46 protein-coding genes (1 of these 46 running past the window's edge) are annotated in these 57,671 nt (G+C 41.7%); 32 read left to right on the plus strand and 14 right to left on the minus strand.

Features of this window, described 5'->3' with window-relative positions:
* The 4 genes from P162_RS00005 to P162_RS00020 all read left to right on the plus strand — a co-directional run.
* A partial coding sequence (locus P162_RS00005) for an HD domain-containing protein (protein WP_031425012.1) occupies positions 1 to 829 on the plus strand: 829 nt, incomplete at its 5' end.
* A 234-nt stretch (positions 830 to 1,063) separates the two neighbouring features.
* Positions 1,064 to 2,098 carry a COX15/CtaA family protein gene (locus tag P162_RS00010; RefSeq protein ID WP_031425013.1) on the plus strand — a complete coding sequence of 345 codons (1,035 nt, stop codon included), beginning with the start codon at positions 1,064 to 1,066 and terminating at the stop codon, positions 2,096 to 2,098.
* Between the two features lie 33 nt (positions 2,099 to 2,131).
* Positions 2,132 to 2,653 carry an IS1096 element passenger TnpR family protein gene (locus tag P162_RS00015; RefSeq protein ID WP_031425014.1) on the plus strand — a complete coding sequence of 174 codons (522 nt, stop codon included), beginning with the start codon at positions 2,132 to 2,134 and terminating at the stop codon, positions 2,651 to 2,653.
* Positions 2,654 to 2,786: 133 nt separating this feature from the next.
* Complete coding sequence (locus P162_RS00020; RefSeq protein WP_031425015.1) at positions 2,787 to 3,851, plus strand: nucleoid-associated protein; 1,065 nt, start codon at positions 2,787 to 2,789, stop codon at positions 3,849 to 3,851.
* 75 nt (positions 3,852 to 3,926) lie between these two features.
* Here the strand turns inward: P162_RS00020 and P162_RS00025 are convergent, their stop codons facing one another.
* On the minus strand, positions 3,927 to 5,000 hold the full coding sequence (locus P162_RS00025) for a hypothetical protein (protein ID WP_031425017.1): 1,074 nt from the start codon (positions 4,998 to 5,000) through the stop codon (positions 3,927 to 3,929).
* Between the two features lie 112 nt (positions 5,001 to 5,112).
* Between P162_RS00025 and P162_RS00030 the strand changes: the two genes are divergently transcribed.
* The 4 genes from P162_RS00030 (at position 5,113) to uvrB (ending at position 11,725) form a co-directional block, all read left to right on the plus strand.
* Entirely contained in the window at positions 5,113 to 6,012 is a 900-nt protein-coding gene (locus tag P162_RS00030; RefSeq protein ID WP_031425019.1) for an ABC transporter ATP-binding protein, read from the plus strand.
* 8 nt (positions 6,013 to 6,020) lie between these two features.
* Entirely contained in the window at positions 6,021 to 6,851 is an 831-nt protein-coding gene (locus P162_RS00035; RefSeq protein WP_031425021.1) for an ABC transporter permease, read from the plus strand.
* A gap of 17 nt (positions 6,852 to 6,868) precedes the next feature.
* Positions 6,869 to 9,616 carry a T9SS type B sorting domain-containing protein gene (locus P162_RS00040; protein WP_051907695.1) on the plus strand — a complete coding sequence of 916 codons (2,748 nt, stop codon included), beginning with the start codon at positions 6,869 to 6,871 and terminating at the stop codon, positions 9,614 to 9,616.
* 108 nt (positions 9,617 to 9,724) lie between these two features.
* Positions 9,725 to 11,725, plus strand: coding sequence for an excinuclease ABC subunit UvrB (gene uvrB, locus P162_RS00045; RefSeq protein WP_031425025.1), 2,001 nt, complete (start codon positions 9,725 to 9,727; stop codon positions 11,723 to 11,725).
* Positions 11,726 to 11,812: 87 nt separating this feature from the next.
* Here the strand turns inward: uvrB and P162_RS00050 are convergent, their stop codons facing one another.
* From P162_RS00050 to P162_RS00065, 4 genes are all read right to left on the minus strand, one after another.
* Positions 11,813 to 11,998: a hypothetical protein gene (locus P162_RS00050; protein WP_031425027.1), complete on the minus strand. Its 186-nt coding sequence runs from the start codon at positions 11,996 to 11,998 to the stop codon at positions 11,813 to 11,815.
* Positions 11,999 to 12,255: 257 nt separating this feature from the next.
* Complete coding sequence (locus P162_RS00055) at positions 12,256 to 12,588, minus strand: hypothetical protein (protein WP_164076149.1); 333 nt, start codon at positions 12,586 to 12,588, stop codon at positions 12,256 to 12,258.
* A 169-nt stretch (positions 12,589 to 12,757) separates the two neighbouring features.
* Complete coding sequence (gene sucC, locus P162_RS00060) at positions 12,758 to 13,948, minus strand: ADP-forming succinate--CoA ligase subunit beta (protein ID WP_031425031.1); 1,191 nt, start codon at positions 13,946 to 13,948, stop codon at positions 12,758 to 12,760.
* Positions 13,949 to 14,055: 107 nt separating this feature from the next.
* Positions 14,056 to 14,709 carry an LON peptidase substrate-binding domain-containing protein gene (locus P162_RS00065; RefSeq protein ID WP_031425033.1) on the minus strand — a complete coding sequence of 218 codons (654 nt, stop codon included), beginning with the start codon at positions 14,707 to 14,709 and terminating at the stop codon, positions 14,056 to 14,058.
* Between the two features lie 147 nt (positions 14,710 to 14,856).
* Here P162_RS00065 and lysA point away from each other — a divergent pair, with 147 nt between their 5' ends.
* Positions 14,857 to 16,101 (plus strand): diaminopimelate decarboxylase, encoded by a 1,245-nt coding sequence (gene lysA, locus P162_RS00070; protein WP_031425035.1) that lies wholly within the window; start codon positions 14,857 to 14,859, stop codon positions 16,099 to 16,101.
* A gap of 84 nt (positions 16,102 to 16,185) precedes the next feature.
* Here lysA and P162_RS00075 read toward each other — a convergent pair whose 3' ends face one another.
* On the minus strand, positions 16,186 to 18,933 hold the full coding sequence (locus P162_RS00075) for a choice-of-anchor Q domain-containing protein (RefSeq protein ID WP_031425036.1): 2,748 nt from the start codon (positions 18,931 to 18,933) through the stop codon (positions 16,186 to 16,188).
* A 301-nt stretch (positions 18,934 to 19,234) separates the two neighbouring features.
* Between P162_RS00075 and P162_RS00080 the strand changes: the two genes are divergently transcribed.
* The 4 genes from P162_RS00080 (at position 19,235) to P162_RS00095 (ending at position 24,467) form a co-directional block, all read left to right on the plus strand.
* The gene (locus P162_RS00080; RefSeq protein ID WP_031425038.1) at positions 19,235 to 20,638 is read left to right on the plus strand and encodes an amidohydrolase family protein; all 1,404 of its coding nucleotides are present in this window, start codon (positions 19,235 to 19,237) and stop codon (positions 20,636 to 20,638) included.
* Positions 20,639 to 20,761: 123 nt separating this feature from the next.
* The gene (locus P162_RS00085) at positions 20,762 to 22,264 is read left to right on the plus strand and encodes a S10 family peptidase (protein WP_031425040.1); all 1,503 of its coding nucleotides are present in this window, start codon (positions 20,762 to 20,764) and stop codon (positions 22,262 to 22,264) included.
* 364 nt (positions 22,265 to 22,628) lie between these two features.
* A complete protein-coding gene (locus P162_RS00090; protein ID WP_031425042.1) occupies positions 22,629 to 22,901 on the plus strand; it encodes a hypothetical protein in 273 nt (90 codons plus the stop codon).
* A gap of 12 nt (positions 22,902 to 22,913) precedes the next feature.
* On the plus strand, positions 22,914 to 24,467 hold the full coding sequence (locus P162_RS00095) for a M20/M25/M40 family metallo-hydrolase (protein WP_031425044.1): 1,554 nt from the start codon (positions 22,914 to 22,916) through the stop codon (positions 24,465 to 24,467).
* Between the two features lie 167 nt (positions 24,468 to 24,634).
* Here P162_RS00095 and P162_RS00100 read toward each other — a convergent pair whose 3' ends face one another.
* Entirely contained in the window at positions 24,635 to 25,132 is a 498-nt protein-coding gene (locus P162_RS00100) for a YkgJ family cysteine cluster protein (RefSeq protein WP_031425046.1), read from the minus strand.
* Between the two features lie 31 nt (positions 25,133 to 25,163).
* Here P162_RS00100 and P162_RS00105 point away from each other — a divergent pair, with 31 nt between their 5' ends.
* Both P162_RS00105 and P162_RS00110 read left to right on the plus strand, forming a co-directional pair.
* Positions 25,164 to 25,889 carry a class I SAM-dependent methyltransferase gene (locus P162_RS00105; RefSeq protein ID WP_031425048.1) on the plus strand — a complete coding sequence of 242 codons (726 nt, stop codon included), beginning with the start codon at positions 25,164 to 25,166 and terminating at the stop codon, positions 25,887 to 25,889.
* A 144-nt stretch (positions 25,890 to 26,033) separates the two neighbouring features.
* Positions 26,034 to 26,834 (plus strand): hypothetical protein, encoded by an 801-nt coding sequence (locus P162_RS00110; RefSeq protein WP_031425050.1) that lies wholly within the window; start codon positions 26,034 to 26,036, stop codon positions 26,832 to 26,834.
* Positions 26,835 to 26,957: 123 nt separating this feature from the next.
* On the opposite strand, the gene P162_RS00115 is transcribed toward P162_RS00110, so the two are convergent.
* Positions 26,958 to 27,842 (minus strand): hypothetical protein, encoded by an 885-nt coding sequence (locus tag P162_RS00115; protein WP_031425051.1) that lies wholly within the window; start codon positions 27,840 to 27,842, stop codon positions 26,958 to 26,960.
* A gap of 380 nt (positions 27,843 to 28,222) precedes the next feature.
* Between P162_RS00115 and P162_RS17615 the strand changes: the two genes are divergently transcribed.
* The 4 genes from P162_RS17615 to P162_RS00130 all read left to right on the plus strand — a co-directional run bounded on the left by P162_RS17615 (position 28,223) and on the right by P162_RS00130 (position 34,791).
* Positions 28,223 to 28,387, plus strand: coding sequence for a hypothetical protein (locus P162_RS17615; RefSeq protein ID WP_164076151.1), 165 nt, complete (start codon positions 28,223 to 28,225; stop codon positions 28,385 to 28,387).
* A 309-nt stretch (positions 28,388 to 28,696) separates the two neighbouring features.
* Positions 28,697 to 29,845, plus strand: a complete 1,149-nt coding sequence (locus P162_RS00120; protein WP_035916649.1) for an efflux RND transporter periplasmic adaptor subunit — start codon at positions 28,697 to 28,699, stop codon at positions 29,843 to 29,845.
* Between the two features lie 174 nt (positions 29,846 to 30,019).
* Positions 30,020 to 33,187 carry an efflux RND transporter permease subunit gene (locus P162_RS00125; RefSeq protein WP_031425054.1) on the plus strand — a complete coding sequence of 1,056 codons (3,168 nt, stop codon included), beginning with the start codon at positions 30,020 to 30,022 and terminating at the stop codon, positions 33,185 to 33,187.
* Between the two features lie 86 nt (positions 33,188 to 33,273).
* Positions 33,274 to 34,791: a TolC family protein gene (locus P162_RS00130; protein WP_051907696.1), complete on the plus strand. Its 1,518-nt coding sequence runs from the start codon at positions 33,274 to 33,276 to the stop codon at positions 34,789 to 34,791.
* Positions 34,792 to 34,886: 95 nt separating this feature from the next.
* On the opposite strand, the gene ettA is transcribed toward P162_RS00130, so the two are convergent.
* The 3 genes from ettA to P162_RS17620 form a co-directional block, all read right to left on the minus strand.
* Entirely contained in the window at positions 34,887 to 36,578 is a 1,692-nt protein-coding gene (ettA, locus tag P162_RS00135; protein WP_031425058.1) for an energy-dependent translational throttle protein EttA, read from the minus strand.
* Positions 36,579 to 36,667: 89 nt separating this feature from the next.
* Complete coding sequence (locus tag P162_RS00140; RefSeq protein ID WP_031425060.1) at positions 36,668 to 37,141, minus strand: DinB family protein; 474 nt, start codon at positions 37,139 to 37,141, stop codon at positions 36,668 to 36,670.
* Positions 37,142 to 37,236: 95 nt separating this feature from the next.
* Positions 37,237 to 37,413, minus strand: a complete 177-nt coding sequence (locus P162_RS17620) for a CAL67264 family membrane protein (protein ID WP_241077709.1) — start codon at positions 37,411 to 37,413, stop codon at positions 37,237 to 37,239.
* A 227-nt stretch (positions 37,414 to 37,640) separates the two neighbouring features.
* Here P162_RS17620 and P162_RS00145 point away from each other — a divergent pair, with 227 nt between their 5' ends.
* From P162_RS00145 to P162_RS00160, 4 genes are all read left to right on the plus strand, one after another.
* Positions 37,641 to 39,269, plus strand: a complete 1,629-nt coding sequence (locus P162_RS00145; RefSeq protein WP_031425061.1) for an acyl-CoA carboxylase subunit beta — start codon at positions 37,641 to 37,643, stop codon at positions 39,267 to 39,269.
* A gap of 149 nt (positions 39,270 to 39,418) precedes the next feature.
* Positions 39,419 to 39,988 carry a class IV adenylate cyclase gene (gene cyaB / locus P162_RS00150; RefSeq protein ID WP_031425063.1) on the plus strand — a complete coding sequence of 190 codons (570 nt, stop codon included), beginning with the start codon at positions 39,419 to 39,421 and terminating at the stop codon, positions 39,986 to 39,988.
* 186 nt (positions 39,989 to 40,174) lie between these two features.
* Positions 40,175 to 41,521 carry an MFS transporter gene (locus P162_RS00155; protein WP_031425064.1) on the plus strand — a complete coding sequence of 449 codons (1,347 nt, stop codon included), beginning with the start codon at positions 40,175 to 40,177 and terminating at the stop codon, positions 41,519 to 41,521.
* A gap of 278 nt (positions 41,522 to 41,799) precedes the next feature.
* Positions 41,800 to 44,280, plus strand: a complete 2,481-nt coding sequence (locus P162_RS00160; RefSeq protein WP_051907697.1) for a glycoside hydrolase family 9 protein — start codon at positions 41,800 to 41,802, stop codon at positions 44,278 to 44,280.
* A gap of 19 nt (positions 44,281 to 44,299) precedes the next feature.
* On the opposite strand, the gene hisS is transcribed toward P162_RS00160, so the two are convergent.
* Positions 44,300 to 45,673 carry a histidine--tRNA ligase gene (gene hisS, locus P162_RS00165; RefSeq protein WP_031425067.1) on the minus strand — a complete coding sequence of 458 codons (1,374 nt, stop codon included), beginning with the start codon at positions 45,671 to 45,673 and terminating at the stop codon, positions 44,300 to 44,302.
* A gap of 114 nt (positions 45,674 to 45,787) precedes the next feature.
* Here hisS and P162_RS00170 point away from each other — a divergent pair, with 114 nt between their 5' ends.
* Positions 45,788 to 47,029 (plus strand): ABC transporter permease, encoded by a 1,242-nt coding sequence (locus tag P162_RS00170; RefSeq protein WP_031425068.1) that lies wholly within the window; start codon positions 45,788 to 45,790, stop codon positions 47,027 to 47,029.
* Positions 47,030 to 47,192: 163 nt separating this feature from the next.
* On the opposite strand, the gene P162_RS00175 is transcribed toward P162_RS00170, so the two are convergent.
* Together P162_RS00175 and P162_RS00180 are read right to left on the minus strand one after the other, a co-directional pair.
* A complete protein-coding gene (locus P162_RS00175) occupies positions 47,193 to 47,486 on the minus strand; it encodes a GIY-YIG nuclease family protein (RefSeq protein WP_031425069.1) in 294 nt (97 codons plus the stop codon).
* Between the two features lie 883 nt (positions 47,487 to 48,369).
* Positions 48,370 to 49,305, minus strand: coding sequence for a UDP-glucuronic acid decarboxylase family protein (locus P162_RS00180; RefSeq protein ID WP_031425070.1), 936 nt, complete (start codon positions 49,303 to 49,305; stop codon positions 48,370 to 48,372).
* A gap of 477 nt (positions 49,306 to 49,782) precedes the next feature.
* Between P162_RS00180 and P162_RS00185 the strand changes: the two genes are divergently transcribed.
* From P162_RS00185 to rfbA, 8 genes are all read left to right on the plus strand, one after another.
* Positions 49,783 to 50,970: a UDP-N-acetylglucosamine 4,6-dehydratase gene (locus tag P162_RS00185; RefSeq protein WP_031425072.1), complete on the plus strand. Its 1,188-nt coding sequence runs from the start codon at positions 49,783 to 49,785 to the stop codon at positions 50,968 to 50,970.
* Entirely contained in the window at positions 50,970 to 52,112 is a 1,143-nt protein-coding gene (locus tag P162_RS00190; RefSeq protein ID WP_031425073.1) for a LegC family aminotransferase, read from the plus strand. The genes P162_RS00185 and P162_RS00190 overlap by 1 nt, the downstream gene beginning before the upstream one ends.
* Complete coding sequence (locus P162_RS00195) at positions 52,102 to 52,725, plus strand: acetyltransferase (RefSeq protein WP_031425074.1); 624 nt, start codon at positions 52,102 to 52,104, stop codon at positions 52,723 to 52,725. The genes P162_RS00190 and P162_RS00195 overlap by 11 nt, the downstream gene beginning before the upstream one ends.
* Positions 52,722 to 53,735, plus strand: coding sequence for an N-acetylneuraminate synthase (neuB, locus tag P162_RS00200; RefSeq protein WP_031425075.1), 1,014 nt, complete (start codon positions 52,722 to 52,724; stop codon positions 53,733 to 53,735). The genes P162_RS00195 and neuB overlap by 4 nt, the downstream gene beginning before the upstream one ends.
* 1 nt (position 53,736) lies before the next feature.
* Positions 53,737 to 54,894 carry a UDP-N-acetylglucosamine 2-epimerase gene (gene neuC, locus P162_RS00205; protein ID WP_031425076.1) on the plus strand — a complete coding sequence of 386 codons (1,158 nt, stop codon included), beginning with the start codon at positions 53,737 to 53,739 and terminating at the stop codon, positions 54,892 to 54,894.
* 2 nt (positions 54,895 to 54,896) lie between these two features.
* On the plus strand, positions 54,897 to 55,949 hold the full coding sequence (locus tag P162_RS00210; protein WP_031425077.1) for a nucleotidyltransferase family protein: 1,053 nt from the start codon (positions 54,897 to 54,899) through the stop codon (positions 55,947 to 55,949).
* A complete protein-coding gene (locus P162_RS00215; RefSeq protein WP_031425078.1) occupies positions 55,949 to 56,623 on the plus strand; it encodes a cytidylyltransferase domain-containing protein in 675 nt (224 codons plus the stop codon). The genes P162_RS00210 and P162_RS00215 overlap by 1 nt, the downstream gene beginning before the upstream one ends.
* A gap of 497 nt (positions 56,624 to 57,120) precedes the next feature.
* On the plus strand, positions 57,121 to 57,671 hold the 5' portion of the coding sequence (gene rfbA, locus P162_RS00225; RefSeq protein WP_031425080.1) for a glucose-1-phosphate thymidylyltransferase RfbA. It continues 328 nt past the right edge of the window; 551 of the gene's 879 nt are visible here — the first part of the coding sequence; the start codon lies at positions 57,121 to 57,123; its stop codon lies beyond the right edge, outside the window.

Consider the following 57,671-nt stretch of genomic DNA (forward strand, 5'->3'; position numbering starts at 1 on the left):
GGAGCGTATAAAAATCATCACCCGCGAACGTATCGTTGAGGAACTCAACAAAATAATGTGCTGCGCAAAACCTTCTAAAGGCTTTCTTTTATTAGAAAAGACCGGCCTGCTAGCTATCATATTGCCAGAACTTACCGCACTAAAAGGGATTGAGGAAAAGGAAGGTCAAACCCATAAGGACAACTTCTACCACACGCTGGAAGTTGTTGATAATATTGCCGAACACACGGAAGATCTCTGGTTGCGCTGGGCGGCCATGTTGCACGATATAGGCAAGGCTCCCACAAAACGTTTTGACAAAAAAATAGGTTGGACCTTTCATGGTCATGAATTTGTAGGTTCAAAAATGGTCTACAAACTGTTCAAACGCCTCAAAATGCCACTGAACGAAAAAATGAAATTCACGCAAAAACTGGTGCTTATGAGTTCCAGGCCCATTGTGATTGCTGAAGATTTTGTGACAGACAGCGCGGTGCGCAGGCTCATTTTTGATGCGGGCGATGATCTGGAAAGCCTCATGACGCTCTGCGAAGCAGATATTACAACAAAAAACCCCAAACGTTATAAGCGCTACCACAACAATTTCAAGTTGGTGCGCGATAAAATACAGGAAGTCGAAGAACGGGACCATGTACGCAATTTTCAGCCGCCGGTAAGTGGAGAGGAAATCATGACCACCTTTGGACTAAAACCTTCCCGGGAAATAGGTGTCATAAAGGATGCGATTAAAGAAGCGATTCTGGAAGGGGAAATACCGAATGATTATGAAAAAGCGTACGAATTCATGCTTAAAAAAGGCAAAGAAATAGGACTGGAAGTCCGGCTTTAGAATTGGTAAATTTGTTGAAAACCAAGCACTTTTTAGCCTTTTTCGGCAGATTTTGGTGATATATTGAATGTTTGGAATAAAAAAAATTATGTTTTTTTTCCGAAGGAATTTATCGCTATTTAGTTCCTATTTGAAATGCGAATAAAAACGCCAAAAATGACCTATAAATCCGAGGTTTTTGCTTCAAATTTGGCCAATAATTGAATAAATCTTCGGAAAATAGATTCAGGATCCATGTATAAAAAATTTGTGATTATTTCTTTAGTACTGGTTTACCTGGTTATCGTTGCCGGAGCGGTAGTACGTATGACCGGAAGCGGCATGGGCTGCCCGGACTGGCCAAAATGCTTTGGTTATCTAATTCCGCCAACGGAAGAGAGCGAACTTCTCTTTAAACCAGAACATGATTATTTTGAAGGTCAGGTCATCATACATGAGACTTCCCTTCAGGTTTCAAAAGCAGACTTTACTTCAGCAGATACGTTCAACGCAGCAAATTGGGAGCCTTACACCAAACACGATTATGCGACTTTCAATCCCTGGCACACCTGGATTGAATACATTAACCGCCTAGCTGGCGCATTGGCCGGTATTGCAGTACTTATCATGGCTGTCTTAAGCCTGCGATACTGGAAAAAGTCCAAACGTATCGTTTTACTATCATTTCTGGCCGTTTTTATGATGGGTTTTCAGGGTTGGCTAGGGGCTACGGTTGTATATTCGGTTCTGGCACCGGTACGTATCACGCTGCATATGATCGTGGCGCTGCTAATCGTATTGCTATTGATTTACCTGCGCTACCTGGTGCGTGAAAGGAAAACGGATTTTAAATTTGACGCGAACTTTAAATGGGGCATGATCACGGCACTGGTGCTAAGCCTCATCCAGATCGTTTTAGGAACACAGGTGCGCCAGCATGTAGATGAACAAATCGATATTGTGGGCTATTCCGCAAGATCCATCTGGTTGCAACATCCCGAACTTACTTTTTATATTCACCGGTCGTTTTCTGTTCTGGTCTTTGTACTGAACCTCTATTTATTTTACACTAATAGGAACAAAAAACTAGGTCATGGCCTTATGAATTGGATCGTTGCCCTCATTGGACTTGAAATTATTACCGGTATTTTAATGTACTATTTTGAATTCCCCATACTCTCCCAGCCGGCACACCTGGTAATTGCTTCGGTTATGTTTGGTTTACAGAGTTATGTCCTGCTTACATCCTTCAAAGAAAAGCCTACGGTACGATTGGCAGATAATGCTTAAATCGTATCTTTGCCTTTCCAAAAAAATTAAGGTATGATCTATCGTTTTCGGGTAATTTTAGACGCAAAAGAAGACATTTTCAGGGATATAGAAATCAAGCAGGAAGCAACGCTTGAGGATTTTCACAATTGCATCACACAATCTTTCGGTTTTGACGGGATGGAAGTCGCTTCCTTCTTTACGAGCGACGATGAGTGGCGCCAGCAGGAGGAAATCCCGCTATTTGATATGGAAGAAACCAAGGATCCCCTGCGCACCATGCAGGCCACGCTCATTGAAGATGTGGTAAGCAGGGATGAAACGCGTCTTATCTATGTTTACGACTTTCTCAGCCTCTGGACATTTTTTGTGGAACTTGCGGAAATTGTGGAACTCGAAGATGGTGAGCGCTATCCCAATCTTTTATTCGCTCACGGCCAGGTTCCCGCGGAAGCGCCGCCAGCAGATTTTTCTGGTGACGAGGATGACGACGACGATATGGATGCCATGGATTTTGAAGATGATTATGATATGGATGATCTTGAAAATCTAGGTTTTGACGAAAACTGGAATTAAATCCACCCGGCTCCCGAAGGGGGAGTTGGCAGTTCTTAGTTTCAATCGGCAGTTTCATCCTACATTTTACAACTTACTTTATACAGGCATTTTCGCCCCTTATACTTTTTAACCGAACCATACACCCAAGCCTATGATCAATTTATATTCCGCACACATTGACAATCTTTCCATACACCGTGTGGGCAATAAAAGCAGGGCTGAGGGTGCTTTTATTTCAAATGAGCCCTATGAGCTCAACGATGAGATCACACCGCTTATCAAAGAGTTTTTCTTTAAGCCCTTTCGGGAAAAAGAAGAAAACTATTACCAATTCGTACATGAAGCTGATCTGGAATTTCACCCGCTGCATACTTTGGTTAAAAACGTTTTTACAGACCCAAGGACCGCGCATGAGAATTCTATTGAGATCGCAAAACTGCTTTATGAGCAGAGCAGCCACCCGCATATCAAACCGGGTGAGGTTTATGTTGCCTATCTGAGCAATGTAATGTCAGATAATGAAAAAATTGATGCCATAGGTATCTTTAAATCAGAATTAAAGCAGGAGTTTTTACAGTTCAATGAGGCGGATAAAAATCTGCAAATGATGCTTGAGCAAGGGGTAAACCTTAATAAATTAGACAAAGGCTGCCTGATCCTGAATAAAAACACAGAAGACGGTTATAAAATCCTTTCCAGCGATTCTAACCGGTACGATACGAAGTACTGGCTGGAGAATTTTCTGGGTGTTGACCAGTTGGCCGACGAAAATTTTTACACCAAAAAGTACCTCAAATTCTGTCAGGATTTCGCCAAGGATGTCGTGCTTCCCGCCGAAGACAAAAAAGAAGAAGTGATGTTCATGAACCGGGCGGTCAACCATTTCGCAAAAAACGACAATTTTGAAGAAAGCGCATTTATGAACGAGGTCATGGAAAATCCCGCATTAGTTCCAGAATTCAACAACTACAAGCTGGAACGCGCACCAAAATACAAAATAGAAGACCTTACCACCTTCCCTATCGCAAACACGGCCGTTTCTGCTGCCCGAAAAAAAATACGGAACGTTATTGACCTGGATACCAACATCCAGATCAAAATGGATTTTATCAATACAGAAAGCGCAGAAAAATTTATGGAAAAAGGCTGGGATGAAGAGCGGCAGATGTATTATTATCTCGTGTACTTCAACAAAGAAGAGAAAAGCAAAGGCTAAGATTTTATCTTTTTAAAACCATCCAAACCTTCTGAAAATCGCATATTAAAAGCAACTTTCAGAAGGTTTGGTTTTTTAATAAGCGGCGTCCATAAGGCGTTTCATACTTATATCTTCATAATTACGCATCACAAACTCCAGTGCGGTGGTTACGATCTGTCCCATAGAGCGGGCCCTCTTAAATTTTGGGTCTGTGGTGTAATCATACAACTGGCCACGCAACTCCTGCAAGTTCTCTTTACTTGATATTTGATCCATGCGCATACATTTAAGTAATTTGCGTAGGCGTGTCTTGGAAGTTTTGATCCGTTTGGCCAGTACAGCGCGTTCCTCTTCTCTATACTGCTCTATGGAATTGTTTCCCAAACGATTTGAAACAAGATTTACCATCTTAAAGTTTTCCTTGAAGATATGAGGTCTATATACCTTAAAGTTACCTTCATAGCACTGCTGATCAAAATCTATAGCCCGAATTTTATATTTGATATGGTCAAAGTCATGTGTGGGAATTACCACATAGTTATAAGAACGCATATCTCCCAGAAGCAGGATCATGCAGCGCTCGTTAAATTTTACAAATTCTTTTGCAATCTGTGATTTACCCACATCATCGCAGGTCTCCAGATATTCATCTATAAAAACATCACCAGCAATCCCGGCAATGTGCTCTTCGATCAAAGTGTCTTTGTAAACCAAAAAATTGATTCGGTTAGGGGATAAAATATGTTCCAGTTCCAGACCATAAACCCGACTGGCATCTGCTTTTTTTACATAAAAATAAGTATAGTTGTCGTTAAAAATATTCTTTATCTTTATACGGAAGGGTTTTGAGTTCCCAAACGTGCAATAGTCAATCGCCGCTACTTTTAAGAAAGGGAGTATATTTTTATTACCATCAGAATGCAAAATGGTATAAACCTGTTTGAGACTTGACTCTAATTCTTCCCGCTCGTGATCTGGATAATAAACACTTATCCAGAGGGTGTCGTTATCGTTCTTGTCATAAACGCTCACCCCTCCCGAAAAGCGCAGAAGATCATCGTAAAACACCGGTATCTTGGTATCACGGTTGTATCTTATGAGATATTCCTGAAGCTTATCGCTTACGGGATACGTGGGTTTCTTCTTTGACATCAATCTGTCCTTCATTTTATTTGCATTTTTGTAAAGATAAGAAAGCGGTGTAACAAATGCACTTGATGCTCGTCTTGTAGTAACAACATGAATTTCATGTGCTGAGTTCAATTTAAACCATTCTGTTTTGAAAAAAATCCTAACGCTTAATAACCTCTCTAAACGCTATGGCAACGTGAAAGCGGTAAACGACCTTTCTTTTACTATAGAGCAGGGCAACGTTTATGGTATTCTGGGACCTAACGGAAGCGGGAAATCCACTACCCTGGGCATGGTACTTAACGTCGTGAATCCCACTAGTGGGACTTTTAAATGGTTTGATGGCGGCACTTCCACGCACGAGGCGCTTAAGCATGTAGGTGCTATTATTGAACATCCCAACTTTTACCCGTATATGACCGCGGCGCAAAACTTAGAGCTTGTGTGCAGCATCAAGAACGTAAAGCCTGAGAAAATTGATGAAAAGCTTCAAATTGTAGGTCTTTTAGACCGGAAGAAGAGCAAATTCAGTAGTTTTTCGCTGGGTATGAAACAGCGGCTTGCGATTGCTTCTGCCCTGCTCAATGATCCTGAAATTCTCATTCTGGACGAACCCACAAATGGTCTCGACCCTCAGGGAATTCACCAAATACGGGAGATCATCAGAAAAATTGCGGCTACTGGCACCACAATCCTTCTCGCCTCCCACTTACTTGACGAGGTTGAAAAAGTCTGTAGCCATGTCGTTATCATTCGCAATGGAGTTAAACTGTATGCCGGTCCCGTAGATGAGCTCAATGTAAACAATGGCTTTTTTGAACTTAAAGCCGAAAATATGGTGGAATTGACCAATTTGATCCAAAACCATCCTGATTTTGGCCAAATAAAGGAAGAAAATGGTTTAATAACGGCAGTACTAAAAAATCCACTGGCGGCTCAGGATCTCAACAGGCAGTTTTTTGACAACGGCATAGCGCTCACCCATCTTGTGAAGAGAAAAGAGAGTCTTGAAGAGCAATTTTTGCAGCTTACAAACAACCTAAACTAGAATTGACCATGCTTCGATTATTACAAATAGAATTCTACAAACTTAAACACAGCCGTTCTTCAAAAATTCTGGCACTTGCTTATTTTATATTGCTTTCTCTCATTGCACTTGTAACATCTATTAAATTCAGTCTGGGCGGCAGGGAGATAAGCGTTGCAGATATGGGAATATTCAATTTCCCTATCATTTGGCATTTTACGACCTACATCGCTTCAATGCTCAAATTTTTTCTGGCGATCGTCATTGTTTCCATGATGTCCAATGAATATAGCAACCGTACGCTCAAGCAAAATTTAATAGATGGTTTGAGCAAAAAAGAGTTTGTGCTCTCTAAATTTTATACGGTTATTGCGTTCTCATTGCTTTCCGCAATTTTCGTATTTATTCTGACACTCATTCTGGGTTACTCGTTTTCAGATTATACTGAATTCAGTATCGTGACCCGCGAGGTAAGTTTTGTTTTCGCCTACTTTTTAAAGTTGGTCGCCTTCTTTTCCTTTTGCTTGTTTCTGGGTGTACTGGTCAAACGTTCTGCATTTGCACTGGGCTTTCTTTTTGTTTGGTGGATCATAGAGAACATTTTCTATGGGATCTTCCGCTATCAGCTGGGCGCTGATATTTCAAAGGCAATACTTCAGTTTTTTCCGCTGGAAGCGATGTCTAATTTGATAGACCGTCCCGTAGAACGGTTGGATTTTGTACAGGCTGCTGCTAACCAGTTACAGGCAAATATAGGTGTTGATTATGCGCTGCACTGGTACGAGGTGCTGATCGCCAGTTTATGGATATTCCTTTTTATATATGGTACCCTTTCCCTTCTGAAAAAGCGTGATTTATAGTATTTTAGTGTTTCATTATGAAACCAACTTTACTTTTCGTTCTATTATTTTCGGGATTGCGTCTGTGCCTTGGTCAGGGTGCGGCCAACAATTGGTATTTTGGAAGCGGGGCGGGAATTTCTTTTGAAACTTCCCCGCCCAGGGTTTTGACCAATGGCGCGCTGAATACCTTAGAAGGCTGTTCCAGCATTTCCAATGATAACGGCCAACTCCTGTTCTATACTGACGGTAGTGTGATCTACCAGGCAGATGGGACTATAATGAGCAATGGCACGGGACTGACTGGAAGTAGTTCCAGTACACAATCTGCCATCATCATCCCTAAACCTCTAAATAACGATATTTATTACGTGTTTACGGTAGACGAGGTGGGACAAGAGGTTATGAATGGCCCACTGGTCACTGATGGCGTTAATTACTCCATAGTCGACTTTAGTAACAACCCGAATGGAGAGGTTACTGAAAAAAATATACACCTAATTGATTTTTCTGCGGAAAAGCTTAGCGCAGTGGTGATGGGTTGCGACAGTAATACGGTATGGATGGTTACGCTCTCCACAAGCCTTGCCAAAGTGCCAAATATCGATTCCTATTACAATTTTAATACGTTCTACGCCTATGCCATTACCGAAGATGGCGTTAGCACCACACCCGTAAAATCAACCACGGGAATGCAGGTAGGCGATCCCCGCGGAAATTTAAAGTTCTCGCCAAACGGTAAAAAACTTGCGTGTGCCAATGGAGTGTCCGGTCTCTATCTACTGGACTTCAATTCGCTTACCGGGAAGGTGAGTAACGAAGAGAGCATAGGTTTTTACGAGGCCGTACGCGATTCGTATGGTGTTGAATTTTCGCCTAACAACCGTTTTCTCTATACGACCAGTTATAATGACCTTCCTACAAATGCCCTCGCCAGCGAATTTATTTCGGTTATAAGGCAATACGACCTTGAAAGTAACAGTATAAATGGAAGCACTTACGTTGTTGACAATCAAACACTTTATAGAAGCAGTTTACAACTGGGCCCTGACGGAAAAATTTACCGGAGTATGAGCAGCACCTATTTTGAAGGTCTACCTTATCTTTCTGTAATTGAAAACCCAAATGAAAAAGGTGCCGCCTGTAATTACATGGACAAAGCCATCAATCTGGGAACTGGAAAAAGCAATCAGGGCCTACCCCCTTTTAACCAGTCATTGTTCAACCGTGTTGATATTATACAAAATAATATCAGCACTTCGGTTTTGAACCTTTGCGAGGACGAGACCTATACCTTGAAGTACAATGAAATCTCCGGTGCGGACTATCAATGGTCAAGAAATGGAGTAGATCTTATAGGTGCGACCAGCAATGAACTTATTATAGCGTTGGGATCTAACGAACCCTTGCCCCATACAGATGAATATCAATTGAGCATCGACTTGAGGGACGGTACGTGTCCACGGGTAGGTCTTGCCAGTGTAAACTTTTACCGCACTCCTGTTTTGCCAGAGGAGCCCCTCATCCTTTCCCAATGTGAAGATGCGGCCACCGCTGATGGATTGAGTATATTCAACCTGACCCAGATAGAAAAACAAGTTATAGGCACTGACCCTTCCTTTACTGTTCACTATTATGACGATATTGCCGCAGCTCAAATCAATGATACCGTACAGGCCATTGATCCCATAGGATATGCAAATGCCAGACCCCGGCAAACACTTTATGCCTATTTTGACAATTTTGCATCGTGCTCCCTTGTGGCGCCCTTCCAACTTAATGTCAGCAGTACCCAGGCGAATACTGCGCTGCTCACAACTTGCGATAGCGACGATACCGGCTTTGCCGCATTTGATCTAACCGATGCGAATGATCAACTACTGGCGGGACAGTCACCTGATATCAACATCACATATTACGCGAGTAGCACGGGCGCCCTGCTTGAAGATGCGACGGAAGAACTTCTTTTAGAATATAAAAACTCAACACCCTTTACGGACACTATTTTTGCCCGTCTGGAAAGCAATGAGCAATGCTTCGCAATAAGTACCGTGATTTTAAAAGTTTTCCCGCTCCCAGCCGTTTCTCCCCTTACCGATGAAGTTATTTGTGCAAATCTCTCTGAATTGGTGACCATAAGTCCGGAGTATGATCTTGATCCTGGTCAAACCTACTCCTATTTATGGATGCCCACCGGCCAGAACACACCAGAGCTGGTGACTAACCTACAAGGCGAACATACCCTAACGGTAACCAATACGACGACCGGTTGCTCTCGTTCAAGGAGCGTTCGTATAGAACCGCGCACGGTTGCCACAATCGAAAATATAGCAGTCACAGACGCTACAGATAACAATGAAGCGATCATTACCATAAGTGGAACGGGCGATTTTGAATTTGCCCTCAACGAGAATGGACCGTATCAAGCTAGTAATGTATTTACAAATCTGTTGCCCGGTTTTTATACGGTATTTGTTAGGGCCACACAGGGCTGCGGAACGGCGCAACAGGAATTTAATGTCATCGGTTTTGATAAATTTTTTACCCCCAATGGTGACGGATATAACGATCGCTGGCAAGTCAAAGGGATTAATGAAAGTGTTCAGCCGGGAACCAGTATTCGAATTTTTGATCGTTATGGTAAATTATTAAAAGAACTCAATCCGCTTTCTGAAGGTTGGGACGGTACTTTTAATGGTTACAGTCTGCCCAGTGATGATTATTGGTTTTATGTAAAACTTGAGGATGGACGGGAGTTTAAGTCGCATTTTACCTTGAAGAGATAATATTGATTTTGGATAGATTTTAGCCATTTTAAAGATCAAATAGGGTCCTTTTTATCGGTTTTTAAATGCTGGGTAAAAGCCGTAAATTCGTAAGAAAATTGTACTCCCTTGAAATTTACCTTACACTCTGAATTTAAACCTGCCGGCGATCAGCCTTCTGCCATAAAACAACTGGTTAATGGCCTGGACGCTAAAGAACGCTACCAGACCTTACTTGGTGTTACCGGTAGCGGTAAGACCTTTACCGTGGCAAATGTTATCGAAGAAACCCAAAAGCCCACGCTGGTCCTGGCACATAATAAAACCCTTGCTGCCCAACTTTATAGCGAGTTCAAAGCCTTTTTTCCCGAGAATGCGGTAGAATATTTTGTTTCCTACTATGATTATTATCAACCGGAAGCCTTTATTCCCAGTTCTGGCACCTATATAGAAAAGGATCTTTCAATCAATGAAGAAATTGAAAAGCTGCGCCTGAGCACAACGTCTTCCCTACTCTCTGGTAGGCGGGATGTGATCGTGGTTGCTTCGGTTTCCTGTCTTTATGGTATCGGGAATCCGGTGGAATTCAAGAAGAATGTGGTTTCCATCGCAAAAGATCAGGATATTTCCAGGACGCAATTGCTTAAACGGCTTGTACAAAGCCTTTATAGCCGTACGGAAGGTGATTTTAACCGTGGTAATTTCCGTATAAAAGGGGATACGGTTGATGTTTTTCCGGGATACGCAGATCATGCATTCCGAATTCATTTCTTTGGTGATGAGATTGAAGATATTGAAGCTTTTGACGTAAATACGAATGAAATACTGGAAAAATATGAACGCCTGAATATTTATCCGGCAAATATGTTTGTGACCAGTCCGGCGCGATTGCAGGGGGCGATTGATCAGATAGGTTTCGATCTTAAAAAGCAAACCGATTATTTTCAGGAAATAGGAAAACCGCTGGAAGCAAAACGACTGGAGGAGCGCACCAACTTTGACCTTGAAATGATTCGCGAACTCGGGTACTGTTCGGGTATAGAAAACTATTCGCGTTATCTGGACGGTCGCGAGCCGGGTACGCGCCCGTTCTGTCTTCTGGATTATTTCCCAGAGGATTACCTTATGGTCGTTGATGAAAGCCACGTTACCGTTTCACAGGTGAGCGCCATGTACGGTGGTGACCGTAGTAGGAAGGAAAACCTGGTCGAATACGGCTTCAGGCTGCCCGCCGCGATGGACAACCGCCCGCTGAAATTTGAGGAATTTGAGGCGATGCAAAACCAGGTAATTTATGTGAGCGCCACCCCGGCAGATTACGAACTTCAAAAGTCTGAAGGTACCTATGTGGAACAGATCATTCGCCCTACCGGCCTACTCGATCCCCCGGTGGAAGTGCGCCCCAGCCTCAACCAAATTGATGATCTTATTGAAGAAATCCACAAGCGGAACGAAAAAGACGAGCGTACGCTGGTTACTACGCTGACGAAACGTATGGCCGAAGAATTGACAAAATACATGACAAGGATAGATATAAGGACGCGTTATATACACTCGGATATTGACACGTTGGAACGTGTTGAAATCATGTCTGATCTACGGAAGGGAATCTTTGATGTGCTCGTGGGCGTAAACTTATTGCGGGAAGGTCTGGATCTACCGGAAGTCTCCCTTGTCGCAATCCTGGATGCGGATAAAGAAGGTTTTTTGCGCAGCAACAGGTCGCTTACCCAAACCATAGGCCGGGCGGCAAGAAATATAAACGGACTCGCAATCATGTATGCGGATAAGATTACCAATAGTATGCAGGAAACTATTGATGATTCTAATTACCGAAGGACAAAACAGATTAATTACAATACGGAACACAACTTAAAACCGGTCGCTATCAAGAAATCGCTGCAAAGCGCGTTAGCGAAAAAGGAGAAATTCAAATTTGAAGCGGAAGAATTGACAAACCTGGCGGCAGAACCAGAAACGGACTACCTCAGCAAACCAAAACTGGAGAAACTCATCCGCGATACGCGTAAACAAATGGAAACCGCAGCTAAAGAACTCGACTTTATGGAAGCGGCCAAGTTGCGCGATCGCATTAAGAGAATGCAGGAGCAGGTGAAAGAAATGGCTTAAATAGGCTATAAAAGACCAATTTCCATCTAAATTTCGCATAAAATGCAAGAAATAGGATGGAAATTGGATTCGCTTTTAATCCAGTATTTAGTTGCCCAACCAGACTCCGGAGAAGACAACCCCCAATACTAAAATTATCAGGAATATTACTATAATCACTAAACCTGCCTTGGTTATCTTAGTATTTTGAAAGATAAAATTACCCGTTTTATCGTTTTTGTCTTTGACAATCTTGGTATCTTCAGGTTTCTGTTCGTTTATTTTATCTGGCATAATTGATTTTTTAAGTATACCAAATTACCCCTTTCCCAGTGAGTAAAAGAATTTTTAATACTTTATTAAGTAATCGTTGCGCTTAAATAAAACGACGAACTCCTACCGGAAAAGCTGCTTAAAAGTATCATTGGGAAAGTGAATATGAATATCAAATTGTGACCATAACGAAACAAATTTAAAAAGCCTTTTCCATCAAAAAAATGACGAAAAAAGCTTAAAAATTGATGTTTTCAGGTAAAAAATCGAGTGATTAACTAGATTTTAAAGGTTACCTGTAAAAAGTAGCGCTGTCCCTTTTTAGCTTTGGCTTTCAGTTTTTTGTAGTTTAAACTGCTTTTGATGAACTGCTCCACTTCCGGATTGTCTGTGTCTACGTCAGTAATAACCATTTCGTAATCTGAGTTGACCACAAAAGTTACCTGAATCGTACTTACTTCTTTTACCGCAATTGCATTTTTGCCCAGGAGTTCTGATATTTCAGCCGAAATGCTCAGCGGTTTTACACCGCTGGGTGGATTACCATTTGCAAATGAAAAACTGCTTACTGCGAGCGCTGCGGTGAGCCCTAATTTGGTGATTGTGTTCATAGTGTTTGATTTTTGATTGATGTACTTAATAGACGAACCAACCGGAAGAACTGTTACAGTATTTTTCCAAATTAACAAAAACACAACATTTGGCACCATAAAAAAAGCCTTCGGCATATATACCGAAGGCTTTTTTTGTTTATTCCGCAATGCGGAAATTCTTTATTGCTTAAGCAAGGACTGCATGTACTTTATCTGCAGCTTCCTGAAACTCTATCGCGCTCTGGACGTCAAGACCACTGGTGTCTATCAATTCTTTTGCGATGTCTGCATTTGTTCCCTGAAGGCGTACGATAATAGGCACTTCAATATTGCCCATATTTTTATAAGCATCAACAATACCCTGAGCTACGCGGTCGCAACGCACGATACCACCAAAGATATTTACAAGGATCGCCTTAACGCTGGGATCTTTTAAAATCAATTTAAAAGCGGTTTCCACACGTTCAGCATCTGCGGTACCACCCACATCTAGAAAGTTGGCAGGTTCTCCACCAGCTTGTTTGATAAGGTCCATAGTGGCCATCGCTAGTCCGGCGCCATTTACCATACAACCTACATTTCCATCAAGGTCTACATAATTGAGTCCGGCAGCTTTAGCTTCTACCTCTACTGGGTTTTCCTCACGCTTATCGCGCATCGCCTCGTAATCTTTGTGACGGAAAAGCGCATTATCATCTATGGAAACCTTTGCATCTACTGCAAGTATTTTATCATCACTTGTTTTAAGGACCGGGTTGATCTCAAAAAGGGAAGAATCAGAATTTTCATAAGCTTTGTACAAAGCCGTTACGAATTTTGTCATTTCCTTGAAAGCAGTACCGCTCAAACCAAGGTTAAATGCAACGCGGCGCGCCTGAAAAGGCATAAGGCCTACGGCAGGATCAACTTCTTCGTGATATATAAGGTCAGGTGTTTCTTCAGCAACCTTTTCAATCTCCACACCACCTTCAGTGGAATACATGATCATGTTTTTCCCGGTCGCACGGTTGAGCAAAACAGACATATAATATTCTTCCGGCTCATTATCACCAGGATAATAAACATCCTCTGCGATAAGTACCTGATGTACTTTTTTACCTTCTTTTGAAGTCTGGGGCGTTACAAGGTTCATCCCGATGATGTCACCGGCAATTTGTTCAACCTCTTTTAAATCTTTGGCAAGTTTTACGCCGCCGCCTTTACCGCGGCCACCAGCATGTACCTGCGCTTTGATCACGTGCCAACCCGTACCGGTTTCTTCGGTAAGTTTTTTTGCCGCTGCTACGGCTTCCTCCGGGGTTGTGGCAACATGGCCGCGCTGAATGCGCACTCCAAAACTGCTTAATATCTCTTTTCCTTGATATTCGTGTATATTCATCTTAAGGCGTTTCTACTGGTTAAAAATTATGTTGTAAAAATAGCGATTTCGGTCGAAATGCAACAGATTTTAGGCATATATCCCGATTTTAGGCCTTATTAAACCTATTATTCATCCTGAATCTTATAATCGGCAAAATCAAGTGGATCAAAATTCTTAAAATGTCCGTTTAATTGAATCAATTCTTTGGTCTTATTGATCTGCTGAATGACGGGAACCGTAACCGATAAATGATCTATCAAAAAGGCGAAACGATCAGACTCTTCGGTCATATTCAACATTTTAAGTTCCTGCTCAAGCGAAAGCCCAATTTTATGCGCAAAAGAGTAGCTGGTCACCAGGCCCGGATCAAATTCTGGCAGGACAACATCAAGGGCGTCGTAAAGATTTTTGACCAAAGTATAGAACCGCAGTCTTTGCGAAGCGGTCCCATCATCATTATTTGATAAAAAACGAACTTTCCCACCGGCATAGAGTTTCTCACCCAGTGTGGGCGTAAAAGACTTTACGGTAAAACTGCGCAAACCTTCACAGATCACGTCACTTGCCCCGGAAGGGTAGCGTTTTACCACTTCTACTAATTTCACTTCGGTGCCATAGCGCATTTCCTTATTGATAAATGCGGGGATACCAAAGGTCATCTCCTCCTCTATACAATCCTGTATCAATTGTTGATAGCGCGCTTCAAAAATGTGGAGCGCGAGCTTTTCCGTCGGGAAAACCACCATTTCTAAAGGAAATAAAGCAAGCGTAGTATTCATAGGGAATATTTTTGTCGCTAAGCAAGTTACTTCATGAAACAGGCTTCACCAAACCCATAAAGCAAAGTTTTTGTTCATTAAAACCTAAAAATGTTTTTTTCTATAGTAGCTTTGCGCACTTGTTAAAGCGCTGTAATAAAGAACACCATGACCCATAAAGACCTGCTTGCCGTTGCAAAAGAATATGATAGCCCCGTTTACGTTTATGACGCAGCGGTTATACAATCCCAGTACAAGCGTTTAAAAAACGCATTCAATAAGGTAGAAAACCTGCGTATAAATTATGCGGTCAAAGCCCTGTCCAATATTGCAATATTGCAATTACTACAAGAACAGGGTGCAGGCCTGGATACGGTTTCTGCTCAGGAAGTGCGTCTGGGACTTGCCGCAGGTGTACCCGCAGAACATATTATTTTTACGCCAAATGGTGTTTCCCTTTCTGAAATTGAACAGGTTGCAAAGCTCGGCGTGCAGATCAATATTGACAATCTTTCCATCCTGGAGCAATTTGGGACGCGTCATCCCAAAACCCCCGTTTGCGTACGTATCAATCCACATGTAATGGCTGGCGGAAATGCCAATATTTCCGTGGGGCACATAGATAGTAAATTTGGTATATCCATACATCAGATTCCGTTATTGTTGCGTATTGTAGAAAATACGGGAATGCACATCAACGGTATTCACATGCACACGGGAAGCGACATACTTGATATTGACGTTTTTCTGCACGCAGCAGAAATACTTTTCGATACCGCTTCCCACTTTGAAAATCTTGAATTTTTAGACTTTGGAAGTGGTTTTAAAGTCCCTTACAACGAAGGGGATATTGAAACCAATATTGAAGAACTGGGCGATAAACTGGCAACTCGTTTTAATGCCTTTGAAAAAGACTACGGCAAACCCCTGACACTTGCTTTTGAACCGGGGAAATTTCTTGTGAGTGCTGCAGGAAGGTTTTTAGTAAGCGTCAATGTGGTAAAACAGACCACCTCAACTGTTTTTGCTCAGGTGGACAGTGGTTTTAACCATTTAATACGGCCTATGCTTTATGGTTCGCAGCATCACATTCATAACATTTCAAACCCAGAAGGAAGGGAACGCTTCTATTCTGTGGTAGGCTACATTTGCGAGACGGATACATTTGCCTCAAACCGACGTATTGCCGAAATAACCGAAGGTGATATTCTCGCTTTTGAAAATGCGGGCGCTTATTGTTTCTCAATGGCAAGTAACTACAACTCCCGCTATAGACCGGCCGAAGTGCTTTTTATAGATGGCAAAGCTCAACTCATACGCGAACGCGAAACCTTTGAAGATTTATTAAAGCATCAAATCCCGCTTCAAGGAAAGAAAATGGAAAAGAAAACAGCGTCAACTGAAAATGCCTAAAACCCTGTTTTATTGATTAAAAAATAATAAAAACACCCCGATTTTATCTAAAATCGGGGCGTTTTGTTTTAAAAATACTTTTTTTTAATTGGAAACAAGAAGCTTTAAGCTTTCCACTTTGTTCTTGGCAACCAATCGAACCAGGTACAATCCAGACATTAAATTGGCCGTTTTTAAGGTGTTTGTACCCGATTTACCCAGTTGTTCGGAAATCAACTTCCCGGAGCCTATTTCGATTATTGAAATGTTGACCTCATCTATCATAGGTTCTGCTAAGGTTAGCTGCACATCGCCATGCTGTGATGGGTTGGGATACAATGTACTTTTACTGATTCTGGTGATTGTTTCAAGACTTAATTCGGTCTGAGCCTCAAACGCACCGATATCCCTCCTACCCGCGAAGACCATTTCCCCTCGCTGATCTGGGAAAGTATCAATGGGATTACCGGCGTTAAATGAAGGCGATCCTTCCAGTAGTGCGTGAGTTCTTGTATAACCGCCATTATCTGCCAATACATTAATCATAGGATTTATCGGATTTTCAGAAGTTCCTTCCAGATCATTTGACATGGCGGGGAAAAGGTTTAAATCATCTTCGCCTATTAGATTATAATCTGCGGAAATAAAAGAAGTTTCACCGGCAAGATTGTTTCCTTCTTCTGCAGTGTTCAAAGCCACGATTGTGTTTTTTAAGGTTGTAGTTGCCGCTGAACCGTTATACATCGCTCCGCCATTTCCATCTGCATTATTCATAACTACTGTGGAAGCGCCAATAAAGATAGAGCCTGAAAAATTGTAGATCGCGCCGCCATTACCATCATTAGACTCCTCAAGTTCTGCACCGGAAGTAAAATTACCTGAAATGGTACTTGTTGTACAATTAATAGTGGTTGCACCATTCCAAATCCCTCCACCTTGATTATCTGCATTGTTGTCAGAAATTTCAACGGACTTCAGCACTGCGTTCGCATTTCCTATAAAATAGAGACCGCCACCCTTACCGCTCTGGCCATTTGCATAATTGTTTCTTATCACAACCTGATTAAGATTTACTGAACCCTGGCCAAAAGTAGAATCGTCTGTAATGCCACCACCTCCATTTACTGCACCATTATTAGAAACCTCTGAATTAAAAATCGATAAGCTACCACCGTAATCATTAAAAATACCGCCACCCAATCCAAGACCGTTAAAGCTCGTGTTTTGAGTAATTCTGCTATTTGAAATGTTGAGTGTGCCACCGTAGTTGTAGAGTGCACCACCTTTATCGTCAGCATAGTTGGACGAAAATAATGTTTCATTTATATTCAGGGTTGCTGTAATATTCCATATAGCTCCACCTTCCCTACTTAAATAATCACCCTGTCCATTACGTGAAAAATCCCCACCAAAAATACTAATTGCACCCGCTCCAATTGTGTGTAATGCACCACCGTAAAGTGCTGTATTTGCTGTAAAAATCACATTGTTTAGATCAAGCGGTTTCGCAGACCCGTAGGCGATTGCTCCTCCTCTTCCATAGCCTACATTACCCTGAAAGATCACTGGATTTTCAACAGGGCTGTTTATGGTAAGACTACCCTCACCTTGTACAAGTATCCCGCCACCACCTTCTTCAAAATCAGTATTATTATTAGAGAAAACACTATTCTCTATGAATTGTGTTCCTGCATTGATAATAAGTTGACCCGAATCGTAATATATACCTCCCCCACCTATACCCAGACCATCAATATTGGCTATATTATTAGCTATCCTAGTTCCATTTGTGATTAAAGTCCCACCGCCAAAAGCAATACCACCGCCATTATGGTAACTAGAATTATTTTCTATAAATCCGCCATTGATTATAAAACTTGAGTTATCCATCGCATAAATTGCACCCCCATTATTTCTACCTTGCCCTCCTACGGGATTTTCACCACTATTACCGTTAAGAGAAACATTAGTAAACATTATTGATTCCGTGGAAAACACACTTACTCCACCGCCACCAAATTGCGCATAATTAGAATCTATCTGCGAGTTGGTTATAATGAAATTACCTGAGGTGCTATAGATTGCTCCACCAAAATTTCTTGAATCATTATGGGAAAATAAACTATTAAATACATTTAAGTTTCCCCCAGAATTATAAATACCAGCCCCATCATTACGAACATCAGTAGAGAAGGTAAAAGAATTATTAGATATAGTACTGCTTGAAATATTCAAATTACCCCCACTATTATAAATACCACCACCCGCGCTGTCTGAGCCATTTCCATCAACAACAACATTTGTAAAAGTTGCATTCTTTGCCTCAATATAAAACCCTCCCCCAAGAACGTAGCCCATATTTTCACTTACAGTTCCATAATTTACCATTATATCAGAGTCACCCGTAATGAAAACACCGCCTCCGTTAGATGCCTGACAGTTACTAATATCTATAAAGTTCAAAATAATATCCGTGTTATTTGCCTTTATTGCTCCACCGTTATCCAGAGGTGTAAAACCATTTACCAGAGACAAATTATTCAGGGTCACCGGCCCTTCTGTAATATTAAATATGCGAGATCCCATTTGAGCATCAAGGTTTACCCGCATTGTGGAATCTGCAGATATGGTCAATTCTTTTTCAATCAACAACTCCTCATTTAATAAAATCGTCTCTATGCCTGCTGCGAAAGTTATGGTTCCACCCGGTGGCGTATCCGCGATTTCCTGCCGAAGGGTGCCATCTGAACCGTCATCAACATTTTTTGTGACCAACTGGGCGCTGATCGTAGAATAGAAAAACAATGAACAAAGGCCAAAAACAAGGCCTAATCGGGTAATTTTTGAATACATGGCGTTAGGTTTAAAGGGTTGGATCTTTTGAAGTATAGTATTCAGCTTACAAAAAATATAATGTGACAAATAACTGAATACTAACCTCTTAAAGGTAATTAAAAATTTTTATGAGTAGCGATTAGGATTATTTATTTTCTTTACAATTTTTTATTGACCCTTTCATCTGCCATTCAAGAAATCGTCAAATTTTAAATTCAGGATTTATAGAAATAAAACCCTTTACCAAAAGTATAATTCCCTTCAATTTTCACTATTTTACGCCACTTTTAAACAACGTGTACTCTTCAGGAATTTTTATATGTTCAAAAAATTGCTTCTTTTCTTTTTAACGGCAACAATCCTATCGAGTTGCAATAAAAGGGAGCCCGATTATGATGTGGCCGTGCATAATATCAATATCGTAGACCTAAAAACCGGTAAAATAATACCCAGGCAATCGGTTTTTATAAATGCGGATACGATCCACTCCATCGTTTCAACCAAAGATCTCTTGATATCGCTTGCCCGCAAATCGATCAACGGTACAGACAAATATCTTGTTCCCGGGTTTTGGGACAATCATGTGCATTTCCGTGGGGGCGACAGTCTGATCGCAGAGAATGAGCATTTACTGGATCTATATATTGCTAATGGCGTTACCACCGTACGGGATGCAGGCGGTGATCTTACCTCTTCCGTGCAGCAATGGCAAAAGGAAATTGCTTCGGGAGAAAATGTGGGTCCCACCATTTATACCTCCGGTCCTAAAATTGATGGTCGGCGGGCGCGCTGGCCAGGTTCCCTTGAAGTTTTTAACGATAAAAGCATAAATAAAGCGCTTGATTCCTTACAGGCACTCAACGTGGATTTTGTGAAGTTATATGATAGTACGATATCTGGGGAAAATTACCTTAAAACCATAGAAAATGCTGAAAAACGTGGCATGATCACCAGTGGTCACATGCCATCTACGGTAACCGTAGAGGAAACGACACAGGCCGGAATTGACGCCATAGAACATTTGTATTATGTACTAAAAGGCTGCTCCTTAGAAGAGGTTGAGATCACAAATGCCGTAAAAGACCGCAAATTGAGCTTCTGGTCTTCGCTTGATAAAGTTATGCAGACCTATTCCGATAGTATTGCACAGATAGAATTTGACCGACTTATTGCTGCAGACGTCTACGTGGTACCCACCTTATATATAGGTCATACGTTGAGCTTTTTAGATGAATATGATCACAGTTATGATGGGTACCTCACAAACAATTATATAGGTCCGGGTATTCAAAAAACGTATGATGGCCGTATCAAAAGTGCCCTGAATGCGAAGCCGGAGTTTATAAAGATGCGCAAAAAACTGGACAGTATGTTCATTCAACTTACAGGCAAATTGAATACTGCCGGTGTGGGACTGCTTGCTGGTTCTGATAGCGGGGCGTATAATTCTTACATTTATCCTGGTTTCTCACTACATCTGGAACTAAAAGCGCTCGTAGATGCCGGCCTTTCCCCCCTTGAAGCTTTACGCGCTTCTTCGCAAAATGGTGCCCGCTTTTTAAAGAAAGAGATACCAGCGATCAAAGCAGGCAGAAAAGCAGACCTGGTAATTATTGAAGGAAATCCCTTAGAGGATATTGAAAATACGCAGCGCATCTACTGGGTTTTTAAAAATGGCGAGTCATTCAGTCAAAAGAGCCAGGCATTGCTAAAATCCAATTAAAGGGATATCGAAATTTTCATATTTGTAATTCGTACGTTTCTCTAGCAGGAAGAAAGGTAAAATGGGTACAGAGTTGTAATTTTAGTAATTCCTTAAACTTCAATTTACTCAAATTTTACTCTTATGATTAAAAACTACACCTTCTTATCCTTTCTATTTCTTTTGCTTACTGGGACACAATGGCTTTCTGCCCAGCAGGTCAAGGTACCCATTGATACAATTATAACAACCCAGCACACCGCAACCATAAAGGGCAGCAAAGTTCCCTATACGGCAAATACCAGTTTCCAGCCAGTCTGGGATGAAAAAGGCAATCCTATTGCCAGTCTTTATTATACGTATTACAAACGCACGGATATAAAAGATGATCAGGCCAGACCATTGGTCATTAGTTTTAACGGCGGACCTGGTTCTGCTTCGGTATGGATGCATATCGCCTACACTGGCCCGCGCATTCTCAAAATAGACGATGAAGGTTTTCCCGTACAGCCGTATGGCATTAAAGATAATCCCAACTCCATTCTTGATGTGGCGGATATTGTTTACGTAAATCCTGTAAATACCGGGTACAGCCGTATGGTTCCTGATAAAGAAGGTAAAATGCCAGACCGGGAGCATTTTTTCGGGGTAAATAGTGATATTTCTTATCTGGCAGATTGGGTAAGCACCTTTGTGACGCGGGTCAATAGATGGCGTTCGCCAAAATTCCTTATCGGTGAAAGTTATGGCACTACCCGCGTCGCCGGACTCTCCCTTGCGCTTCAGCAGAATAAATGGATGTACCTCAATGGTGTAATAATGGTTTCCCCTACTGAAATTGGCTTTGAATTTGAAGGACCGGTAGAAATCGCAAACCGTCTTCCGTATTTTGCGGCTGCAGCCTGGTATCATAAGGCCTTACCGACAGAATTGCAACAAAAAGACCTTGATGTACTATTGCCGGAAGTAGAAACTTATGCTGTTAACGAACTCCTTCCCGCAGTAGCTAAAGGTGGATATCTGCCCGCTGCAGAACGTGACGCGGTAATAAAGAAAATGGCTTACTATTCCGGACTTTCAGAAAAGACCATTCGCCAAAACAACCTGGCCGTACCGTTTGATTATTTCTGGAAGGATCTATTACGCGAAAAAGAGGGCTATACTATTGGCCGCCTCGATTCCCGCTATAAAGGAATGGACGTTTCCCTATCTGGAAGTGAACCTGATTACAACAGCGAACTTACTTCCTGGCTGCATAGTTTTACCCCGGCGATCAATTATTATATAAGTCAGGAACTCGATTTTAAAACTGATCTGGATTATGATCTTTTTGGGAACGTGCACCCATGGGACCGCAGCGACAATCATGCCGGCGCAGATTTAAGGGAAGCCATGACCATGAACCCTAATTTGAACGTTATGATCCAGTCAGGTTATTTTGATGGGGCAACTACTTATTTCAATGCTAAATATCTCCTTGGCCAACTCAATATCAACGGAAAATTGGACGATCGCCTTAGCTTTAAAGGCTACCGTAGTGGACATATGATGTACCTGCGTGCAGAAGATTTAAAAACCGCCAATCAGGATTTGCGGGATTTTATAGAAAATGCAAGTAAAAATATAGCAAACGGTGCAAAATATTAAGCTATTTTTTAAATTATCATTGACTTTTGGGCGTTACCCTGCGGGTCGGGCTTTACGTTTCAATCTTTTTGCGAAGAACAAAAAGGATTTCCACTGCAATCCCTAACGCGCAATTCGTTTTCAGTAAAACTTTAAAGCTTTCAAACGCAACCTTATGAACACAAAGTAATCTTAAATAAATGAAGATGAATTTTAGAAAATTATGTTTCTTGTTATTAATCCCTGCTATTTTTCTTACAAGTTGCTTCAACGATGATGATAACAACGAAGGGGAGATACTAATTGATTACGCTGGCTCCGCACTTTATTTTATTAACAATAAAGTGATATCGATCTAGAAATAACCTTGATCACTTCTAAACGATTGAGCCAGCACAAAGATAGTTCCAAAACAGTGATTGCAAATTCAAGATTAGAGGTTTTCACAGACGGGGATATTGGTATTAATCCGGCTCCAGAAGATTCATTTTCTAAATTGGAATTTTATACGTCCACAAACGATAGCGCAGTTTTAACGATTGATCCTGTTCTCAATGAAGACTGGAAAGTCATTGAGCAAGATTTGGGCGATTCAGGATTTGGACTTATAACCTATGAATACACCGTTACAAACACAGATTTAAATCAACACAAATAAAAACAACTAATAATGATCAAAAAACTCCCTTTTTTATTCCTTTTTCTCCTCATTTCCCCTATTCTTTTTGCCCAGCAAGACCAGGTTATACAGGATATCATGCGCGAGGCGAAAGAGAACTCGCAGTTGGAACTGCTTGCTCACGAACTTCTAGATATTGTGGGACCACGGCTTGTGGGAACACCGCAAATGAAAAATGCCCACGACTGGGCAGTAGCTAAATATAAACAATGGGATATCCCGGCCGAAAACCAGCAATGGGGTACCTGGAAAGGCTGGGAACGTGGCATCACGCATATTGATATGGTGAGTCCACGGGTAGTTTCCATTGCTGGCCAGCAGCTTGCCTGGAGTCCTGCGACTTCAAAAAAAGGAGTGACCGCAGAAGTAATCCTCCTTCCGGAAGCCAAAGATTCAGTAGCTTTTAAAAATATGCTTGCTTCGGTAAAAGGGAAGTTTGTAATGATCTCGCCCTACCAACCCACGGGCAGACCAGATTACAACTGGGAGGAATTTGCCACCGATTCCTCTTTTGCTAAAATGAAAAGCGAAAGGGAAAAAAGCAATATGGAATGGGATGCGCGCATTGAAAAAACGGGATATACCTCACGTAGCCTTCCGCAGGCACTTGAAAAAGCCGGAGCGGCCGGGATCATAACTTCGTACTGGTCACGGGGTTTTGGTGCAAACAAAATCTTTGGTGCACGTACCAAAGAAATCCCCACGGTGGATGTTTCCCTTGAAGATTATGGAATGCTTTTCCGCCTTGCGGAAAACGGTGACAAGCCAGAGATCAAGATCACCGCAGAGTCAAAAGATCTTGGCGAAGTGCCCACCTTTAACACCATCGCCCGTATAGAAGGCTCCGAAAAGCCGGAAGAATATGTAATACTATCTGCTCATTTTGATAGTTGGGACGGCGCTACAGGTGCCACGGATAATGGCACGGGAACGCTTGTCATGATGGAAGCGATGCGCATTCTTAAAAAGCTGTACCCCAATCCCAAGCGTACCATTCTCGTAGGCCACTGGGGAAGCGAAGAACAGGGCCTGAACGGCTCGCGCGCTTTTGTGAAAGATCATCCTGAAATTGTAGCTGGTGTACAGGCACTTTTTAATCAGGACAACGGTACCGGTCGTGTGGTGCGTATCGCGGGCAGTGGTTTCCGGGATTCGTATGAGTATCTGGGCAAATGGTTGTATTCGGTTCCCGAGGAAATCACCAGGGGTATCGCGACAGATTTTCCTGGTATTCCCGCGCGCGGCGGTTCTGATTATGCCTCTTTTGTCGCCGCCGGTGCTCCCGGGTTCAGTCTGAGTTCGTTGAGTTGGGATTATGGTACCTATACCTGGCACACCAATCTTGACACTTACGATAAAATAGTTTTTGACGATGTACGCAACAACGTAATGCTCACTGCTATTTTGGCCTATCTCGCAAGTGAAGATCCAGAAACTACCTCTCGTGTAAAAAGTGTTTTGCCCATGAGTCGGGACGATAACGCGCAAATGCAGTGGCCTGAAGCTCGTGATGCAGAACGAAAAGGTGGATTTGAAGAAGAATAGAATCTTTTAAAAATTACTTTTAAAGGCTAAAAACCTCCCTTTTTGACCGGATATTTGGTCAAAAAGGGAGGTTTTTTAATGGTAAATTAATATCCATTGGCAATTTATTCCCGGCTTTTTCTTAGGATACTGCAGTATTTAGAAACTTGATCATTGTTCCAAAAAATCTATTTCATAGGGATACGCTCCCTCATTTTTTCCACAATATTAAAAGCTGCCGGACAAATAGCTACGTTCTTTAAAGTCAGATTCGCAATCTGCTGAAATTTTTTACGGTCCGTATGCGGAAATTCTGCACAGGCCTTGGGACGAAAATCGTAGATCATGCAATAATTATCGGCCCCTAAAAACGTACAGGGAGTTTCCTGTAAAACATAATCATTTTCCTCATCTACGCGCAGGTAGGTAGCTATAAACTGAACTTCCTTCATCTTAAAATGCTTGGCGATACGCGTGATATCGCGATCTGTAAAAAGCGGGCCGGTCGTTTTACAGCAGTTGGCACATTTTAGGCAATCCGTTTGTGCAAATTCTTCTTCATGAAGATCCTGCATCTTATAATCCAGATCCTTTGGCGGCTTGCGTTTCAACTTTTTAAAGTAGGCTTTATGCTCCTTATGCTTATCTTTGGCAAGTTGTGGCAGGTTATTGATAAAATCTTCCATAATGTAAAATTAAGCAATTACGACTGACTTTATGAGCAAACCTATCAAGCCAGAACAGGACGTTTTTGGCGCTGCCCTACTCGATTATTATAACGGAACAAAGGATGCGGAGATCAACGTGCATTCTTCACTGACTGAAGATGATGTCATCCCGGTGCATTACCTGTTTCGGGATTATAATGCCATGCCGAAGCTGGAACAGCGCGCGCTAAATGAAGCTAATGGAAAAATACTGGATATAGGCGCCTGCTCTGGCAGCCATGCGTTATACCTACAGGAACAGGGCAAGGATGTCACCGCTTTAGACAGTTCACCCGGAGCCATAAAAGTATCTCAAGACCGGGGCGTTAAAAAAACGTCGTGTATGAATGTTCTCAAGTTTGAAGAAAAAGGCTTTGATACGCTGCTTTTATTGATGAACGGAACGGGAATTTTTGAAACGGTGGGAAAATCTGGAAAATACCTGCGCCATTTACACCAATTGCTGAATACTGGCGGACAGGTTCTCATCGACGCTACAGATATCAATTACATGTTTGAGGAAGAGGATGGCAGTTACTGGGTAGATCTCAACAGGGATTATTATGGTGAAGTACGCTTTCAACTGAGTTATAAAGATCAGAAATCCGCTCATTTTGATTGGTTGTATCTCGATTACAACAATCTAAAACAATTGGCACTCAATGCTGGTTTTACGGCAGAACTCCTGGAAGAAGGGCCAGAGCATACCTATCTTGCAAAACTCGTAAAAAACTAAAACTATCTATCGTCGAAATTTCGGCTTAGCCGAATAAAATAAAGGTGCTTTTGTACCAATAAAATCATGAAAAGTCAATTTGAAATACAATTCGAATCACTTGAAATTCAAACCTGGCTATTAATTAAATATTAAATATACATTATGCTTAAAATTAGATCCTACCTCTTTGTGCTGTTTGCCTTCATTATATTTTCCTGTAGCAAGGATGATGATGGAAATGATACTGAAAATTCACGGGTTGATAAAAGGGCAAACCAGCAAACCCTGGGAACCTCAGCGCGCGATTTTCTAACGGCAGATAATTTTATAAGTATTCAGCTGGAAATAGCTTATGTACAGGGATTCAAACCCACGCAGGAAAGTATAGACGGCCTTGTAACCTTTCTTAAAGAACGTTGCAATAAACCAGCTAACATTACTATAAAAGAAACGGTTGTGGCGCCCACAGATGATGATGAGAGTCTTGATATTGATGAGATCGTGCAGATTGAAAGTGATAACCGCACCGTTTACAATACGGGAGATGAGTTGGCCGTCTGGGTATTTTTTGCAGATAACAATTCTGAAAAGGATGAAGGCAATAGCGTCATCTTAGGCACTGCTTACCGCAATACATCCTGTATTATATTTGAAAAAACCATTCGGGAGCAGGTTAATAATAATCCATTGTTAGATAATCTTTCACAAATAGAAGGTACTTCGCTTCATCACGAATTTGGACATCTTTTCGGACTCGTGGACCTGGGAACGCCCATGCTTGTAGATCATCAGGATACTACCGCAGATGATAATGGGACTTCTACCCCTAACAGACATTGTGATATAGAAGGTTGCCTAATGTATTATCAGACCGTCTCTGATGTTTTCTCCATGGGCTCTGGCGAAATTGCAGAATTTGATGAACTTTGCCTTGCCGATTTAAGGGCAAATGGCGGTAAATAAGAGCTCAAAATAGCCGTTTTTTACTCAAATCAAAGCATTTATAATGAAAGCGCCGCCCTTAGTAGGGCGGCGCTTTTGATTTAACGCATTATAGAAATACCGTTTAGTAAATCCCTATTCTATTTAATCCAAAACCATAGATGATTCTGCAATCACATTAGCACCATCTAGGATATAGATCTTGTATGTTCCTTCTTCAAAACCATCTCCATTTGGTGGTATATTTTCACAAATATCCAGAGCCGTGTTCTCGTAGTAAAATTTAGAAACCGTACTGTACGTGATACTTGTACTGTCATTTACCTGCAAGGTTTTATTTTCCCCAAGTACATTATTTTCTGGGTCAAGAACTTTCACATAAAGCATTTTGTCACCAGCTTCGGTGATCCTGTTTTGCGGTACGGTGTAGCATGTTCTGATCTGATCAACGCGACGGTTATTACTGTTCTCTACAAGTTTACCAGAATTACGTACGATAACGCCAGTAGCTTTAAGCCTATTAGCTGCAAGACTGCTGCCCAGGGCAACTTTTTCCTCAAGTATTTCCCTTTGTGTACTAAGACTGTCACGCTTCATCTGTGAAACTTCCAGCTCGTATCGTGTACTGTCACGCTGCATGGTGAGCATTCTGTTCATTCCTTTTAGGGAATCATTTTGCGCAAAAAGGAAATCGCGCTCCTTTTGTAGTTTAAAAACTTCGCTCCTGTACTTGCGCAATGTGCTTATATCTGCATCCTGCTTTTGTACACTATCGATAAGAACCTGAATACGATCACGTGCCTCGTTAAGTTCAGTATCCTTAAGGTTGTTTTCTTTAATCACCGTATCATATTTACCTACCATTTGCTTAAGGTCTGTAAGTACGATCTCCTTTTCTTTTGTAAGTTCTGATTTCGTGTCTTTTTCCTGATTGTAAAGTTTGACCGCAAATGCGCCGGCCACGACTAATAAAACGGCAAGAATTCCTGTAATAATTTTCAGGCCACTGTTTTTATTCTCGTTTTCCATTGTTGATTGATTAAGATGTTTTTAGGCAAATGCCCGTCTATTATTGTAATTAAATTCTTTGATAAAAGTGATTAACTATTTTGAACCAACGAAATAATTTTATCAAATTTAACTTTTATCCACCCTCGTGAACCCAGCAAATGTACAGCTTAAATCCCTGTAAAACAAAGCCTAAGATTATTGTCGGTGATTATAAAAAATGAACGGAAATTACTTTCAACAATTATCTGATGAGATCGATAACGAGCAATTCTAAGCGATAAAATCTACTTTTTTAAAATCCAACTGTGCGTTCTTACTGTTTTTGAGCTGGTGCCAGAATGCTTCAAAGGTTCAAAATGAATAATGTAAATTTGCAGTATATAAAAAAAGACCTTTAAATGTCCAGCAAATACCGTAATAAACTTATACTATTCTTAGTACTCGCAGCTATCGCCTGTGCAATCTGGCCCTTTGAGGCGTTTTTTGCAAAAGGTTTACTTGTAGGCCTTTTGATAGCAGCACTTATTTATATCTTAAGGGAGTTTTTGCCCAAAAGAAGATAATCTTATCACTTTCCAATTAGCCCATTCTCAGAGTGGTTTACTACAACGTTATTGTTGACTCTAATTGAGATTTCGGCCAATTAAAATTCTGTCAAAAAACCAATTTTTCGGGAAACTATTGTGGAAAACACAGTAGTTTTGGGGAAATATTACATGAATTTAGCGCTTTTCCAAATAAATAAATTTTATTTTTATTTATAATAATTTGAAAATCAGAGTATTGAATTTATAAATTCGGTTTTTTTCCTCTGGTGCTATTGTTGTCCATAAATTTATTAATCAACCTTTTATAATACTTCAAAGCTATTTATGACTTACCAATACAGCAACCATCGCCCAAGTAAACTTAGATTCCTAACCTCTATTTTGCTATTTATAGGTTTATCTTCCTGCCAGGAAGAGGAAAAAAAAGATGAGGGTCTGCCTTTGCCCGTGATATCATTACAGGAAGAAAGCGCTGCAAAATCCTTTCAATATATAGGGTCTATAGAAGGGGTAGAATCGGTTGAGATCAGGCCGCAGGTAGATGGTATTTTAGAGAATATCTATGTAGATGAAGGTGATTTTGTAAAAAAAGGAAAACCGCTATTTAAGATTAATAGTCAGCCCTACATGGAAGATTACAAAAATGCCATGGCAAACGTAAATCTGGAAAAAGCGAAGGTGGAAAAAGCAAAAACAGATATTGACCGTTTACAGCCTCTTATTGATAATGAGGTTATCTCTGAAGTAAAGATGAAATCTGTAGAAGCAGATTACCAGGTGGCGCTGTCTTCCTTACAGCGTGCTCAGGCCGAAGCGGCAAATATGAGGATAAACCTCGATTTTACGACCATAAATGCGACAGTTAACGGTTTTATAGGTCGTATTCCCAAATCTACGGGAAATGTCGTCAAAAAGACAGATACCGAACCGCTTACGATTTTATCAAGTGTAAAAGACATTTACGTATATTTCTCTATGAGCGAATCTGACTATTTGTATTATGAACGTGCAAAAAATGATACGCTTTCCAATCAGATGAACAATAATGTAAAACTGATGCTGGCCGATGATTCTGTATATGATTATATGGGAAAAATAGATGCTAATTCTGGTCAGATAGATAAATCCACGGGTTCCATAACCTTACGTGCAAGATTTCAGAATCCAGATACCTTACTTCGTGCCGGGAATACCGGAAAAATCCTCATGGAAGAAATTTATCCTAATGCCATCCTTGTACCGCAGAGCGCCACAACGTTTATTCAGGATAAAAAATTCGTCTTTGTTTTGGATAAGGATAATGTTGTAGAGCGCAGGGAGATTATTACAGAGGGTCGCTCTGGCGATAATTACATCGTAAGCTCTGAAAGTCTTTCACCACAGGAAAGAATTGTGGTTTCTGGCATTGATAAGTTGGCAAATGGTGTTAAGGTCAAGCCTATACAGCGAGGCAGACTTACTTCTTATAAATAATTTACCGTCTGAAATACCAATTAGTGTCTTCAGTTTATTTTATGCTATGAGCTCAATATTCGGCTCACTAAAATAACCTTTTAGCACTTTCCCCTTTCGGAAAACCACCACTTTATTCGTTATAAAATATCTTAAAGTTATTTTACAACAACCAACCTCCCTTAATTCTTTTGCATGTTCAAAAAAATCATCAAAAAACCAGTTTTAACACTTGTTATCACCATTATATTGGTGCTTGCAGGTGCAGTAAGCATCACTTCCCTGCCCATAGAACGCTTTCCGGAAATTGCACCGCCCAGTGTAAGTGTGCAGGTGTATTATCCCGGTGGTAACGCGGAAACCGTTGCGAAATCTGTTTTGCTACCCATTGAAGAGGCCATTAACGGTACCGAAAATATGACTTATGCCAACTCTACCGCAACCAACTCTGGTAGGGGCCGCGTAACGATCTATTTTAAGCCAGGCACAAATGCGGATATCGCTTCGGTAAATATTCAGAACAGAATTTCCAGTATATCAGAACAGATCCCCCCTGAGGTAAGCGAAGCAGGTATTTCTGTGACAAAAAGAATGAAGGGTAGTATCATGACTATTAATATATATAGTGAGGATCCTACTTATGACGAGACCTTCTTAAATGCTTTTACGCGGATAAATATACGTCGCGAACTAAAACGTGTTGATGGCCTCGCCGAAGCTTCCATTTTGAGACAACGGGATTATGCTATGCGCATATGGCTCAATCCTCAAAAGCTCGCTTCTTATAGCCTCACGCCACGCGAGGTTTTTCAACAGATAGAAGATCAAAATTTTGAGGCCGCTCCTGGAAAGTTTGGGGAAAATTCTGACGAACTTTTTGAAATCGTCATGAAGCATGATGGAAGGTTTAACCAACCGGAGGAATATGAAAACCTGGTCATCAAATCAGAAGATGCCGAAAAAACCCTGCATTTAAGGGATATCGCCCGGGTAGAATTTGGAGCTTCAAACTATACCAGTGAGAACCGTTTAAATGGTAAACCTTCCGTTACTATAGATATTGTTCAAAAAAGTGGTGCAAATGCCAAAGTCATTGATAAAAGAATTCGCGAGATCCTGGAAGAACAGTCCAATATTTTTCCCGAAGGTGTCAAATACGAGATTACTTATAGTGTAAGCGATCAGATTGATGAATCCATGAGCCAGGTGGTTCACACGCTCATAGAAGCTTTCATTCTGGTATTTATAGTGGTTTTCATCTTTCTTCAGGATTTTAGGGCGACCCTTATCACGGCGATATCTATCCCGGCCTCCCTGCTGGGTACATTTTTCTTTTTGAAGATCATAGGTGCCTCCATGAACGTTTTGAGTATGTTTTCCCTGGTACTGGCCATAGGTATTGTGGTGGATGACGCTATTGTCGTGATGGAAGCGATTCATGAAAAAATGACCCGTAGAAACCTGCCCGTTAAAAAAGCAGTTTCTGAGGCGATGGATGAAATTACCGGCGCCATTATCTCTATTACAGTGGTAATTGCAGCGGTATTTTTACCTGTTGGTTTCTTGAGTGGTCCCGTTGGGATATTCTATAAAGAATTTGCGTACACAATTATATTTGCGGTATTGATCTCGGCCATTAACGCCTTGACACTGACCCCCGTACTGAGCAAGATATTTTTTGCGAAAAGAAAGAGGAAAATAGGGAAAAGAAGCTTTTTTCATGTCATTACCGGCAATCGCCAGTTTAGAAAAATAAAGGTTATCCGTAGAAAAGGACTCCGAAAATTTGATTCTTATTTTGACCGTTTTACGGAAAAATACCTTGGTATTGTACGATGGTTCTTAAACCATAAATGGATTGGTCTGGGTAGCCTTGTACTCATCATTGGGGCAACCGTGTTACTTTCCCGTTCTACACCGAGTGGATTTATACCTACGGAAGATGATAATTTTCTCATCTTTTCATTAAAAATGCCCGAAGGTTCTTCGCTGCACAGGACGAATATAGCACTGCGCCAGGCAGATTCCATCTTAAGACGTGATGAAGCGGTAAAAGGCGTCAACACCGTATCTGGATTTAATGTGGTGGACAATGCCAATAGCCCTTCTTCTGGTCTGGGGTACGTTCAGTTGAAAAAAGCCGGAGAGCGCGGTGAAATATCCGAAATCAAGGAAGTTATTTCAAATCTTTTGGGAAAATTGGATAGCATTCCAGAAACAGATGTCAATATGTACCCCAGGCCCACCATACAGGGTTTTGGTAATTTTGATGGGGTTCAGTTTATGTTGCAGGATCGTTCTGATGGCGATCTGGGGGAATTTGGCCAGCTTGCCAATGAATTTATCATGGAGCTTAACAAGCAGGAAGAGGTAGAGAATGCGTTTACTTCCTTTAATCCTAATTTTCCGCAGTACAGGCTTGATATTGACTATGAAAAAGCCAAATATATGGGGGTGAGCGTCAAGGATATGATGTTCACCATCCAGTCCTTCTTTGGCCGTGTTCAACCAGGCGATTTTAACCGCTTTAGCCGTCAATATGGTGTGTACATGCAAGCGGATATTCAATATAGGGAAGCTCCGGAATCCTTCAATAATATTTTTGTGAAAAATGATGAGGGTGAAATGATACCCATCAATACAATTGTCAAACTTAAACAGGCTTACGGTCCCGAGGTGGTGAACCGTTATAACCTGTACAATGCGGCCAAGATCAATGTTACACCCGCAAAAGGCTTCAGTACCGGTGACGTAATGGATAAAATAGAACTGCTTACCGAAGAAAAATTACCTGCCACGCTAAGCTATGAGTGGACGAGCATGAGCCTGGAAGAAAAAAACTCTGGCGGGGACACGATTTTTGTATTTGTGATTATTATCGTACTGGTTTATTTTATTCTTGCTTCTCAATATGAAAGCTTCCTATTGCCACTAGCGGTAATGCTATCATTGCCCGTGGGTATTTTTGGGGTATTTCTTGCCATAAATGTGGCTGGTATAGACAATAATATCTATGTACAAATAGGGATTATTATGCTTATAGGCTTATTGGCAAAAAACTCGATTCTTATCGTGGAATTTGTCGCACAAAAAAGACGCGCTGGCCTCTCGGCCTATGATGCGGTACTAGAAGCGAGCGCCCTTAGGATACGTCCTATCATTATGACCTCCCTGGCGTTTACCGTTGGCCTCATCCCCTTAATGTTTGCAGAAGGATCATCTGCCCAGGGAAATCACTCGGTTAGTATAGGTACCGCTGGTGGAATGCTCAGTGGGATCCTCCTGGGTATTTTTATCATTCCTGTGCTGTCTTATGTATTTCAACTGCTTCATGATAAATTCAACCTGGAGCGCTACGGTTAAAATTTACAGCCTGCTCCCCTTAAAAAATAAGTTTTAAACTTAAAAAAACAGCTGCTTTGATAGTGCATTTTAAAAGTAAAGAGAACATGAAAAACAACGTTGATAGCAATACATCAATAGCCCATAAGCTTGTCAAAACCTATTTTCCACTTAGAATAGTGATTTTGTCTGGCCTAATCTCCCTCGTGGTTTCCTGTAAAGTAGGCGAAGCTTATGAGCGACCAACATTTAAGGGCATTTCTTCGGAATACTTTGTCAACGATGATTTGATAACCGAACCAGAAGTTGCTGATAGCACTACGATGTCCAGTATTCCGTGGAAAAAGTATATCAAAGATACCTTGCTAACAAAACTTATTGATAGTGCGCTGGTCAACAATATTGCCCTTCAAAAAGCAAGGCAAAACACGAATATTGGCATGGAAGAACTGCAGCAGTCAAAAGCCAATTTTTATCCTTCGCTCAATGCCACACCCGCAGGTTACAACCGGGAATACTATTCTGAAAACTATAATAATTATGGTTCTAACCGCGCACGGAGAAACCATGGTGAAAATGTACCAACAAGCCTATACACAGAACGACTCGCGTATACTTCAGCCCTGCAATCCAATTGGGAAATTGATCTGTGGGGGAAATTGAGATGGAAAAAAGAGGCTGCCCGTGCCGAATTCATGAAAACCCAGGCTTTCAAAAATGCATTACAGACCGGCATCGTAGCTGAAGTCTCTTCCACGTATTTCAATTTACTGATGCTAAGATCACAAATTGAGGTCGCCGAGAAGAATTTTGCCTTAAACGATAGTACCCTTACCATTGTACGCTTGCAGTACGATGCCGGGGAAACAACTTCGCTCGCAGTCCAGCAGACAAATTCGCAACGTTTACGGGCAAAAAGTCTAATCCCGCAGCTGGAACGCGAATACACGATCATGGAAAATAAGTTAAACACCTTACTGGGTCGTTCTCCGCGGCATTTGCAAATAGAAAGGACTTTAGAGGAAACCGAGTTTCAGCATCAGTACGCTAGCGGCGTACCGCTTGAATTGATAAAAAACAGGCCAGATGTCGCTTTGTCAGAACTTGACCTTATCGCTACAAATGCCCGCGTGGGCGTTGCCGAAGCTTTAAAATATCCTTCTTTAAGTATAGACGGTACGGCAGGTTTTGATTCGTTTATCTTAAAAAATGTTTTTGACCCCTTAACTTCCGGTTTTGCGCTTATCAATGCTTCCCTTTTTCAACCTATTTTCAACAATCGTAAGATAAAAACGGAATATAGGGTCTCCCTTGCGCAGCGCGAAATTGCCCAACTCGATTTTAAAAAGAGCTTGATCGCCGCAATTGAGGATGTTTCCAACGCAATGGCAAGTATAGAAAAACTTAAAGAACAATTTGAGATTGCTCAGGAGCGTACCGCAGTAACGCGAAAAGGACTAAAAGATGCCGGCCAATTGTTTAGAGGAGGTTATGCCAACTATCTAGAGGTTATCACCGCACAAACTGACGCCCTGGAGAGCGAACTTGATCTTATACGGGCAAAGAAACAAATACTGGTTGCTAAGATTGAACTTTACCGCAGTCTGGGTGGAGGCTGGAAATAAAATCAATCCAAAACAAATAAAACCCCCATTTTCCGATGGAAAATAGGGGTTTTTTAATCATTTTAATTCACTTCAAAACTTGAAGCTTTATACACTTATCGAACTAATTTTTTATACTTGATTCGCTTCGGCATAATATCGCCGCCCAAGCGTTTCTTTTTGTTTTCCTCGTAATCCGAAAATCCGCCTTCAAAGAAATAAACCTGAGAATCTCCCTCAAAAGCAAGAATGTGTGTACAGATTCTATCTAAAAACCAGCGGTCGTGAGAAATGACCACGGCACATCCCGCAAAGTTTTCAAGTCCTTCTTCCAGCGCCCTTAGGGTATTTACGTCAAGGTCATTAGTCGGCTCATCCAGCAAAAGAACGTTGCCTTCTTCTTTTAAAGTCATAGCCAGGTGCAAGCGGTTGCGCTCGCCACCAGAAAGTTTATCTACCTTTTTATTTTGTTCGCTACCGCTAAAATTAAAACGGCTCAGGTACGCCCGGCTATTTACTTCACGGCCGCCCATAAGTACCAGGTCCTGCCCGCCACTAAAGTTTTCCCAGATACTTTTATCGGGATCGATGTTGCTGTGTGCCTGGTCCACATAAGAGATTTTTGCGGTCTCCCCTACTTTAAAATTCCCGGCATCAGGTTCAACCTCGCCCATGATCATTTTAAAAATGGTTGTTTTACCCGCACCATTGGGACCTATAACACCCACAATTCCTGCCTGTGGTAATTTAAAATCCAGATTTTCATAAAGCAGCTTATCGCCAAAGGCTTTGCTCACGCCGGTGGCATCAATCACATTGGTACCTAGACGCGGTCCATTTGGAATATAGATTTCCAGCTTATCATCGGTTTGCTTCTGGTCCTGGCTCATCAACTTATCGTAGTTGTTAAGTCGGGCTTTTTGCTTCGCCTGCCTGCCTTTGGGTGCCATACGTACCCATTCCAGTTCGCGTTCCAGTGTTTTTTGACGTTTACTGGCTTGTTTCTGTTCCTGTGCAAGGCGTTTTGATTTCTGATCCAGCCAGGTAGAATAATTTCCTTTCCACGGGATTCCTTCCCCGCGGTCAAGTTCTAAGATCCAGCCCGCAACGTTATCAAGAAAATAACGGTCGTGGGTCACAGCGATAACGGTACCTTTATATTGCGCCAGGTGATGCTCAAGCCAGTGCACACTCTCAGCATCCAGATGGTTAGTAGGCTCATCCAGCAATAGAACGTCCGGTTCTTGCAATAAGAGTCGGCAGAGTGCCACACGACGTCGTTCCCCACCGGAAAGTACGCCTATTTTTTTATCAGAAGGTGGTGTGCGCAGGGCATCCATGGCCACTTCCAGTTTATTATCAAGCTCCCAGGCTCCACGGGCATCAATCTCATCCTGCAGCACCGCCTGGCGGTTCATGAGCTTTTCCATCTTGTCGGGATCAGAATAGACTTCTTCAAGCCCAAACTGGTCGTTTATATTGTTATATTCCTCAAGAATGGCCACGGTTTCTGATGCGCCTTCCTTAACCACTTCAAGTACCGTTTTCTCTTCGTCCAGTTGTGGTTCCTGTTCCAGGTAACCTACCGAAAATTCTTTGTCTGAGGTCACATCGCCCTGATAGTTCTTTTCAACCCCCGCTATTATTTTTAGCAAGGTAGATTTACCCGAACCGTTAAGTCCCAGAATACCTATTTTAGCTCCATAGAAGAAGCTCAGGTAAATATTTTTTAATACCGGAGTATTGGCGCCCGGGTAAGTTTTAGTCACCCCAGACATTGAAAAAATCACTTTATTATCGTCTGCCATAAATTCTATTTTTTTATTTCCGTGAAGACGGATATCTAACGTATTCTTTTATTATTATTCTTATTGCTATTACTATTTAACTACAAAATCTACTTAACGCCCAGCAACCTGCATAAGATGAAAAGTTGTCCCGTATGGTAGGCATTATGCTCAATAATTAGCAAAATCTCCCGGAACAAGGTCTGATCTTCGCCATTTTTCACAACATCCATAAGTGCGCTGTCTTTATCTTCAATAAGCGTTGCAAGCGTATTCCTGTCTTCAAAAAAACGTGTTTTTAAAGTATTCCAGTCCTCCTCATTTTTAGGGTGCTGCTGCTCTGGCCAGTAATCATCTGGCCAGTTCCTGGTGGCATAGGACTGATCCCTGCAAAAGCTGATGATATCTTCCTGTGCGTATTGCATGTGGTAGAAAAGTTCATAAACCGAATAGGGCAGGTTTGCCGGCCGGTTGCCCAATTGATCGTAGGGCACATCATTGATAAAATGGCTTAAACTGGTAAAGGCCTCACCTCCCTGTAAATGTTTGACAAGGCGTTTTTTTAAGCGTTCTTCTTCATTCATTGGTTATAAATTTTAAGGCAAAAAAGCCGAAAAAACGGCTGTTTTTACTCATATTTTGTCTAAAAATCAGTGCTTTCAGAATATAAATGAGGTTTTTACACCCTTCCCTTCAACGCGTTGAATACCCACGCGATGGCAAAAAAACCGACGCCCACGGCACCAAAACCATATCCCGCGACATCTTTGTAACGTACAGCGCCTAATGCAATAAGCGCCACTCCCACGACGATCATTATAAAGGTGGCCCAACCCAAAACCGTATTCTTGTTCATCATTGTATCCTGAATTAAATTACCGCTTTGACGATATATTCCCTAAAAGGAATCGTTAGAAGTACAAATATCGCATATTTCAGAGAAATAGTACGGTTGGGAACGCTATCGTTTTCGTATTTTCGTTCCTATTCAGAACCTGCGTTAGGGATAGAAGCCGTTACCATGTAACGCTGATAGCCCGGTCCCGAAGCCCTAGGCGAAGGGGAAACGCCCAAAAATTGACCATGGATATCAAATTCAATAAAAACGAAGATCATAACAAGCTCGCGCTTTCAGACCTGCGCAGGCGTTTTGCAAAAGTCAAACTGGGCGGTGGCGAGAAACGTATCGCCAAACAACACGATAAGGGTAAACTTACCGCCCGCGAGCGCATCGATTTTTTGCTAGATGAGGCTGAAAATGCAGTTGAAATAGGTGCTTTTACCGGTGATAAAATGTATGAAGAGCACGGCGGCTGCCCCTGTGGCGGCGTGGTGGTAAAAATAGGTAAAGTAGGCGGAAAACAGTGCATTGTGGTCGCCAATGATGCCACGGTAAAGGCCGGTGCGTGGTTTCCCATCACCGCAAAAAAGAACCTGCGCGCGCAGGAAATAAGTATTGAAAACCGCTTGCCCATCATCTATCTGGTAGATAGTGCTGGTGTATACCTCCCTTTGCAGGACGAGATTTTTCCAGATAAGGAACATTTTGGCCGTATTTTCAGAAATAACGCCATCATGAGCAGCATGGGCATCACCCAGATCAGCGCGGTGATGGGCAGCTGTGTTGCCGGTGGCGCATACCTTCCCATTATGAGCGATGAAGCGATTATTGTTGATAAAACGGGAAGTATTTTTCTTGCCGGAAGTTATTTGGTAAAGGCGGCCATTGGCGAAAGCATAGATAATGAAACCCTGGGCGGAGCGACTACCCACAGCGAAATTAGCGGCGTGACCGATTATAAGGCCGGGGATGATCAGGATGCGCTCAACCGCATCAAAAACATCATGGAAAAAATAGGGGATTTTGATAACGCGGGATTTAATCGTAAAAAACCGGCAAAACCGACCGAAAAACAGGAAGATATCTACGGAATTTTACCGGCAAAACGCAGCGATCAATATGATATGCTTGAAATCATCAAAAGACTGGTAGATAATTCTGAAATCGATGAGTACAAAGCGGGATATGGCAAAACCATTATCACCGGTTACGCGCGTATAGACGGCTGGGCCGTAGGTATTGTTGCCAATCAGCGGAAGCTGGTAAAGACCAAAAAAGGCGAAATGCAGTTCGGCGGCGTGATCTACAGCGACAGCGCCGATAAAGCCACACGCTTTATAGCCAATTGTAACCAGAAAAAAATTCCACTGGTGTTCTTACAGGATGTGACTGGTTTTATGGTGGGAAGCAAAAGCGAGCATGGTGGGATCATTAAAGACGGTGCAAAAATGGTCAATGCGGTGAGCAATTCGGTTGTTCCCAAGTTTACCGTGGTCATTGGTAATTCCTATGGTGCGGGAAATTACGCTATGTGTGGAAAAGCCTATGATCCCCGACTTATTGTCGCCTGGCCTTCAGCGGAACTTGCGGTTATGAGCGGTAACAGCGCGGCAAAAGTTTTACTGCAAATAGAAACGGCTTCGCTGAAAAAACAGGGCAAGGAAATCACCGAAGAAGTGGAAAAAGAGCTTTATGAACGCATAAAATCCCGCTATGATGAGCAGGTTTCCCCTTATTACGCTGCCGCACGCTTATGGACAGACGCGATTATCGATCCGCTGGATACCCGTAAATGGATCAGTACGGGAATAGAAGCGGCAAACCATGCGCCGATTGAGAAGAAATTTAACCTAGGGGTTATTCAAGTGTAAATTTCCCCTGGCCCCCGAAGGGGGAACAGATTACAGGTTAAAATTATGAATTGTATAACTGGTTGATTAAGTATTTACCATTTGTCACTATTCATTTTTCTTTACTCTTTGTTCCAACCCCTTTACTCTTTCATCTAATATCAAAAAAAATGTACGAAGTTGAACTTACCGCCATTATCAAAAATAAGGCTGATGTTCTTCGGAAATTGGGCCAATTTGCAACAGCGCCGGCTCATGAAGTGTTTTATGATGATCTTTATTTCGATAAAAAGAATGAACTAAAGGAGCGGGAAAGTGAATTGCGACTTCGGAAAAAAAGCTATCCGGAAAGCGGAAAAATCACCAATTGGCTTACTTTAAAAGAGGCCCCTTTTGATCAAAAAACACGTTCTAAACCCGAATTTGAGACCAAAATCACCGATTTTGAGGCTGCAAAGGTCATTTTTGAGAAATTGGGTTATGAACTGGTTATACGGTACGCAAAACACTGCCGCTTTTATTATGCCAGGTTTAAAAATTTAAATTTGGAAATTAGCGTCGTGCAACTACCCGAACTGTCTGACACGTTCATAGAAATTGAGGCACAGACCGAAAATTTTGAAAAAACGGATTCGATTTTCAAAATTCTATATACTTTTCTGGAAGAGATCGGCATGAGCGAAAATGATCTTACAACGCTGCAATATCAAGAAATGGTGATGGAAAGTAGAACAAAGTAATATTTTTGAAAGCTCACAACACATAAAATAATCCTCACCCTGAATCTATTTCGGGGTTGGATTAGAAGTCAAAGTTTTATTTGATAATAAAGATATGAGCGGCGAAAGCGATACTGAAACAAGTTCAGCATTACTGATACAATACATAGAATAATCCTGAAATAAGAATACTAATAAAGAATGAAAATGAACAATATTTCAATAAGTTCAGTCAAACCCCGGCTAACTTTCTGGCAAATCTGGAACATGAGTTTTGGATTTTTAGGCATACAGTTTGGCTTTGCCCTTCAAAATGCCAATGTAAGCCGCATATTTGAAACGCTGGGCGCTTCGCAGGACGAACTCCCCATTTTATGGTTGGCAGCACCGGTTACCGGTCTGGCCATTCAGCCCATCATAGGTTATTATAGTGACCGTACCTGGTTGCCTAAATGGGGACGACGTCGTCCTTTTTTTGCCGTAGGTGCGATTCTCGCAACAATTGCCCTGTTTTTAATGCCCAATTCGTCTGCCTTATGGATGGCGGTGCTTATGCTGTGGATTCTTGATGCTTCCATAAACATCAGTATGGAACCCTTTCGCGCTTTTGTAGGCGATATGTTACCTAATGAGCAGCGAACGAGTGGATTTGCGATGCAAAGTTTTTTTATAGGTCTGGGCGCGGTGATCGCCTCTGCCCTACCCTGGGTATTTACTAACTGGTTTGATGTGAGCAATATTGCCCCTGATGGCGGGGTGCCAGATTCGGTTAAATGGTCTTTTTACATAGGTGGCCTGGCTTATTTTTCGGCAGTCATGTGGACGGTTTTTAACAGTCATGAATATCCGCCAGATGATCTTAAACAACTCAAAGAAGAAAATGCCGCACAGGGAATTTGGGACGGGATTGTGGAATCCTTTATGGGTATTTTTAACATGCCTAAAACGATGGTACAGCTTTCCGCAGTACAGTTTTTTTCCTGGTTTGCACTTTTTGCACTGTGGATTTATAGTACGGCGGCTATAACTAGCCATGTATATGGAACAAAAGATACCACTTCAGTACTGTATAATGAAGGTGCGGACTGGGTAGGTATTTGTTTTGCCGTTTATAATGGGGTCGCCGCGGTTGTCGCTTTTATGCTCCCCATGCTCGCAAAAATCACAAGTAGGCGCATAACACATCTCATCGCGCTATTTTGTGGTGCTGCCGGACTGATTTCCATCTATTTTATTGAAGATCCCCAGATGCTGCTTATCTCTATGGTAGGCGTAGGTATTGCCTGGGCAAGTATCATTTCTTTGCCCTACGCCATGCTGTCCAGTATTTTGCCGGCCAATAAAATGGGTTATTATATGGGCGTTTTCAACTTTTTTATCGTGATCCCGCAGATTGTTGCAGGTAGCATCCTGGGCTTTATGCTCCGTGAGGTTTTTGATAATGTCGCTATTTACGCCATGTTCATTGGTGGTGGTTCTTTTATCATATCGGGTTTGCTTTGTCTATTGGTAGATGATAATGATGTCGCCATAGAAACAGTACGGGAGATATAGTAAGATAAAAGCGTTAGTATTTATTTTGAGGATATCTTGAATAGATATTACAACCAGGTCGTTTTATTGTGTTCAACATATTTGAAAAATGCTACTTTTTAAATATTTCTTTTATTGTTTCTCGCTCCAAAAAATTGGTGATTACTTCAACTTTAGATTTATGTAAAATATCTTGTTTTTTAGTAAAATAGATTCTAATTCCTGAAATTAAATAGCTGATTTTTAAGTATCTTTAAAGTCCAACATCTTTTTTTAGAAAATCCTTAAAAAACGGCTTCATGATTTACAAAACTACCTTGCTTGCGCTTTTACTGATCCCTTTTTTCAGTTTTGGTCAAAATGTGATTTACCAGGAGGAATTCAACGGTACAAATTCCCATACAAACGAACCTCCACAGGGTTATTCCGTATCTTTACAGGAAGGTGCGCTCACTATGGTAGGAGATGGCTCTTCAGCCGCCTATACTTTTGTTGGGTATCGTTTTCAGGATGAAACTGGTGATTCCCAAATAGATATTTCAGAGAACCCAAAGCTTTACATAAAAGCCAAAGGAACCAATTCGCCTGAACTGCGTATGGATTTGCAGGACAATGCGGGATATGTGACCAATCTAAATGCAGGTACCGTGGTTTTAAATGAGACCTATGCTATCTATGAAATCGATTACAGTACACGTTTACAGAACGGTGGTTATGGCGGCGCCTGTACAGCAGGACCCTGTCCCGTAGATGCCACCGCAATAACCAATATCTTATTTGCTGCGAACGCAGCCTCTGGGAATTACAATGGTACCATTTCCATTGACTGGGTTTCCATAGGCGCGCCACTGGAGGCACCTGAGCCTCCCACAGCGCAATTTTATATACGCTACAACCAGGTTTCTTATCTAAAAGGAAGAAAAAAAATAATCGATATCGTAGGGACTCAAGATTTTGATGCCGTTCCATATACGATCACTGATACTTCCGGAGAAGAAATTGTATCAGGAACAACGGGACAGGCCGAATACTGGATGCCTAGCAATGAATATGTGGCGGCTGTAGATATTACCGCTATTGATGAAGCAGGCATTTACACAATTACCGCAAAAGAACTGGAAGTCCCATTTACCATTGCTGAAAAAGACTGGTCAGACCTGGGCAGGGCCACATTAAAATATTACTATTATAACAGAGCTTCCACAGAAATCACCGCTGCTTTGGGAGGTGATTATCAGCGTGCTTTTGGTCATCCTGACGATCAGGTGATGGTTCACGCTTCCGCGGCTTCTGCCACACGTCCTGAAGGAACGATTATTGCAGCCCCAAAGGGTTGGTACGATGCGGGCGACTACAATAAATATATTGTCAATAGCGGAATTTCGACCTATACCCTACTTGCTGCCTATGAGCATTATCCAGAATATTACAAAAATTTGACACTTGAATTGCCGGAAGCAGGAGGCTCCCTGCCCGATATTCTGGATGAAATACTCTGGAACCTGGACTGGATGCTCAATATGCAGGATCCAACGGATGGGGGCGTTTACCATAAATTAACGGGACTCAATTTTTCGGGGACCGTGATGCCAGCCGATTATGATCTGAAACGTTATGTGGTAGCAAAATCAACTGCTGCCGCACTTGATTTTGCCGCGGTCATGGCCACAGCTTCCCGAATTTTTGCAGACTTTGAAACTGAGAAGCCAGGCTATAGTGCCATGCTATTGGAAGCTGCCCAAAAAGCCTACACCTGGTCAGAAAACAATCCAGCGCTTTATTTTACAAATCCCCCTGGTGTTGTGACCGGTGAATATGGTGATGGTAATGTACAGGATGAATTTCAATGGGCGGCGGCAGAACTTTTTATCACGACCGGCGAAGATACCTACGGAAATCAGCTTGATCTCTCGGCTATTGATCCTACTGTACCCTATTGGGGCAATGTGAATATGCTGGGTATTATCTCCCTTGACTTTCATAAAAATTTACTGGATGAGAATAGTAGGGAAGCCGTAACAACAAAACTTACGGAAATTGCCCAAAACCTAAGGCAAACGGTTCAAAATTCTCCCATGCAGGTCGCTATGGGATCGCCAGGCGATTTTAGCTGGGGCAGCAATGGTGGCGCGGGCAACCAACTGCTCTTACTTTTAAGGGCGTTTGAAAGTACGGGGGATGCCTCTTACCTGGACGCCGCGTATTTAGGAATGGATTATCTTTTAGGTCGCAATGGTACCGGTTACAGCTATATTAGCGGTTATGGCACAAAATTCCCCATGCACCCCCATCACAGGATTTCGGAAGCGGATGCCGTTGACCTCCCCGTACCCGGTATGGTGGCCGGTGGCCCCAATCCTGGTCAGCAGGATGGTTGCTCCTATCCCAGTGACGCACCGGCTTCTTCTTTTTCAGACAGTTATTGCTCGTACGCATCAAATGAAGTTACCATTAACTGGAATGCACCTGTTGCCTACGTGGTAAACGCGCTTAATTATTACCAGCAAAACGGGGTAAACCTTTCCGTTAAAGAAGTTGCACCGCAGGAGAAGAAAAAGTCGTTTAAAATCTATCCCAACCCTACACGGGACAATCTAAAAATCGTTCCGGAAGGCAGTTCGGAAAAGGATTATAAAATTCTGGATAGCTCCGGAAAAGTGATCAAAAAAGGTACTTTAAAACAGGATCATGTCATAGCCCTTGAATACCTTAACGCAGGGCTCTATTTTGTACAATTAGGTACTGAAAAGGCGAATGTTTTACGCTTTATAAAATATTAAAGGCTCGTGCGCTTTACACTTAGCGCGCAAGTTTTTCAACGAGTTCATCAAAACCTATTTCGTTCTGCTCACCACTCTTCATATGTTTTAACGTGTAGGCATTTTTGGCCATTTCCTGATCACCGGCAAGTATTACATATTCAATATCGCGGCGGTCAGCATGGCTCATTTGTTTTTTCATTTTTGCGCTATCGGGATAAAGTTCTGCCTTGATACCTTTTTCACGCAAATCGGCAACAGCTTTTAAACAATAAAGCGCCTCTTTTTCTCCAAAATTAAGGAACAGTACCTGTGTACCGGTAAGTGCCTGCGCCGGGAAGAGGCCGAGTTCTTCAAGTACAAGATAAATACGGTCCACACCAAAGGAAATACCCACACCGCTCATATTCTTGAGGCCAAAAATACCGGTAAGGTCATCATATCTACCGCCACCACCTATACTTCCCATCTTCACGCCTTCTGGGGCCCCAACTTCAAAAATAGCACCTGTGTAGTAATTGAGTCCGCGGGCAAGGGTAATATTCAGCTCTAAATGAGCGGTTTTTAAGCCTAAATGGTCAATTTTATCAAATATATAGGCAATTTCTTCAATGCCCTGTAATCCTGTTTCTGAAGTTTTAAGCAGTTCGCGCAACAGGTCCAGACGTTCCATGTTGCTTCCACTAGCGCGGAAAATTGGTCGGATTTTTTCTATTGCTTTTTCGGTAATGCCTTTGCCCAGCATTTCTTTAACAACGCCATCCTCCCCTATTTTATCAAGTTTATCAAGCGCTACGGTAAAATCAATCAGTTTATCTGAAGCGCCAATGACTTCGGCAATACCCGATAATATTTTACGATTGTTCATTTTTATGGTAACACCTTCCAGCTTCAGCTCGCTAAAGACCGCATCATAAAGCTGCACAAAGGTTACTTCCTGTACTAAGGAATCTGATCCCACGGCATCTGCATCACATTGCAAAAACTCCCTAAAACGGCCTTTTTGTGGCCTGTCTGCACGCCATACCAGTTGCATCTGGTACCTTTTGAAAGGAAATTCGAGTTCGTTCTGGTGCTGCACCACGTAGCGCGCAAAAGGTACGGTAAGATCATAGCGCAAGGCCTTTTCGGAAATTTCGCCAGCAAGTGTATTGCTATCTTTTTCCGCGTAAGCGCTTTCAGTCGTTTTGTTAAGAAAATCGCCACTGTTCAATATTTTAAAGATCAATCTGTCCCCCTCTTCGCCATATTTCCCCATGAGTGTATCGGTATTTTCAAAAGACGGCGTCTCTATGGGCTGAAATCCAAAAAGCTCAAAATTTTTGCGCAAAACGCTGATGATGTGATTACGTCGTGCTACTTCCTGTGGAGTAAAGTCGCGGGTACCTTTGGGAATACTGGGTTTCTGGGCCATAATAAAATTTTCTGGCTGCAAATATCCTAAAATTTGGCCGTTTGCCCTTCTTATTTCTCAAAAACAGTAACTTTATGCTGTTCTCGTAGACACATAGATGTAATTATATACTTTATGCTTTCACTATTTAGGGAAAATATCCGTATTGCCTTTGATTCTATCAGGGGAAACCTGCTGCGCACCATACTTACCATCGTAATTATTGCCATAGGGATCACGGCGCTGGTCGCTATACTAAGTCTGGTAGGCGCGCTGGAAAACACGATAAGCAGCGATTTTTCTTCCATGGGATCCAATACGTTTAGCCTTGATCGCTATGAGCGCACCACACAGCGCCGCGGCAGTGGAGAAAGGGAAAAAACAAATCCGGTAATAGGATATCGCCAGGTCAGACAATTTGAAGAAAATTACGACTATCCCTTTACGCATGTCTCCACCTCCTTTACCGGTACCAGCACGGCCGAAGTACGCTACGATACCAAAAAAACAGACCCCGAGGTTACCGTACTGGGGGTAAACGAAAATTTTATTCAAAATGCCGGGCTCGCATTGCAGCTGGGAAGGGATTTTAACGTTTTTGATATTTCAAACAACAGCCATGTTTGCGTTCTGGGAAGTGATTTTGCAAAAGGGCTTTTTGAAAATATTGATCCCATTGATAAAACCATAAGTGTAAGGGGCACCAAGTTTAAGATTTTGGGTGTTCTGGAAGAAAAAGGGAGCACCTTTGGAAATAATCAGGATTTGCGCGTGCTTATTCCCATACAGACGGCGCGTTCTATGTTTACCCAGCCGAACATTAATTACGCGGTAAGCATCAAAGTTGATGACAAGGAAATGATGGAAGGCGCGCAGGACGACGCCATTCTTACCTTTAGAAATATCCGTGGGCTCTCACCTGTAGAAGAAAATAATTTTGGCATGCAGCGCAGCGACGATCTGCTCAATCAAATTTCCAGCATATCAGGATATCTTTCCATGGCGGCATGGATCATTAGCCTGATCACTGTACTGGGCTCTTCCATAGCGCTGATGAATATCATGTTGGTTTCGGTCACCGAACGTACGCGGGAAATTGGCGTTCGAAAGGCACTTGGCGCAAAAAAATCTACCATTGCCGGTCAGTTTCTAATGGAAACTATTATGGTGGGCCAGTTGGGCGGAATACTCGGTATTATACTGGGCATAGGCATAGGTATGGCGATCTCTGCAGTGGCCAATTTCAATTTTACCACACCCTGGGGCGCTATGATCGCGGCAACTGCGGTAACACTTTTTGTTGCTATAATTAGTGGTTCGTTCCCAGCCGTAAAAGCCGCACGCCTGGATCCTATTGAATCGTTACGGTATGAGTAACACCGGCGGTTTCGGGACACTGTGCTTAGGGCGCAGCACTCAACCGACTATAGCTCTTACATTGAATGAAAATTTGAAGATGTTCTGCTGAAACAAAAAAGTAGGCGGCTGAGTGATCGGCAAAGCCGAGCGTACCGAAGCCCCAGTTTATGTTCTATACATATTATTCTTTCCTGAATATCTTTTTTGCAAGTTCTGGAAGGAGATCATAATCCCCATTTATAAGTGCTTCCTTCTTCTTCCTACTCCAACCTTGTATTTGCTTTTCCCTATAAAATGCGTGATCGATACGGTCGTATTCTTCGTAATACAACAGTTGAACCGGCAGATGTTTTGCGGTGTGCCTAGCCCCCTCTCCATCTTGGTGTTGCTTGACCCTGAGGGATAAATATTTAGTACTACCTGTATAATAACTGCCGTCTGAGCACAATAGAATATAGGTGTAACCTTTTGCCATTTTAAAATTTTATGTTTTGGATTCAGGGCTTCGGTAAGCCACGCCTAAGACACGGCACTTAATTGCCTGATTTCATCACTTCAAAACAATACTCAAAATAGAAAGATATAAAATAAAAGTATTATTTGATATACCTAATCCAAAAGCAGGCGGCTGAGTGCTCGGCATGAAAAATTCGAAGATGTTCTTCTAAAAAACAAAAGTAGGCGGCTGAGTGCTCGGCAGAGCCGAGCGTACCGAAGCCCCGGATTACAGACCACACCGGCGGTTTCGGTACACTGCGCTTAGGGCGCAGCACTCAACCGCCTAGAGCTCTTACTTTAAATGAAAAATTGAAGATGTTCTGCTAAAACACAAAAGCAGGCGGCTGAGTGATCGGCAAGGCCGAGCGTACCGAAGCCCCGGATTACAGACCACACCGGCGGTTTCGGTACACTGCGCTAAAGCGCAGCACTCAACCACCTCAGCTCTTACTTCGAATGAAAATTTGAAGGTGTTCTGCTGAAACAAAAAAGCGGGCGGCTGAGTGATCGGCAAGGCCGAGCGTACCGAAGCCCCGGATTACAGACCACACCGGCGGTTTCGGTACACCACGCTAAAGCGCAGCACTCAACCGCCTATAGCTCTTACCTCAAATGAAAATTTGAGCATGCACTGCTGAAACACAAATGTAGGCGGCTGAGTGATCGGCAGAGCCGAGCGTACCGAAGCCCCGGGTTTCCTGCGACGCCGGCGGTTTCGGTACACTGCGCTAAAGCACCGCACTCAACCGCCTCAGCTCTTACTTCGAATGAAAATTTGAAGGTGTTCTGCTGAAACAAAAAAGTAGGCGGCTGAGTGCTCGGCAGAGCCGAGCGTACCGAATCCCCGGCCTCTGCAACTCCTAAATCACTTCCTTAAAATAAGCTATGGTTTTTATCAGTCCGGCGTCTAACTGGGTATTGGGTTCCCAGCCGTTAAGTTTTTCTTTGGCAAGGCTAATATCCGGTTGACGTTGTTTAGGATCATCCTGTGGCAGGGGCATGTGCCTGATCTCTGATGATGAACCGGTCAATGCAATAATTTTAGATGCAAGTTCAAGCATTGTAAATTCATTGGGGTTACCCAGATTTACAGGGCCCAAAAAGCCATCTTCACTGTTCATCATGCGTACCATTCCTTCTACCAGATCATCTACGTACTGAAAGGAACGCGTTTGATTACCATCGCCGTAAATAGTAATATCTTCCCCGCGAAGGGCCTGAACAATAAAATTGGAAACCACCCTCCCATCAGCGGGATTCATATTTGGCCCGTAGGTATTAAATATTCGTATGATCTTTATGGCGACATCGTTCTGGTTGTGGTAATCCATAAACAGTGTCTCCGCGCAGCGTTTTCCCTCATCGTAGCACGAACGCAAGCCTATAGGATTTACATGCCCCCAGTAGCTTTCTGGCTGCGGGTGCACCTGGGGATCACCGTAAACCTCACTGGTGCTTGCCTGCAAAATTTTGGCTTTTACCCTTTTTGCCAATCCAAGCATATTGATCGCACCCATAACGGAGGTTTTGATCGTTTTAATCGCATTGTATTGGTAATGAATGGGACTTGCGGGACACGCCAGATTGTATATTTCATCTACCTCGGCATAATAGGGATGGGTTACATCGTGACGCACCAATTCAAAATAAGGGTTGTCGAGCAAATGAACCACGTTCTGTTTTGCTCCTGTAAAATAATTATCAAGGCAGAGTATATGATTGCCTTCCTTTAATAATCGCTCGCTAAGATGCGAACCTATAAAACCGGCACCTCCGGTGATGAGAATTTTTTTCATTGTATAAAGAATAGTATCCTACTTTGGGAATGCTAAAACTATCCAAAAAAGTTCAAAGTACATACTTGATGAATAGATTTATTGGGAAATCGAGACCATTAGACTTTTATTTAAGGTTACTACGAGATAGCCTATAATTTTACCAAAATATTAAATCTGACATTACTGGTAAATTGTAAAACTTCAAACCGTGTCTCCTATTCATAAAAGATAAGCAAATCTTTTTGTGAAACTCAACACCAATTTTCGGTAAATGTTGGGCGAATCTTAAAGTATTTTTAAAAAAAATAATAGTAGAAAATAATAAATTCTTTAACAAGAATATGAAATAAAGTCGCTCTAATATCAGCAGAACTTATACTTTTACCACCTGTAAAACGAAGGAGAACTCAACGTAAGTCAATCTCCCAACTTTGATCATAAATAGCTCAAAGGTCACTAAGATAGTACATAATTAATTTTAGGAATAGTAACAGCATGAATATACTTGAATTAATAGGACGTGATAAAAATTTGTTTACTTCAGACCTGTTAGCCAATGAACAAGCGCTGTCAAAAGCAGTTAGGGCTTCTAGCTTTCTGGTCATTGGTGGGGCAGGATCAATAGGCCAGGCCGTCACCAAAGAAATTTTTAAGCGTAATCCGAAAAAGCTTCATGTTGTAGATCTTTCGGAAAACAATATGGTGGAACTGGTCAGGGATATCCGAAGTTCGTTGGGTTATATAGATGGTGATTTTCAAACCTTTGCCCTGGATATTGGATCGTTGGAATATGACGCCTTTATAAAAGCCGACGGTATTTATGACTATGTTCTCAATCTATCTGCACTCAAACATGTGCGAAGCGAAAAAGATCCTTTTACCTTAATGAGGATGATAGATGTCAATATCTTCAATACAGATAAAACCTTAAAGCAGGCCATTAAAAAAGGAACAAAGAAATACTTCTGTGTTTCTACAGATAAAGCGGCAAATCCTGTCAATATGATGGGTGCCTCTAAACGGATTATGGAAATGTTCTTGATGCGAAGAAGCGAAAGTATTTCTATATCCACGGCACGTTTTGCAAATGTGGCTTTTTCAGATGGCTCCCTTCTTCATGGTTTTAATCAGCGTATTCAAAAAAAACAACCTATAGTCGCCCCTTCAGACGTAAAGCGTTATTTTGTAACGCCTCAGGAGTCTGGCGAACTTTGTCTTATGTCCTGTATATTCGGTGAAAACCGGGATATATTTTTTCCAAAACTCAGTGAAGATTTACATTTGATTTCTTTTGCAGATATTGCCGTTAAATATCTGGCCCAGTTGGGTTATGAACCTTACGTGTGCAAAACCGAGGAAGAAGCCAGAAACCTGGTTGAAACTTTACCGAAAGACAAAAAATGGCCTTGTTTTTTTACTACAAGTGATACTACCGGAGAAAAAGATTTTGAAGAATTCTTTACAGACGATGAAACATTGGATCTTGAACGTTTTGAAAGTTTGGGGGTAATCAAAAATGAAGTGAATGTTGAAACGAACAAATTAAAGTATTTCGAAACCCACATAAACGCTCTTCGAGCTTCGGGAACATGGTCAAAAACTGATGTCCTAAATATTTTCCATACTATGATACCAGATTTCGGGCATAAGGAAACAGGGAAATACCTAGATTCTAAAATGTAATGACAACCAATCAAAAAACAATAGCATACATTCAGGACCTTTTTGAATCTAAAAAATTCATACCACTACACGAACCTTGTTTTAGGGGTAATGAAAAAAAATACCTCAATGACACCATAGATTCCACATTTGTGTCCTCAATAGGCGCCTATGTAGACACCTTTGAGCTCATGATGCAAAACATTACCAACACGAAAAAAGCAGTGGCAGTAGTGAATGGAACCGCTGGCATACAAGTGGCCTTACGCTTAGTGGGCGTAAAAACTGGAAATGAAGTGCTCACGCAGGCCCTTACCTTTATTGCCACGGCAAACGCCATTGCTTATAACAATGCCCATCCCGTTTTCTTGGATGTAGACAGGGACACCATGGGTTTGTCTACGGTCGCTGTACGCAATTTCCTTGAAGAGTATGGCGATTTGCGTCAAGATGGTTGCTATAATAAGAAAACAGGGAACAAAATTGCAGCATGTTTACCCATGCATACTTTTGGATTTCCGGTAAGGATTGATGAACTTGTAGAAATCTGCTCTGCCTGGAATATCCCGGTGGTTGAAGACGCGGCAGAGTCATTAGGGAGTGAATTGAAGGGAAAGCCCACGGGAAGTTTTGGTCAGCTTGGCGTATTTTCCTTTAACGGAAACAAGGTAGTCACCTGCGGTGGCGGTGGCGCTATAGTGAGCAATACTTTAGCACTGGGTGAAAAAGCCAAATACCTCACCACCACAGCAAAACAACCTCATCCCTATGAATATTATCATGATGAGATGGGTTATAATTTCAGGATGCCAAATCTTAATGCCGCGCTGGCCTGTGCGCAACTTGAAAATTTAGATTCCTTCCTTGAAAACAAAAGGATTCTTGCAAAAAGCTATCAAACGTTTTTTGACGGTGAAAATATAAAGTTCCGTACAGAGTTGCCTGAAACAAAGGCCAACTACTGGTTGATGTGCGTGGAAATGGAAAACAGGGAGCAACGTGATCTTTTTTTAAAAGAAACCAATGCTTCTGGGGTGATGACCAGACCTATATGGCAATTGATGTATAAGTTACCTATGTATAAAGATTGCATTAGGGACGAACAATTAAATGCTGAATTTTTAGAAGATCGAATTGTAAACATTCCCAGCAGTGTTAGATAAAGAAGTCATATTGATTGGATACTCTGGGCATGGCTTTGTAGTGGCCGAGACAGCCCTTTTGTGCGGACTAAAATTAAATGGCTATACGGAAATTCATGAAATTGCACTAAATCCTTTCAAACTTGAGTATTTGGGTTTTGAGTCAGATGCCAATTTTGAGGAATGGAAAACAGATAAAAACTATATTTTAGGTATCGGTGATAATAAAATTCGGGTGAAAGTCGCGAATTTGATACGCTCCAGGAAAAAGAAAATAGTAAACGTAATGCATCCACAAAGCAGCGTTTCAAAAACATGCCAAATGGGCGAAGGGAACTTTGTATCTAAAAACGTATCCATCAACGCTTTGGCGCGCATTGGGGATTATTGTATCCTAAATACCGCTTCCATCATTGAACATGAATGCACTATAGGAAATGGTGTTCATATCGCGCCGGGTGCGGTTTTGGCCGGTAATGTGACTGTAGGTGATTTAAGTTTTATAGGCGCTAACGCGGTAGTAAAACAAGGTGTTCGCATAGGTAAAAATGTAACTATAGGAGCAGGTACGGTAGTATTAAACGATATTGCAGATAATCAGAAAATCGTGGGAAATCCGGGTAGGTCATTATGAAAAAGAGCGTACTTATAATAGCAGAAGCAGGTGTTAACCACAACGGTGACATGGATCAGGCAAAAAAATTGATCGATGCCGCCGCTGCGGCCGGGGTAGATTATGTAAAGTTTCAAACGTTCAAAGCTTCAAAATTAGTAACAAAATCCGCACTGCGCGCTGCTTATCAAGATACGAATACAAAAGATTCAGACTCACAATATGAGATGCTCAAAAAATTGGAACTATCTGAAGCGTCACACCGCATTTTGATAGCGTATTGTGACTCAAAAAATATCAAATTCCTTTCCACGGGATTTGATTTGGAAAGCCTTGAATTTTTGAATACCGTTGGAATTGATCTCTTTAAAATCCCTTCCGGTGAAATTACCAACCTCCCCTACCTTCGCAAGATTGCAAGCTTTAAAAAACCTGTGGTCATGTCAACGGGAATGGCTTCCATGCCAGAAGTCAGGGAAGCTTTCAACATACTTATAAAAGAGGGTATAAACAGGGAAGACATTCATATCGTGCATTGCAATACCGAGTATCCCACCCCCATGGAAGATGTCAACCTCAAGGCCATGAACACCATTGGCCAAGAACTCGATGTTAAGATAGGATATTCAGACCATACCCTGGGAATAGAGGTTCCTGTAGCAGCCGTTGCGCTGGGAGCCACGGTCATAGAAAAGCATTTTACATTAGATAGGAATTTACCGGGGCCTGATCACCGTGCATCGCTGGAGCCAGAGGAACTTAAGGCCATGGTAAGCGCCATTCGTAATATCGAAAAAGCAATCTCCGGATCTGGAAAGAAAGAACCTTCTCCATCAGAAATAAAGAATAAAACGGTAGCCCGTAAAAGCATTATTGCCTCAAAAAATATTACTAAAGGGGAGAAATTCACGGTTATAAACCTTACGATAAAACGACCGGGAACTGGTTTGAGCCCTATGCGGTGGGACGAAGTTCTGGGAAAAACCGCAATACGCGATTTTAAGCAGGAAGAATCAATAGAACTGGAATAAGTTGAAGAATATAGCAGTTATAACGGGAACACGGGCAGAATTCGGTTTATTGAGACCCCTGATAGATCAGCTTAAAAAAAGTGATGCTTTTAAGCTCCAGCTTATCGTAAGTGCCATGCACCTATCCCCAGAATTTGGCAATACCGTACAGGAAATTGAGGATGGGGGTTACACGATAGCCAAAAAAGTAGAATGCCTTCTCTCTTCAGATACGGCCACGGGAATCACAAAATCCATTGGGCTCGCCATGATAGGTTTTGCTGATGCTATGGAAGAGCTACGACCCGATATTGTGGTTATCCTGGGCGACCGGTCTGAAATGCTTGCCGCAGCCACAGCGGCAATGATCGCAAATATTCCCATAGCGCACATTCATGGTGGCGAAACCACCGAGGGCGCTTACGATGAAGGCATTCGGCATGCTATTACAAAAATGAGTTATTGGCATTTCGCCTCCACCACGATATACAGAAACCGCATCACACAACTAGGTGAAGATCCAGACCGTGTATTTGATGTGGGGGCTATAGGTCTGGATTCCATAAAAAACCTAAACCTTTTAAACCGGGAAGACTTTGAGAAATCCATCGATTTTGAATTGGGCAAGAAGAATATACTGATCACGTTTCATCCCGTGACCTTAGAAAACGATCTGGCGGAGAAGCAGTTCGCGGAGATTTTAAACGCATTGCGCTCTTTAAAAGAAACCCATTTGATCTTTACCCATGCAAATGCGGATAAGAATGGCCGCATCATCAATAAAATGATCACAGAGTTTGTTTCTGAAAACAAAGAAAATGCGATAGCGTTCAAATCGCTTGGACAGTTGCGTTATCTATCCAGCCTTCAATATATGGATGTTGTACTGGGAAATTCATCAAGCGGTATCCTTGAAGTCCCCAGTTTCAATATTCCCACGATCAATATTGGCGATAGGCAAAAAGGACGGGTTATGGCAGAAAGTATCATCAATATCAGCCCTGAAAAAGAACAAATCAAAGAAGCCCTAACCATGGCTTTTAGTAGTTCTTTTGCCCACAAAATAGAAAACCAGAAACAAATATATGGTAATGGAACGGCCGCGCTAAAAATTATAGAGGTTCTATCAGGCCCTTATCCTAAAGATCTAAAAAAAGTATTTTACGATTTTAAATTTTAACGATGCAACTGGACAGTATACGTATTCACAAGGACAAAACAATTCTTGAAGCCCTTCAAAAGTTAAACGATATCCTCTATGCTGGCCATATCAGCAGGCTTATTCTGTTTGTCGTGGATGATGAGCATTCCGTAGTGGGATCTGTTACTGATGGGGACATTCGCAGGTCGTTGTTGAATCATGCAGATCTGGGATTGAAAACAGGTGAGATCTGTAACAGGAATTTTGTTTATGAAATTGACAAAAAAGGGTTTTTAGACCTCAAAATATATCGAGATAGGGATATAAAGATACTTCCCATTCTTGATCATGACAAGAAGCTTCTGCGCATCATTGATCTGGAAAAATCACAGGCGCAGCTTCCGTTAGAATGTATGATCATGGCCGGTGGAAGGGGAAAACGACTTAGTCCCCTTACTGATACTGTACCTAAACCTATGTTACCACTGGGTGATCGCCCTATTATCGCCCATAATATTGACCGGTTGATCTCTTTTGGTATAGAAAAGATTTACATCTCTGTTAAATATCTGGGAGAACAGATCAAAGATTATTTTGGTGATGGTAGCGACAGGGGCATTTCCATAGAATATATATGGGAAAACGAGCCGCTAGGTACTGCAGGTGCCCTCTCCCTGGTAGATAATTTCAATAGTCCCTACATCCTGTTGATGAATAGTGATTTGTTCAGTGATGTGGATTTTGAAGACCTTTACCTTGATATTATTGAGCAAAATGCAGATATGTGTGTCGCCTCCACTGAATATAAAGTAGATGTTCCCTACGCTGTCTTTGAGACACATGAGCGTACCGTTTTGGATTTTAAGGAAAAACCCTCTTATGTGTACCACTCCAATGCCGGGATCTATATTTTCAAAAAAGAACTAGTAAACAGAATCCCAAAAAACAAATTTTTTGACATCACGGAGTTGATGGAGGATCTGGTAAAAGATGGTGGTAAATTGATCCATAATCCCATTCACGGCTTTTGGATTGACATCGGTAGCCCGGTAGATTATAAAAAGGCTCAGGAATTTGTAAAACACATGCACTAATGCTAGTCGTTATACCCGCACGCGGTGGCTCTAAAGGGGTCCCCGGTAAAAACATCAAACTACTGGGTGGCAAACCGCTCATACAACACACCATTGAAGCTGCTAGGCAGCTTTTTACAGATGATGAGATCATCGTATCTACAGATAGTGAAGAAATCAGGCAAACAGTTATTGACCATGGCCTTCAGGTACCTTTTTTAAGACCTCAGAATTTAGCCACAGATCAGGCGGGTACCTATGAAGTACTTCTGCATGCGGTAGCTTTTATGGAAAAAAAAGGCGTAAAAAATGATATTCTTATTTTACTACAGCCCACTTCCCCATTTAGAAACGCCAGCCAGATCAAAGAAGCCCTCGCCTTATATACTCCTGAGTTGGATATGATAGTTTCTGTAAAAGAAGCCCGTGCTAATCCTTATTATGTGCTTAAAGAAGAAAACGGGGAAGGTTTTCTAAAACCATCCAAAGAAGGAAATTTTAAGACCAGGCAAGAAGCCCCTAAAGTTTGGGAACTTAATGGCGCTATATATATCATAAATATCAATTCCTTAAAAGCGAAACCCCTTAACGAATTTAAAAAAGTAAAAAAATTCGTAATGGATGAGATTTCTTCTCATGATATAGACATCCCGTTTGACTGGAAAATGGCGGAACTCCTAATTCGCGAAAGATAACAGCTTTTTTTTATTCCTGGTTTATTAAAGTTGGGGATGCTTTTTCTATGATATAAGTCAAAAAAGATTTTTGATAAAATGTTCTGTATGCCTGGAACTATTTGCTGCGGAAAACCAACAGGAAAATATTAAATTCTTTAACAATATTTTGGAAGAATGCCGTGCTAATATCGGGAGAACTTATACTTTTACGGCCTGTAAAATGCAAGAAAAGCTTCGCGCTTTTAAGCAATGTATAAAAATCTATATGGCAGATTGAATTTACAAAGAACTAGATAGAAAATTGAATTAACACATAAACGGTTTAAAAGAAATAATAGTATAATTCAATGATAGATCAAGCGATGTTTAGAGATATGTAATAAACGCGGAAAACCCATAAAAAACTTTATACAAACATTCTTTAAATTTTGAGAGGGTCATTTCTGCAAGACCATAGATGATTCAAATATTTAGTCCTAGTGAGTTAGGAGAATTACTATAAAAAAAATGAACTTATGAAAGGAATTATATTAGCAGGAGGTTCAGGAACAAGACTTTACCCTATAACCAAGGGTGTGTCTAAACAACTTTTAAATATATATGATAAACCTCTAATATATTATCCCCTATCGGTTTTAATGCTATCTGGCATTAGAGAAGTTTTAATAATATCAACACCTGAAGACTTACCTAATTTTCAAAAACTCTTGGGTGATGGTTCTGAAATAGGAATGAGATTCGAATATAAAATTCAGCCAAGTCCAGATGGATTGGCTCAGGCATTCATTTTAGGCAAAGAATTCATAGGTGATGATAGTGTGTGTTTGGTATTAGGTGATAATATTTTTTATGGTCACGGTTTTACAAAATTATTAGAACAGTCTATTAAAAATGTAGAAAAGGAAAAGAAAGCTACGGTTTTTGGCTATTATGTAAATGATCCATCTCGTTATGGTGTGGCAGAATTTGATGATAGTGGAAATGTTATAAGTCTTGAAGAAAAACCAGCCAAACCAAAAAGTAATTATGCGGTAATAGGTTTATATTTTTATCCCAATTCTGTGAT

Source organism: Flavimarina sp. Hel_I_48, from assembly GCF_000733945.1.
Taxonomy (GTDB): Bacteria; Bacteroidota; Bacteroidia; order Flavobacteriales; family Flavobacteriaceae; genus Leeuwenhoekiella.

What these genes read in the sequence shown, in the direction of transcription:
- P162_RS00190 (WP_031425073.1), top strand. Translation starts at nt 50,970, where the DNA reads ATGACAACCAATCAAAAAACAATAGCATACATTCAGGACCTTTTTGAA.
- P162_RS00110 (WP_031425050.1), top strand. Translation starts at nt 26,034, where the DNA reads ATGCTTAAAATTAGATCCTACCTCTTTGTGCTGTTTGCCTTCATTATA.
- lysA (WP_031425035.1), top strand. Translation starts at nt 14,857, where the DNA reads ATGACCCATAAAGACCTGCTTGCCGTTGCAAAAGAATATGATAGCCCC.
- P162_RS00105 (WP_031425048.1), top strand. Translation starts at nt 25,164, where the DNA reads ATGAGCAAACCTATCAAGCCAGAACAGGACGTTTTTGGCGCTGCCCTA.
- P162_RS00040 (WP_051907695.1), top strand. Translation starts at nt 6,869, where the DNA reads ATGAAACCAACTTTACTTTTCGTTCTATTATTTTCGGGATTGCGTCTG.
- P162_RS00160 (WP_051907697.1), top strand. Translation starts at nt 41,800, where the DNA reads ATGATTTACAAAACTACCTTGCTTGCGCTTTTACTGATCCCTTTTTTC.
- P162_RS17620 (WP_241077709.1), bottom strand. Translation starts at nt 37,413, where the DNA reads ATGAACAAGAATACGGTTTTGGGTTGGGCCACCTTTATAATGATCGTC.
- P162_RS00120 (WP_035916649.1), top strand. Translation starts at nt 28,697, where the DNA reads ATGACTTACCAATACAGCAACCATCGCCCAAGTAAACTTAGATTCCTA.
- cyaB (WP_031425063.1), top strand. Translation starts at nt 39,419, where the DNA reads ATGTACGAAGTTGAACTTACCGCCATTATCAAAAATAAGGCTGATGTT.
- P162_RS00025 (WP_031425017.1), bottom strand. Translation starts at nt 5,000, where the DNA reads ATGAAGGACAGATTGATGTCAAAGAAGAAACCCACGTATCCCGTAAGC.
- hisS (WP_031425067.1), bottom strand. Translation starts at nt 45,673, where the DNA reads ATGGCCCAGAAACCCAGTATTCCCAAAGGTACCCGCGACTTTACTCCA.
- neuB (WP_031425075.1), top strand. Translation starts at nt 52,722, where the DNA reads ATGAAAAAGAGCGTACTTATAATAGCAGAAGCAGGTGTTAACCACAAC.
- P162_RS00115 (WP_031425051.1), bottom strand. Translation starts at nt 27,842, where the DNA reads ATGGAAAACGAGAATAAAAACAGTGGCCTGAAAATTATTACAGGAATT.
- P162_RS00210 (WP_031425077.1), top strand. Translation starts at nt 54,897, where the DNA reads ATGCAACTGGACAGTATACGTATTCACAAGGACAAAACAATTCTTGAA.
- P162_RS00080 (WP_031425038.1), top strand. Translation starts at nt 19,235, where the DNA reads ATGTTCAAAAAATTGCTTCTTTTCTTTTTAACGGCAACAATCCTATCG.
- P162_RS00100 (WP_031425046.1), bottom strand. Translation starts at nt 25,132, where the DNA reads ATGGAAGATTTTATCAATAACCTGCCACAACTTGCCAAAGATAAGCAT.
- P162_RS00050 (WP_031425027.1), bottom strand. Translation starts at nt 11,998, where the DNA reads ATGCCAGATAAAATAAACGAACAGAAACCTGAAGATACCAAGATTGTC.
- P162_RS00175 (WP_031425069.1), bottom strand. Translation starts at nt 47,486, where the DNA reads ATGGCAAAAGGTTACACCTATATTCTATTGTGCTCAGACGGCAGTTAT.
- P162_RS00010 (WP_031425013.1), top strand. Translation starts at nt 1,064, where the DNA reads ATGTATAAAAAATTTGTGATTATTTCTTTAGTACTGGTTTACCTGGTT.
- P162_RS00185 (WP_031425072.1), top strand. Translation starts at nt 49,783, where the DNA reads ATGAATATACTTGAATTAATAGGACGTGATAAAAATTTGTTTACTTCA.
- ettA (WP_031425058.1), bottom strand. Translation starts at nt 36,578, where the DNA reads ATGGCAGACGATAATAAAGTGATTTTTTCAATGTCTGGGGTGACTAAA.
- P162_RS00075 (WP_031425036.1), bottom strand. Translation starts at nt 18,933, where the DNA reads ATGTATTCAAAAATTACCCGATTAGGCCTTGTTTTTGGCCTTTGTTCA.
- P162_RS00125 (WP_031425054.1), top strand. Translation starts at nt 30,020, where the DNA reads ATGTTCAAAAAAATCATCAAAAAACCAGTTTTAACACTTGTTATCACC.
- P162_RS00140 (WP_031425060.1), bottom strand. Translation starts at nt 37,141, where the DNA reads ATGAATGAAGAAGAACGCTTAAAAAAACGCCTTGTCAAACATTTACAG.
- P162_RS00180 (WP_031425070.1), bottom strand. Translation starts at nt 49,305, where the DNA reads ATGAAAAAAATTCTCATCACCGGAGGTGCCGGTTTTATAGGTTCGCAT.
- sucC (WP_031425031.1), bottom strand. Translation starts at nt 13,948, where the DNA reads ATGAATATACACGAATATCAAGGAAAAGAGATATTAAGCAGTTTTGGA.
- P162_RS00130 (WP_051907696.1), top strand. Translation starts at nt 33,274, where the DNA reads ATGAAAAACAACGTTGATAGCAATACATCAATAGCCCATAAGCTTGTC.
- P162_RS17615 (WP_164076151.1), top strand. Translation starts at nt 28,223, where the DNA reads ATGTCCAGCAAATACCGTAATAAACTTATACTATTCTTAGTACTCGCA.
- P162_RS00085 (WP_031425040.1), top strand. Translation starts at nt 20,762, where the DNA reads ATGATTAAAAACTACACCTTCTTATCCTTTCTATTTCTTTTGCTTACT.
- P162_RS00095 (WP_031425044.1), top strand. Translation starts at nt 22,914, where the DNA reads ATGATCAAAAAACTCCCTTTTTTATTCCTTTTTCTCCTCATTTCCCCT.
- P162_RS00055 (WP_164076149.1), bottom strand. Translation starts at nt 12,588, where the DNA reads ATGAACACAATCACCAAATTAGGGCTCACCGCAGCGCTCGCAGTAAGC.
- P162_RS00215 (WP_031425078.1), top strand. Translation starts at nt 55,949, where the DNA reads ATGCTAGTCGTTATACCCGCACGCGGTGGCTCTAAAGGGGTCCCCGGT.
- P162_RS00155 (WP_031425064.1), top strand. Translation starts at nt 40,175, where the DNA reads ATGAACAATATTTCAATAAGTTCAGTCAAACCCCGGCTAACTTTCTGG.
- P162_RS00020 (WP_031425015.1), top strand. Translation starts at nt 2,787, where the DNA reads ATGATCAATTTATATTCCGCACACATTGACAATCTTTCCATACACCGT.
- P162_RS00170 (WP_031425068.1), top strand. Translation starts at nt 45,788, where the DNA reads ATGCTTTCACTATTTAGGGAAAATATCCGTATTGCCTTTGATTCTATC.
- P162_RS00015 (WP_031425014.1), top strand. Translation starts at nt 2,132, where the DNA reads ATGATCTATCGTTTTCGGGTAATTTTAGACGCAAAAGAAGACATTTTC.
- P162_RS00035 (WP_031425021.1), top strand. Translation starts at nt 6,021, where the DNA reads ATGCTTCGATTATTACAAATAGAATTCTACAAACTTAAACACAGCCGT.
- P162_RS00065 (WP_031425033.1), bottom strand. Translation starts at nt 14,709, where the DNA reads ATGAATACTACGCTTGCTTTATTTCCTTTAGAAATGGTGGTTTTCCCG.
- P162_RS00145 (WP_031425061.1), top strand. Translation starts at nt 37,641, where the DNA reads ATGGATATCAAATTCAATAAAAACGAAGATCATAACAAGCTCGCGCTT.